This window comes from Curtobacterium sp. MWU13-2055, assembly GCF_023242305.1.
Taxonomy (GTDB): Bacteria; Actinomycetota; Actinomycetes; order Actinomycetales; family Microbacteriaceae; genus Curtobacterium.
Genome location: NZ_JALLIO010000002.1, coordinates 223030 through 280062, shown reverse-complemented (window position 1 = coordinate 280062; position 57033 = coordinate 223030). Strand labels below are relative to the sequence as shown.

General features: G+C 70.1%; 52 protein-coding genes (2 of these 52 cut by a window edge). 25 read left to right on the top strand and 27 right to left on the bottom strand.

Annotated elements, in window-relative coordinates:
- On the top strand, positions 1–105 hold the 3' portion of the coding sequence (locus tag M4960_RS06020) for a phosphotransferase (RefSeq protein WP_248703737.1). Its footprint begins 852 nt before the window's first position; only the last 105 of its 957 coding nucleotides appear in the window; its start codon lies beyond the left edge, outside the window; its stop codon occupies positions 103–105.
- Here M4960_RS06020 and M4960_RS06015 read toward each other — a convergent pair.
- A complete protein-coding gene (locus M4960_RS06015) occupies positions 102–332 on the bottom strand; it encodes a hypothetical protein (RefSeq protein WP_248703736.1) in 231 nt (76 codons plus the stop codon). The two genes, M4960_RS06020 and M4960_RS06015, sit on opposite strands and share 4 nt — an antisense overlap.
- Before the next feature lie 42 nt (positions 333–374).
- On the opposite strand from M4960_RS06015, the gene M4960_RS06010 reads away from it, so the two are divergent.
- Positions 375–821, top strand: a complete 447-nt coding sequence (locus M4960_RS06010; protein ID WP_248703735.1) for an NUDIX hydrolase — start codon at positions 375–377, stop codon at positions 819–821.
- A 154-nt stretch (positions 822–975) separates the two neighbouring features.
- The gene (locus M4960_RS06005; protein WP_248703734.1) at positions 976–3024 is read left to right on the top strand and encodes a transglycosylase domain-containing protein; all 2049 of its coding nucleotides are present in this window, start codon (positions 976–978) and stop codon (positions 3022–3024) included.
- Positions 3025–3122: 98 nt separating this feature from the next.
- On the opposite strand, the gene M4960_RS06000 is transcribed toward M4960_RS06005, so the two are convergent.
- Genes M4960_RS06000 through M4960_RS05985 form a run of 4 tightly spaced genes read right to left on the bottom strand, consistent with a single transcriptional unit; the run spans position 3123 to position 7166 of the window.
- On the bottom strand, positions 3123–4133 hold the full coding sequence (locus tag M4960_RS06000; RefSeq protein ID WP_248703733.1) for an ABC transporter substrate-binding protein: 1011 nt from the start codon (positions 4131–4133) through the stop codon (positions 3123–3125).
- Between the two features lie 11 nt (positions 4134–4144).
- Positions 4145–5017: an ABC transporter ATP-binding protein gene (locus M4960_RS05995; RefSeq protein WP_248703732.1), complete on the bottom strand. Its 873-nt coding sequence runs from the start codon at positions 5015–5017 to the stop codon at positions 4145–4147.
- A complete protein-coding gene (locus M4960_RS05990) occupies positions 5014–6090 on the bottom strand; it encodes an iron chelate uptake ABC transporter family permease subunit (protein ID WP_248703731.1) in 1077 nt (358 codons plus the stop codon). Before M4960_RS05990 ends, M4960_RS05995 begins: the two co-directional genes overlap by 4 nt.
- The gene (locus tag M4960_RS05985; RefSeq protein WP_248703730.1) at positions 6087–7166 is read right to left on the bottom strand and encodes an iron ABC transporter permease; all 1080 of its coding nucleotides are present in this window, start codon (positions 7164–7166) and stop codon (positions 6087–6089) included. The genes M4960_RS05990 and M4960_RS05985 overlap by 4 nt, the downstream gene beginning before the upstream one ends.
- A 28-nt stretch (positions 7167–7194) precedes the next feature.
- Here M4960_RS05985 and M4960_RS05980 point away from each other — a divergent pair, with 28 nt between their 5' ends.
- Positions 7195–8034, top strand: a complete 840-nt coding sequence (locus tag M4960_RS05980; RefSeq protein ID WP_248703729.1) for a siderophore-interacting protein — start codon at positions 7195–7197, stop codon at positions 8032–8034.
- Between the two features lie 177 nt (positions 8035–8211).
- Here the strand turns inward: M4960_RS05980 and M4960_RS05975 are convergent, their stop codons facing one another.
- The 3 genes from M4960_RS05975 to M4960_RS05965 all read right to left on the bottom strand — a co-directional run bounded on the left by M4960_RS05975 (position 8212) and on the right by M4960_RS05965 (position 11539).
- Positions 8212–9126 carry a carbohydrate ABC transporter permease gene (locus M4960_RS05975; protein WP_123938319.1) on the bottom strand — a complete coding sequence of 305 codons (915 nt, stop codon included), beginning with the start codon at positions 9124–9126 and terminating at the stop codon, positions 8212–8214.
- Position 9127: 1 nt separating this feature from the next.
- A complete protein-coding gene (locus tag M4960_RS05970) occupies positions 9128–10099 on the bottom strand; it encodes a carbohydrate ABC transporter permease (protein ID WP_111086244.1) in 972 nt (323 codons plus the stop codon).
- 84 nt (positions 10100–10183) lie between these two features.
- Positions 10184–11539 carry an extracellular solute-binding protein gene (locus tag M4960_RS05965; protein WP_111086245.1) on the bottom strand — a complete coding sequence of 452 codons (1356 nt, stop codon included), beginning with the start codon at positions 11537–11539 and terminating at the stop codon, positions 10184–10186.
- Positions 11540–11847: 308 nt separating this feature from the next.
- Between M4960_RS05965 and M4960_RS05960 the strand changes: the two genes are divergently transcribed.
- Positions 11848–13353, top strand: coding sequence for an alpha-N-arabinofuranosidase (locus M4960_RS05960; RefSeq protein ID WP_248703728.1), 1506 nt, complete (start codon positions 11848–11850; stop codon positions 13351–13353).
- A 361-nt stretch (positions 13354–13714) separates the two neighbouring features.
- Here the strand turns inward: M4960_RS05960 and M4960_RS05955 are convergent, their stop codons facing one another.
- Positions 13715–14749 carry a LacI family DNA-binding transcriptional regulator gene (locus M4960_RS05955; RefSeq protein WP_248703727.1) on the bottom strand — a complete coding sequence of 345 codons (1035 nt, stop codon included), beginning with the start codon at positions 14747–14749 and terminating at the stop codon, positions 13715–13717.
- Between the two features lie 191 nt (positions 14750–14940).
- Here M4960_RS05955 and M4960_RS05950 point away from each other — a divergent pair, with 191 nt between their 5' ends.
- From M4960_RS05950 to M4960_RS05935, 4 genes are all read left to right on the top strand, one after another.
- The gene (locus M4960_RS05950) at positions 14941–15888 is read left to right on the top strand and encodes a carbohydrate ABC transporter permease (protein WP_111086247.1); all 948 of its coding nucleotides are present in this window, start codon (positions 14941–14943) and stop codon (positions 15886–15888) included.
- Positions 15885–16874 (top strand): carbohydrate ABC transporter permease, encoded by a 990-nt coding sequence (locus M4960_RS05945; RefSeq protein WP_207906668.1) that lies wholly within the window; start codon positions 15885–15887, stop codon positions 16872–16874. The genes M4960_RS05950 and M4960_RS05945 overlap by 4 nt, the downstream gene beginning before the upstream one ends.
- Positions 16875–16974: 100 nt before the next feature.
- Positions 16975–18309, top strand: a complete 1335-nt coding sequence (locus M4960_RS05940; protein WP_173169216.1) for a sugar ABC transporter substrate-binding protein — start codon at positions 16975–16977, stop codon at positions 18307–18309.
- A 70-nt stretch (positions 18310–18379) separates the two neighbouring features.
- Positions 18380–20209, top strand: coding sequence for a beta-galactosidase family protein (locus M4960_RS05935; RefSeq protein ID WP_248703726.1), 1830 nt, complete (start codon positions 18380–18382; stop codon positions 20207–20209).
- 88 nt (positions 20210–20297) lie between these two features.
- Here M4960_RS05935 and M4960_RS05930 read toward each other — a convergent pair whose 3' ends face one another.
- Both M4960_RS05930 and M4960_RS05925 read right to left on the bottom strand, forming a co-directional pair.
- Positions 20298–20762, bottom strand: coding sequence for a hypothetical protein (locus tag M4960_RS05930; RefSeq protein ID WP_123938473.1), 465 nt, complete (start codon positions 20760–20762; stop codon positions 20298–20300).
- On the bottom strand, positions 20759–21058 hold the full coding sequence (locus tag M4960_RS05925; RefSeq protein ID WP_123938474.1) for a biopolymer transporter Tol: 300 nt from the start codon (positions 21056–21058) through the stop codon (positions 20759–20761). The genes M4960_RS05930 and M4960_RS05925 overlap by 4 nt, the downstream gene beginning before the upstream one ends.
- A 44-nt stretch (positions 21059–21102) precedes the next feature.
- Between M4960_RS05925 and M4960_RS05920 the strand changes: the two genes are divergently transcribed.
- Positions 21103–22176, top strand: coding sequence for a spore photoproduct lyase family protein (locus tag M4960_RS05920; RefSeq protein WP_248703725.1), 1074 nt, complete (start codon positions 21103–21105; stop codon positions 22174–22176).
- Here M4960_RS05920 and M4960_RS05915 read toward each other — a convergent pair.
- On the bottom strand, positions 22164–22820 hold the full coding sequence (locus tag M4960_RS05915) for a TetR/AcrR family transcriptional regulator (protein WP_248703724.1): 657 nt from the start codon (positions 22818–22820) through the stop codon (positions 22164–22166). The genes M4960_RS05920 and M4960_RS05915 overlap by 13 nt on opposite strands.
- A gap of 92 nt (positions 22821–22912) precedes the next feature.
- Between M4960_RS05915 and M4960_RS05910 the strand changes: the two genes are divergently transcribed.
- A complete protein-coding gene (locus tag M4960_RS05910) occupies positions 22913–23260 on the top strand; it encodes a DoxX family protein (RefSeq protein WP_123938477.1) in 348 nt (115 codons plus the stop codon).
- Between the two features lie 22 nt (positions 23261–23282).
- Here the strand turns inward: M4960_RS05910 and M4960_RS05905 are convergent, their stop codons facing one another.
- Both M4960_RS05905 and M4960_RS05900 read right to left on the bottom strand, forming a co-directional pair.
- Positions 23283–24383: an SDR family oxidoreductase gene (locus M4960_RS05905; protein WP_248703723.1), complete on the bottom strand. Its 1101-nt coding sequence runs from the start codon at positions 24381–24383 to the stop codon at positions 23283–23285.
- 37 nt (positions 24384–24420) lie between these two features.
- A complete protein-coding gene (locus M4960_RS05900; protein ID WP_194672108.1) occupies positions 24421–24819 on the bottom strand; it encodes a DUF3253 domain-containing protein in 399 nt (132 codons plus the stop codon).
- Positions 24820–24900: 81 nt separating this feature from the next.
- Here M4960_RS05900 and M4960_RS05895 point away from each other — a divergent pair, with 81 nt between their 5' ends.
- Positions 24901–26241 carry an alpha-amylase family glycosyl hydrolase gene (locus M4960_RS05895; RefSeq protein ID WP_248703722.1) on the top strand — a complete coding sequence of 447 codons (1341 nt, stop codon included), beginning with the start codon at positions 24901–24903 and terminating at the stop codon, positions 26239–26241.
- 77 nt (positions 26242–26318) lie between these two features.
- Here the strand turns inward: M4960_RS05895 and mmsB are convergent, their stop codons facing one another.
- The 3 genes from mmsB to chvE form a co-directional block, all read right to left on the bottom strand.
- Positions 26319–27500 carry a multiple monosaccharide ABC transporter permease gene (gene mmsB / locus M4960_RS05890; RefSeq protein ID WP_111086259.1) on the bottom strand — a complete coding sequence of 394 codons (1182 nt, stop codon included), beginning with the start codon at positions 27498–27500 and terminating at the stop codon, positions 26319–26321.
- A complete protein-coding gene (gene mmsA / locus M4960_RS05885; RefSeq protein ID WP_248703721.1) occupies positions 27487–29037 on the bottom strand; it encodes a multiple monosaccharide ABC transporter ATP-binding protein in 1551 nt (516 codons plus the stop codon). Before mmsA ends, mmsB begins: the two co-directional genes overlap by 14 nt.
- Positions 29038–29139: 102 nt before the next feature.
- A complete protein-coding gene (gene chvE, locus M4960_RS05880; RefSeq protein WP_248703720.1) occupies positions 29140–30270 on the bottom strand; it encodes a multiple monosaccharide ABC transporter substrate-binding protein in 1131 nt (376 codons plus the stop codon).
- 181 nt (positions 30271–30451) lie between these two features.
- Between chvE and M4960_RS05875 the strand changes: the two genes are divergently transcribed.
- Complete coding sequence (locus M4960_RS05875) at positions 30452–31501, top strand: substrate-binding domain-containing protein (RefSeq protein ID WP_248703719.1); 1050 nt, start codon at positions 30452–30454, stop codon at positions 31499–31501.
- 160 nt (positions 31502–31661) lie between these two features.
- On the opposite strand, the gene M4960_RS05870 is transcribed toward M4960_RS05875, so the two are convergent.
- The 4 genes from M4960_RS05870 to M4960_RS05855 all read right to left on the bottom strand — a co-directional run bounded on the left by M4960_RS05870 (position 31662) and on the right by M4960_RS05855 (position 36976).
- Positions 31662–32615, bottom strand: coding sequence for a carbohydrate ABC transporter permease (locus M4960_RS05870; protein ID WP_123314062.1), 954 nt, complete (start codon positions 32613–32615; stop codon positions 31662–31664).
- A gap of 3 nt (positions 32616–32618) precedes the next feature.
- The gene (locus M4960_RS05865) at positions 32619–33596 is read right to left on the bottom strand and encodes a carbohydrate ABC transporter permease (protein ID WP_248703718.1); all 978 of its coding nucleotides are present in this window, start codon (positions 33594–33596) and stop codon (positions 32619–32621) included.
- A 70-nt stretch (positions 33597–33666) separates the two neighbouring features.
- Positions 33667–34974, bottom strand: a complete 1308-nt coding sequence (locus tag M4960_RS05860; protein WP_248703717.1) for a sugar ABC transporter substrate-binding protein — start codon at positions 34972–34974, stop codon at positions 33667–33669.
- A gap of 4 nt (positions 34975–34978) precedes the next feature.
- Positions 34979–36976, bottom strand: coding sequence for a glycoside hydrolase family 127 protein (locus tag M4960_RS05855; protein ID WP_248703716.1), 1998 nt, complete (start codon positions 36974–36976; stop codon positions 34979–34981).
- Positions 36977–37148: 172 nt separating this feature from the next.
- Between M4960_RS05855 and M4960_RS05850 the strand changes: the two genes are divergently transcribed.
- The 11 genes from M4960_RS05850 to M4960_RS05800 all read left to right on the top strand — a co-directional run bounded on the left by M4960_RS05850 (position 37149) and on the right by M4960_RS05800 (position 51456).
- On the top strand, positions 37149–38162 hold the full coding sequence (locus tag M4960_RS05850) for a LacI family DNA-binding transcriptional regulator (RefSeq protein ID WP_194672112.1): 1014 nt from the start codon (positions 37149–37151) through the stop codon (positions 38160–38162).
- Positions 38163–38778: 616 nt separating this feature from the next.
- Positions 38779–40470, top strand: a complete 1692-nt coding sequence (locus tag M4960_RS05845; protein WP_173169226.1) for a xylulokinase — start codon at positions 38779–38781, stop codon at positions 40468–40470.
- Positions 40467–41210, top strand: coding sequence for an L-ribulose-5-phosphate 4-epimerase (locus tag M4960_RS05840; protein ID WP_248703715.1), 744 nt, complete (start codon positions 40467–40469; stop codon positions 41208–41210). Before M4960_RS05845 ends, M4960_RS05840 begins: the two co-directional genes overlap by 4 nt.
- A complete protein-coding gene (gene araA / locus M4960_RS05835; protein WP_194672114.1) occupies positions 41207–42736 on the top strand; it encodes an L-arabinose isomerase in 1530 nt (509 codons plus the stop codon). Before M4960_RS05840 ends, araA begins: the two co-directional genes overlap by 4 nt.
- A 26-nt stretch (positions 42737–42762) precedes the next feature.
- Complete coding sequence (locus M4960_RS05830; RefSeq protein ID WP_308221994.1) at positions 42763–44028, top strand: D-arabinono-1,4-lactone oxidase; 1266 nt, start codon at positions 42763–42765, stop codon at positions 44026–44028.
- Positions 44029–44116: 88 nt separating this feature from the next.
- Positions 44117–44581, top strand: coding sequence for a DUF2510 domain-containing protein (locus tag M4960_RS05825; RefSeq protein WP_123938488.1), 465 nt, complete (start codon positions 44117–44119; stop codon positions 44579–44581).
- A 505-nt stretch (positions 44582–45086) separates the two neighbouring features.
- Positions 45087–45962 (top strand): cation-transporting ATPase, encoded by an 876-nt coding sequence (locus tag M4960_RS05820; protein WP_248703713.1) that lies wholly within the window; start codon positions 45087–45089, stop codon positions 45960–45962.
- A 217-nt stretch (positions 45963–46179) separates the two neighbouring features.
- Positions 46180–47844: an ABC transporter substrate-binding protein gene (locus M4960_RS05815; RefSeq protein ID WP_248703712.1), complete on the top strand. Its 1665-nt coding sequence runs from the start codon at positions 46180–46182 to the stop codon at positions 47842–47844.
- On the top strand, positions 47841–49529 hold the full coding sequence (locus tag M4960_RS05810) for an ABC transporter ATP-binding protein (RefSeq protein WP_248703711.1): 1689 nt from the start codon (positions 47841–47843) through the stop codon (positions 49527–49529). Before M4960_RS05815 ends, M4960_RS05810 begins: the two co-directional genes overlap by 4 nt.
- Entirely contained in the window at positions 49526–50461 is a 936-nt protein-coding gene (locus tag M4960_RS05805) for an ABC transporter permease (protein ID WP_123291939.1), read from the top strand. Before M4960_RS05810 ends, M4960_RS05805 begins: the two co-directional genes overlap by 4 nt.
- Entirely contained in the window at positions 50458–51456 is a 999-nt protein-coding gene (locus tag M4960_RS05800; RefSeq protein ID WP_132099965.1) for an ABC transporter permease, read from the top strand. The genes M4960_RS05805 and M4960_RS05800 overlap by 4 nt, the downstream gene beginning before the upstream one ends.
- 1 nt (position 51457) lies before the next feature.
- On the opposite strand, the gene M4960_RS05795 is transcribed toward M4960_RS05800, so the two are convergent.
- The 6 genes from M4960_RS05795 to M4960_RS05770 form a co-directional block, all read right to left on the bottom strand.
- Positions 51458–52435, bottom strand: a complete 978-nt coding sequence (locus tag M4960_RS05795; protein WP_248703710.1) for a squalene cyclase — start codon at positions 52433–52435, stop codon at positions 51458–51460.
- Positions 52436–52445: 10 nt separating this feature from the next.
- Complete coding sequence (locus M4960_RS05790) at positions 52446–52811, bottom strand: DUF2087 domain-containing protein (protein WP_131845821.1); 366 nt, start codon at positions 52809–52811, stop codon at positions 52446–52448.
- 107 nt (positions 52812–52918) lie between these two features.
- Positions 52919–53245 (bottom strand): MazG nucleotide pyrophosphohydrolase domain-containing protein, encoded by a 327-nt coding sequence (locus M4960_RS05785; protein ID WP_131845820.1) that lies wholly within the window; start codon positions 53243–53245, stop codon positions 52919–52921.
- Positions 53245–54564: a GNAT family N-acetyltransferase gene (locus M4960_RS05780; protein ID WP_248703709.1), complete on the bottom strand. Its 1320-nt coding sequence runs from the start codon at positions 54562–54564 to the stop codon at positions 53245–53247. The genes M4960_RS05785 and M4960_RS05780 overlap by 1 nt, the downstream gene beginning before the upstream one ends.
- Before the next feature lie 29 nt (positions 54565–54593).
- Positions 54594–56069: a cryptochrome/photolyase family protein gene (locus M4960_RS05775; protein WP_248703708.1), complete on the bottom strand. Its 1476-nt coding sequence runs from the start codon at positions 56067–56069 to the stop codon at positions 54594–54596.
- Positions 56070–56107: 38 nt separating this feature from the next.
- Positions 56108–56470 carry a hypothetical protein gene (locus M4960_RS05770; RefSeq protein ID WP_123291944.1) on the bottom strand — a complete coding sequence of 121 codons (363 nt, stop codon included), beginning with the start codon at positions 56468–56470 and terminating at the stop codon, positions 56108–56110.
- Between the two features lie 135 nt (positions 56471–56605).
- On the opposite strand from M4960_RS05770, the gene M4960_RS05765 reads away from it, so the two are divergent.
- Positions 56606–57033, top strand: the 5' portion of a protein-coding gene (locus M4960_RS05765) for an acyltransferase family protein (protein WP_123291945.1). The gene runs 1705 nt beyond the window's last position; 428 of the gene's 2133 nt are visible here — the first part of the coding sequence; the start codon lies at positions 56606–56608; its stop codon lies off the right edge, out of view.

Here is a 57033-nt window from a genome sequence, read left to right as displayed (position 1 = left end):
CTCGCGTGGTGGGACGTCCTGGTGCTCTGGAACACGATGCTGTTCATCCCGCCGGGGGACGACCCCACCGGGTGGGGTGCTGCTGCCGAGGCGCTCGCCGGTTAGCGGCCGAAGCGCTTCGCCGACCGGGCGACGGCCACGAGCGCGGCGACCCCGAGTGCGATCCCGGCGATACCGACGACCATGCCGCCCCTGTACATGAAACCCGCGGCGAAGTTCACGCCGGTGCCGTCCGGGGTGAGGGTCGTCCAGACCGAACCACCGGCTGTGAGCAGGAAGCCCAGACCGAGGAAGACGACCGCGAGGGTGACGATCGAGCGGATGGCGTGCATGGTCCGAACCTACCGAACCCGAACCGGTGGCAGAGTGGCGTGATGGGGAGCATCCGGAACATCGCGGTCGGGCTGCCGGTCAAGGACGGCCACGTGCTGCTGTCCGAGTCGTTCGACGGCGTGCGGGACCTCCGCTTCCACCGTGCCGTCGGCGGCGGCATCGAGTTCGGCGAGACCGCGGTCCAGGCGCTCCGCCGGGAGTTCCGCGAGGAGCTCGACGTCGCCCTCGACGACGTCCGGCTGCTCGGTGTCCTCGAGAACCTGTTCGAGTACGAGGGGCAGCCCGGACACGAGTACGTCCACGTGTTCGCCGTCCGGTCGGCAGAGCTGGACGCGGTGCCGCTCGACGCTGAACTCGTGGTGCTGGACGAGGGCAGCCCGGTGCGCTGGGCGCCCGTCGACACGGACGTCCCGGTGTTCCCGGACGGCGTGCTCGAACTGCTCGCAGGCACCGTCCCGGCGACGCAAGGTGACCACTCGACCCGCTGACGTCACGATCCCGTCACGACGGGCACTTTCCCAGCGGACACGGCGGTGTTCCGCGGCGAAGTCCCGGCGACCGCCCGAGAACGGCTGGGACGCTCCCGAACTACCGCGCCAGATCGGTGCGGTGATGCACCACGGGGGATCCAGAGCGATGACGATGAGACGTGCAGGTGGAGCCGCGCTCGGCTTCGTGGGCGGCAGTGTGCTCGCCGGGTTGATGATCGGGGTCGGCGTGACGCCGATGATCGCGGTCGCCGGGGTGAGCACGACGTCGGCGATCGGGGTGTTCGAATCGCTGCCGGAGCACATCGAGATCGGGGATCTGCCGCAGCGCAACCAGGTCTGGGCCTACCGCGGTGGCGAACCGGTGCACCTGGCGAACGTGTGGGCGCAGGACCGGCAGGAGCTGTCGTTCGACCAGATCAGCGACCAGCTGAAGCACGCCGCGGTCGACGGTGAGGACAAGCGGTTCTACGAGACCGGTGGTGTGGACGCGACGTCGATGGTCCGCTCCCTGGTGAGCGTCGCCGCGTCGCAGGGCGAGGGCGGTTCGGGTGGCTCGACGCTCACGATGCAGCTCGTCCGCAACATCAAGATCCAGCGGGCGAGCGAGCTGCCGACGCTCGAGGAGCAGAAGGCCGGGTACAAGGAGGCGACGAAGCGGTCGCCGCAGCGGAAGCTCGCCGAGATGAAGCTCGCGATCGGCCTGGCGAAGAAGTACACCAAGGAGCAGATCCTGACGGCGTACGTGAACATCGCGTACTTCGGCGACCAGACCTACGGCGTGCAGTCGGCCGCGCAGCACTACTACGGCAAGTCCGCCACCGACCTGACCCCGGCCGAGGCGGCATCGCTCATCGCGATCGTGCAGTGGCCGGAGCGCCGCGACCTGTCCACGCCGGACCACTACCGCGACAACGCCGCCCGTCGGAACGTCATCCTCCGTTCGATGCACGAGCAGGGGCATCTGACGACCGACGAGTACCGCACGGCACGGCTGTCGCGGCTGGCCGATTACGTACGCATCACCGCGCCGCAGCAGGGGTGCGAGGCCGTCGAGACCGGGGCGGAGTTCTTCTGCGACTACGCCAAGCGCGTCGCCGCACGTCTGCCGCAGCTCGGCGCGACGAAGCAGCAGCGCGCCGATGCCTGGCGCACGGGTGGGTACCGCATCCAGACGACGCTCGACCTCGACCTGAACGCGAAGCAGAAGGAACTGCTCGACCGGTACGACCCGAAGACCGAGACGCGTCTCGCGTTGGGCGCGACGCTGAACACCGTCGAGGCGGGCACCGGCCGGGTGCTCACGATGGCGCAGAACACCGACTACGACCGGTCGGAGCAGGCGCCACCGACCGCGACGTCCCTGAACTACGCCGTCGACCAGGCCGACGGCGACGCGACGGGCTTCCAGACCGGCTCGACCTACAAGATGTTCACCCTGCTGGCGTGGCTCGAAGCCGGCCGCAGCCCGGACACGGTCGTGAACGGCACCCCGCACCCGCAGAGCACGTGGACGGCGTGCGGCGAGCAGACGACGGCCTTCTGGCAGCCGAAGAACGACTCGCCCGGCCAGAAGGGGCCGTACTCGGTCCGCTCGGCCACGGCCCAGTCCGTGAACGCCGCCTACCAGTCGATGGCGGCGCAGCTCGACCTGTGCGACATCCGGGACGTCGCGAAGCGCCTCGGTGTGCACCTGGCCGCCGGCGGCGAGCTGCCGTGGAACCCCGCGTCGCTGCTCGGTACCGAGAGCATCGCGCCGCTGACGATGGCGGCGGCGTACGCGGGCGTCGCGAACGGTGGTCGGTACTGCGCGCCGGTCGTCATCGACCAGGTGACCGCACCGGACGGCACGGAGCTCGGCGGGCAGCCGCGCACCTGCTCGCAGGTCGTCTCGCCGCAGACTGCGGCGACGGCGTTCGAGGTCATGCAGGGCGCGTTCCGAGGCGGCACGGCGAGCGGCGGCCAGACCCCGGACGGCGCGACGCTCTTCGGCAAGACCGGGACGGCCGACGCAGCCGACCAGGTCTGGCTGATCGGCGGGACGTCACGCGCGGTCACCGCCTACTGGCAGGGCAACACCGACGGCGGGAAGCACAACCTGCGGTACTACTCGAACGGACAGGGCGGCACCTACGCGGGATCCCGCGCTGCGGTCTGGCGCGATGCGCAGACCGCGGTCAACGCCGCCGTGCCGGTGGGCTGACGACACCAGCGGGTCACGTGCCCGAGACGCGACAGCAAATGGACGGGAGGCCCGTTGCCAGCTGGCAACGGGCCTCCCGTCTGCTCGTCGGTTGCGTCCTAGGACAGCTTCTTGCTGTCCGCGAGCCAGCCCGCGAGCTCCTTCATGTACTGGGCCTGCGAGGCGTAGTCGAGCGCCGGGAAGGTGAAGCTGTGCACCTGGCCGGCTTCGAGCGCCGCGTTGTCGGCGAAGGTCGGCTGCTTCTCGAGGTCCGCGACCTGGTAGCCCTGCTGCGACAGCAGCAGCACGTCGGCCTTGATCTGGCCCGCGTTCTCCCACGAGTAGATGCCCCAGTAGAAGCCCTTCGGCTTCGGGTTCACGAAGTCGACGCCGAACGACGAGTACATCTGCAGCAGCGGCTCGTCGGTCGGGCGGGTGACGTAGGCGCCGTCGCCGTCGGCGTACATGGAGACGACCGACAGGTCCTGCTCCTTCGCGACCTTCTCGAGCTCGTCGCCGGCGGTGTCGAAGCGCTTCTCGGCGGCCTCGATCGTCGACTCCTTCGCGCCGAGCGACTCGCTCAGGTCGGCGATCTTCTCGATGACGTCCTCGCCCTTGCCGCCCCACTTGACCTGGACGACGGGCGCGATGGCCTCGATCTGCTTCTCCTGCTCGTTGTCCTTGAAGCCGTACCCGGGCTGCGTGTCGTCGAGCGTGCCCTTCTCGTCCTTCGGGTAGACCGAGGTCACGACGAGGTCGGGCTTCAGCGCAGCGAGCTTCTCGAGGTCGATGTCGCCGTACGCGGTACCGAGCTGCGTGATGCCGTCGGTGTCCAGGTCGTCGAACCGGGCGTCCTTCGCCATGGTCAGCTGGCCGAAGGTGCCGACCGGCTTCAGGCCGTACTCGATGAACGAGATCGCGATGTCGTTCAGCACGACGACGCGCTTCGGCGTGTGGTCGACCTTGACGGTCGTGCCGGTGGCGTCCTCGTAGGACCATGCCTTCGACGCCGCGGTGTCACCGTCGGAGTCGTTCGAGTCGGCGCTCGAGCAGCCGGCGAGGAGGAGGGCCGAGACGGCCACGGAGGTCAGGAGGGTGGCTCGGAGGGAGCCGCGTCGGGAGAGCTTCACGTTAGGAGAGGCTAACCTAAGTCAGCCGCGGTCGCCAGCACGGCGTCGTGTTCGCGGAGCAGCGACGGGTCGTGCTCGTCCGCCTCGGGCACGATCATCGGAGCGCCCGTCACGGGATCCGGGAACACCCGGGCGTGCAGCCCGAACGCCCGTTCGAGCAGCGCCGGGGTCAGGACGTCGTGCGGTGCGCCGTCGGCGGCCACGCCGCCCTCGTGCAGGACGACGAGCCGGTCGGAGAACCGGGCCGCGAGTGACAGGTCGTGCAGCACCATGACGATGGTGGAACCCTGTTCGCGGTTGAGTCGGCGGACCAGCCGCAGGACCTCGAGCTGGTGCGCGAGGTCGAGGTAGGTCGTCGGTTCGTCGAGCAGCAACGTGTCGGCCTGCTGCGCGACCACCAGGGCGATCCACGCGCGTTGGCGCTGCCCACCGGACAGGCTCGCGACGTCGCGGTGCGCGACCTCGGTCAGGCCGGTCGCCGCGATGGCCTGCTCGGCGACGTCGGCGTCGTCCGCGGTCCACGGCTTCGCCCAGGACTGGTGCGGATTACGGCCGCGCATCACGAGGTCGAGCACGCTGGTGCCGGCGGGCGCGACGGGGGACTGCGGCAGGATCGCGAGCTTCCGCGCGACCTGGCGGTTCGGCTCCTTGCGGATCGGGGCGCCGTCGAGCAGGACCTCGCCGGACTGCGGCTTCAGCACGCGGCCGAACGCCTTGAGCAGCGTGGACTTGCCGCAGCCGTTCGCACCGAGGAACGTCGTGACGGTGCCGCGCTCGATCCGCAGGTCCAGGTCGGTCAGCACCGGGTGCCGGTCGTAGCCGACGGACAGGCCGCGGGCCTCGAGGACCGCGGTGGACGGCGGGGTGGACGGGGGTGTCGTCATCGGGACATCTCCTTGCGGTGACGGATGAGGAGCCAGATCAGGTAGGGGGCGCCGATCACGGTCGTGATGATGCCGACGGGCACCTGCCACGGGAACGCCGATCGGGACAGCAGGTCCGCGGCCAGGACCAGCGCGGCGCCGAGCAGACCGGCGAGCAGCAGCGGGGGCCGGTTGGTTCCCGCCAGCCGGAGTCCGACCTGCGGGACCACGAACGCGACGAAGCCCACCGGGCCGGCGGCGGCGACGGCAGCGGCGGTGAGCACCACCGCCAACGCGATCACGAGCAGGCGGTGCCGCTGCACGGCCAGACCGACGCCGGTTGCGACCTCGTCACCGAGCTGCCCGATGCCGAGTGCCGCACTCGTCGCGAGTGCGATCGGCACCGCGACCGCGGCGACGATCAACAGCGGCCAGACGCTCGACCACGAGGTGCTCGACAGGCTGCCGACGAGCCACTGCGACGCGGCGGTGGCGACGGTGATCTTCGCGCGGACGAGCAGGTAACTCGTCACGGCGTCGAGGGTCGCGCTCACACCGATGCCGACCAGGATGAGCCGGTAGCTCTGCACCCCACCGCGCCAACCGAGCCCGTACACGACGGCGGCGGCGACGAGCGCACCGATCGTCGCGGCCACCGGGATCCCGCCGCTGAGCACGATCGAGGACACCGAGTACGTGCCCCCGCCGAGCACGATGGCCGCCACGGCGCCGACGCTCGCGCCCGACGTCACGCCGATGATGTCCGGGGTGCCCAGGGGGTTCCGCGTGAAGGTCTGGGTCAGCGCACCGGCGATGCCGAGGGTCAGTCCGACGAGCGCGCCGGTGAGGACACGGGGCAGCCGGAGTGTGGTGATGATGAAGCCGTCCGGGCCGGTCTCGAGCCCGACCAGGGAGCGGAGCACGATGCCCGGGGCGATCCAGGTCGAACCGACCGCGACACCGAGGACGACGAGCACCAGGACCAGACCGAGCGAGGCCACCGTGTACCAGAACACCCGCGGGCGCCAGGCGAGGCCGATCGGACCGATGCGGACCCCGGAACGGCCGGGCGCGCGGACCGCTGCGCCCGTCACAGGGACACCAGCGATCGGCGACGGGCGACGGCGACGAACACGGGGCCGCCGATGACGGCCAGGACGATGCCGACCTCGACCTCCGAGAACCCGCCGATGAGCCGCCCCACGACGTCGGCGAGCAGCACGAGCGCCGCTCCGACGAGCCCGGAGACCGGCAGGGTCCACCGGTGCCCGGTGCCGACGAGGGCTCGGGCGACGTGCGGCACGGTCAGGCCGACGAAGCCGATCGGCCCGGCGGCGGCGGTCGCACCGGCTGCGAGCAACGTGATGGCCCCGAGCCCGACGAGCCGCGCGACGAGCACGTTCTCGCCCAGGCCCTTGGCCAGGTCCGAGCCGAGCCCGAGCGCATCGAGTGCCCGGACGTTCAGGATCGCGAGCACCAGCCCGGCGACCAGGAACGGCCACACCGCGCCGAGGATGTCGAGCTGCCGTGCGGCGAGGGAACCGACGACCCACAGCCGGTACGCGTCGAGCGAGTCCTGGTCGGTCAGGACGACGAACGAGGTCAGCGCGCCCAACAGGGCCGAGACGGCGGCGCCCGCGAGGGCGAGGGGCACCGGGCTCGCCGTCCCGCTGCCCGCGATCGTCACCGAGAACACCACGACGCTCGCGACCAGTGCGCCGCCGAGGGCGAACCACACCGTCGCGCCGGTGCTCGTGACCCCGAACACGTAGACGCCGAGGACGACCGCGAGCCCGGCACCCGACGAGACCCCGAACAGTCCGGGGTCGGCGAGCGGGTTGCGCGTGTGTCCCTGCATCAGGAGCCCCGCGATCCCCAGGGCCGCACCGACCGCGGCACCGATGAGCGTGCGCGGGACCCGGGAGCCCCAGACGATCGCCTCGTCGGTGGTCGACCCGGTCCGGAAGAGGCCGTCGAGCACCCGGTCGACGCCGATCCGGTTGCTGCCGAGGAGCATGCTCGCGACCGCCACCAGGACCAGCACGACGACCAGTGCGGCGATCACCAGGACGCGGCGACGGACGGCGGTGCGGTGGACACCGAGGGCTGCTGACGCATCGGCGGTGCGGGCCTCCGAGACGGAAGCCAGGGCAGGGGAGGGGGCTGGCACGGAGAACATCTTAGGTTAGCCTTGCCTCATGGCGAAGACTCCGCGGCTCCTGCCCGAGAATCCCCGGCTCTTCCGTGCCCGGGTCCTGCGGACCGAGCGCACGACGCCGTCGATGCAGCGTGTCACCGTCACCGGCGACGACCTGCACGAGTTCCCGTTCCTCGGCTTCGACCACTGGTTCCGCCTGTTCACCGGGCGTCCGGACCAGGACGCGTTCCGGATGCCGGACCTCGACGGCAAGAAGTGGTGGCCGACGTTCCTGGGCATCCCCGAGGACGTCCGCCCGCACTGCGCGAACTACACCGTCGCCGCCTTCCGCCCGATGCCCGACGGCACCGCCGAGATGGACATCGACTTCGTCGTGCACACCGACGCCGACGGCGAGCCCGAGGGCCGTGCCGCGATCTGGGCCTGCGGCGCCCGCCCAGGCGACCAGCTGGCGATGCTCGACCAGGGCTGCATCTTCGACTGCCCGAACGACACCAGCGAGATCGTCATCGCGGCCGAGGAGACCGGCCTGCCCGGCGTGCTCGGCATCGCCGCATCGCTGCCCCGGAACGCCGTCGGACGCATCATCCAAGAGGTCCCCACCGCCGGCGACGTCCGCGAGATCGACGCACCGGCCGGGGTCGCGGTCACGTGGATCGTCCGCGACGAGGTCGACCACCACGCCGTCCCGGGCCGCGCCGCGCTCGCCGAACTGCAGCGGCACGTGCCCGTCGACGACCGCGGGTACGCCTTCGTGGTCGGCGAGTCGACCCTCGCCACCGAGGGCCGCCGGCACCTGCACCGTGCGGGTCTGCCGAAGGCGCGCATCACGTTCTCCGGCTTCTGGAAGCACGAGGCCAAGGAGTCCGTCTCCGCCTGAGCGGTGCCCGTTCCTTCCCATGACGCGTGCGATGCCTGGTGCTTCCGGGCGTACCGTCACGAAACTTCTCACCAGGTACGCCCGTTTCCGCCAGGTACGCCCGGAACGCGACCACCACGACGGACGGGAGGCCCGGTGCCAGCTGGCACCGGGCCTCCCGTCCGTCGTGGGGTGGCGTCAGCCCTTGAGGCCGGAACCCGTCACGCCCTCCACGATCTGCCGCTGGAAGATCAGGTAGAGGATGATCAGCGGCAACGCCGCCAGGATCGCTCCGGCCTGGATGTCCGCGTAGCGCTGACCGAAGCTGCCCTGGACCGTGGCGAGCCCGACCGGGATCGTCATGAGGTCCGGGTTCGACAGCACGAACAGCGGCAGCAGCAGGTTGTTCCAGACACCGACGAAGGTCAGGATCGTCACCGCGGCGATCACCGGACGCGACAGCGGCAGGATGACCGACCAGTAGATCTTCCAGATGTTGGCACCGTCGATGCGTGCCGCTTCCTCCAGCTCCTTCGGGATCCCGTCGAAGAACTGCTTGAAGATGAACACCGCGATCACGGCGGGCACCTGCGGGAAGATGACCGACCAGTAGGTGTTCAGCAGGCCGACGGCGTTGAGCTCCTGGAAGATCGGGATGATCAGGACCTGCGTCGGGATCATGATGCCGAGGATGATGAGCAGGAACGCGATGTTCCGACCGCGGAACACCAGGCGGGACAGCGCGAACGCCGCCATCGAGGCGAACATGACCGTCAGGACGGCCGTGATCACGCTCGTGATGGCGCTGGCGAGGTACCAGTTCCAGATGTCACCGGCCTGGAACAGTGCCGCGTAGGAGTGCAGCGTCGGGTTCCAGTTCGACAGGATCGAGTTCGCGCCGAGGGCGGCGACGCCGTTGTCGGACAGCGACGTCTTCAGGGCGAACAGGCTGGGGATGAGCCAGATGATCGCGAAGACGATCAGGATGATCCCGGCGACCAGGTTGAAGCCCTTGCCGGAGACGCCGATCTTGGCGGCGTTCGCGGGGGCGGCGGCCGAGACGCCGGTGCGGAGCTTGGCGCGGCCGGTGGTGATGCTCTCGGTGGCGGTCATGTCAGGCCCCGATCTCTCGCTTGGCGGCAGCGCGCTCGACGAGCTGCCGGATGACCGCGATCGCGACGATCACGATGAACAGGAGCACCGACGCTGCCGAGGCGGCACCGAGTCGGTTGTCGGTGAAGCCGACGCCCGTGATGAGCTGCAGCGAGACCTGGGTGGAGATGCCCGGTCCGCCGTTCGTCATCAGGTACACCTGGTCGAAGATCTTCAGGCTCGCGATGATCTGCAACAGGATGACCAGCGTCGTGGTGCGGCCGAGCAGCGGCAGCGTGATCGACTTGATCTGCTGCCAGTTCGACGCACCGTCGACGGCGGCCGCTTCGTACAGTTCGCGCGGGATCTCCTGCAGGCCGGCCAGGTAGAGCACGAAGTTGAAGCCGAGGGTCCACCAGACGGTGGCGATCGCGACACCGATCATCGCGGTGTTCGGGCTGGACAGCATGCCGGAGCCCGGGGTGAGGCCGATCGCCGACTGCATGCTCGCCCACAGGCCGGTCGCCGGCGTGAAGATGAACACCCAGATGAGCGAGATCGTCGCCGACGGCAGGATGAACGGCAGGAAGAACGCCAGTCGGAAGAACCACTGGCCGCGGTTCATCCGGTTCGTCAGCACGGCGAAGACGAACGCCAGGATGACGAGCGGCGGCGTCGTGTACAGCGTGAACTGCAGCGTGTGCCAGAGCGACGACCAGAAGTCGGAGCGTCCGAGCATCTCGGCGTAGTTCGCGAACCCGGCGAAGCTGCCGAGGCCCGTGCGGACGGTCGAGGTGTTGAAGAAGCTCGAGACGATCATCCAGACCGTCGGGCCGAGCAGGAAGGCCGCGTAGAACAGGCCGAACGGGGCGAGGAAGAGCCAGCCGCTGCGGCCCTGGCCACGGGTGAGGCTGGTGCCGTAGGTGCGGTTCCGGCGCGGACGCGACGCGGTGGCCGCGTCCGTGGGCCGGTCGAGGACAGGTGCTGTGGTCACGTCATCGTGCCTTTCGCGCGGTGTTCACGGCGATCGCGTGGGTCGTGTGCCCGGAGCGTACGAGCCGGGCGGTCGTGTGCCCGGTCACAGCGGGCTCGGGGTGTTCAGGTAGGTCGCGAGCTGCGACTTGATGGCACTGAGCGCCTGTGCGGGCGACGAGCTGCCCTGCTGCACGAGTGCCAGCTGGGCGCCGACGGTGCCCTCGAAGGTCGAGCCGGAGCCGCCGTACCAGGCGGGGTCGTCGAACACGGCGGTCTCGGCTGCGGCCGCGTAGTTCGACTGGGGCTTGAGCTCCTTGTAGGCGCTGCTGTCGAAGGTCGGGATGTAGGCGGGGACGTGCCCACCCTCGGCCCAGGTCAGGCTCTGCTCGAGCATCTGCTTGATGAAGAGCATGTGCTGCTTGCGCTGCTCCGGCGTGCGGTCCTTCTTCGGCAGCACGAAGGTGTGCGAGTCCGCCTGCGTCGCGGGCTTGTCGTAGAGCTGCGGGATCGGGGCCATGCCGAACTTCAGTCCCTTGATGGACTGCGCCGTGCTGATCTCCCACTCGCCCTGCATGAAGAAGCCGGCCTTGCCGTCGAACATCAGGGACTGTGCCGTGGCGTAGTCGAGCGCCTTGTTCATCCAACCCTGCTTGACCCACTTCTGGGTGCGGCTGGTGACCTCGTTGTAGGCGTCCTCGTTGACGGTGAGCTTCGCGCCGCCGTCGCTGATGAACGGGGTCGCGTCGTTGATCTGGTTGTACATCGTCCAGAAGAAGCGCCACGGGGTGGCGGTCTCCGGCACGACGTTGGCGACGTTGAGCGCGGTGCCGCCGGTGACCTTCGCGACCGCGGCGAGGGCACTCTCGAACGTGTCCATGCCGGACAGGTCCTTGAGGTTGCCGTCGCTGTCGAGCAGGCCCGCCTTCTTGCACACATCAACGTTGTAGAAGAGCACGAAGGGGTGGGTGTCGAGCGGGATGGCGATGTTGTTGCCGTCGGTCTTCTGCGCCGTCCAGGCCTTCTGGTTGAAGTCGGCGGCGCTGAGGCCGACGCTCGCCAGGTCCTCGGACGTGATCGGGTCGAGCAGGTCGCCGTCCCACAGTGGCTTCGCGCGGGTCAGGTGGGCGACCGCGACGTCCGGCGGCTTGTTCCCGACGGTGGCCAGTGTCAGCTTCGAGTAGTACGGGTTGCCCCACGCGAACGTGGTGGCCTGCAGTGAGCTCGATCCGCCGTGCTGCTTCGCGTAGCCGTCCTCCATCGCCTGCATGCGGAGGCCGTCACCGCCGCCGAAGAGGTTCCAGAAGACGAGCGTCTCGGGGTTGAGTGCACTGCCGGCCAGGCCGGCTGCGATCGGGCTCGAGCACGCGGCGAGCGGCAGGACCGTCGCGGCGGCCGCTCCTGCGGCGAGGAAGCCGCGGCGCGAGAGGCGCGACGCGGGTGTTGCTGGGCGGTTCGGCATGGCATCACTCCATCGGGATGGGCCGGGCTCGGGAGCAGGGTCGGTGCTCCCGCCGGAGCATCGCTGCTCCGTTCGCGGAACACTGCTGCTCCGTGCACGAGAGCCGTGGGTCGGTGCTCCGTGAGCGCTCACATTAGCGCTCGCGAAGATCATCCGCCACCCCTTTCGCGTCGCCGTGGAACCCGGTAGCGTTTCAGTCAGGTGAGCGCTCACTTTCGTGACGGTCCGCTTCGCTACCCCTGGCACCGGACCGAGCACGCGCACCGCACGACCCGCAGTACCCGCTCTCGCACGATCGAAGGAGATCCATGCCCCGCACACACCTCGTCCTCGACGCCGCGTTCACCGTGGGGCCGGTGCGACGTCGCCTGTTCGGCGGGTTCGTCGAGCACCTCGGCCGCCACGTCTACGACGGCATCCACGAGCCCGCGCACGAGACCGCCGACGAGCACGGCTTCCGGAAGGACGTCGTCGAGCTCGTCAAGGAACTCGGCGTCTCCGCCATCCGCTACCCCGGCGGCAACTTCGTCTCCGGCTACAAGTGGGAGGACGGCGTCGGCCCCGTCGAGCAGCGCCCGAAGCGCCTCGACCTGGCCTGGCACTCGACCGAGACCAACGAGGTCGGCCTGCACGAGTTCCAGCACTGGCTCGACCAGGTCGGTTCGGAGCTCATGCTCGCCGTGAACCTCGGCACACGCGGCACCGCCGAGGCGATCGAGCTGCTCGAGTACGCGAACATCGACGCCGGCACCGCACTGTCCGAGTACCGCAAGTCCAACGGCCGCCAGGAGCCCTTCGCCATCAAGATGTGGTGCCTCGGCAACGAGATGGACGGCCCGTGGCAGCTCGGCCACAAGAACGCCGACGACTACGGCAAGCTCGCCGCCATGACCGCGAAGGCCATGCGCCAGATCCAGCCCGACCTGGAGCTGGTCGCCTGCGGTTCGTCCGGAGCGTCGATGCCGACGTTCGGCGAGTGGGAGCGCACCGTCCTCGAGCACACCTACGACGACGTGGACTACATCTCCGCGCACGCCTACTACGAAGAGGGAGACGACCTGCCGTCGTTCCTCGCCGCCGGCGTCAACATGGACCACTTCATCAAGACGGTGACCACCGCCGCCGACCACGTGCAGGCGCAGAAGAAGTCCGACAAGCGCATCGACATCTCGTTCGACGAGTGGAACGTCTGGTCGATCACGAAGTGGAACGAGCAGCAGAAGACCTTCGGGCCGCAGGACTGGCCGGTCGCCCCGCGCCTGCTCGAGGACGTCTACACCGTCGCCGACGCCGTCGTCGTGGGTGGACTGCTCATCTCGCTGCTCCGCCACGCGGACCGCGTCGCCTCGGCCTCGCTCGCGCAGCTCGTCAACGTCATCGGCCCGATCATGACCGAGCCCGGCGGCCCGGCCTGGCGCCAGACGACGTTCTTCCCGTTCTCGCTGACGTCGCGCCTGGCGAACGGTACGTCGCTGCAGGTCAAGGCCTCGGGTGACACCGTCGACGGCGGCAAGTACGGCGAGGTGCCGGTCGTGGACTCGGCCGCCACCGTGACCGAGGACGGCAAGGCGGCGGTCTTCCTGATCAACCGCCACCCGTCCGAGTCGACCACCGTCACGATCGACCTCGCGGGCCTGGCGGCCTCGGGCGACGTCCGTGCCGAGGGCGTCTGGGACGACGACATCCACGCCGTGAACGACCTTTCGTCCACCGAGCGCGTCGGGCTCCGCACGAACGAGACGGTCAGCCGCGACGGCGACACCATCACGATCGAGCTGCCGCCCGTGTCCTGGACCGCCGTGTCGATCGGCTGAGACGCCTCGGCGTGCGCTGCGGCGGGCGTCGAGTGAGCACAGAGGACGTCGGGCGCTCGCGCCCGACGTCCTCTGCTCGTTCGTGCGGGGCGCGGGGCGCCGGCCGCGAGTTCACGGGCTGGGCGACAGTTCACGGGGTGCGGCGCGCGTGAGGTGTCGCTGGGCACGAAACGTGCGCGGCTGGCGGACGGGAGGCCTGTGGCGGGCTGGCACCGGGCCTCCCGTCCGGCGCGTGCGCGAGATCACGGGCTGGGCGACAGTTCACGGGGTGCGGCGCGCGTGAGGTGTCGCTGGGCACGAAACGTGCGCAGCGCGCAGCGCAGCGCAGCGCGCAGCGCAGCGCAGCGCGGCGCGCAGCGCGTCAGCGCGCGGCGGGCGGCGGCGCGGTGCTCGCCCGCTCCACCAGGCGCACGGGCACCAGGTCGGGGGCGGAGGACACGGACTCGCCGTCGATCTGGGCGAGCAGGTTGGCGACGGCTCGGCGCCCGACCTCGTCGAAGGACTGGTGCACGGTGGTGAGCGGCGGCCAGAAGGAGTCGGACTCGGGGGAGTCGTCGAACCCCACCACACTGAGCGACGACGGCACGGGCCGCCCGAACTCGTGCGCGGCGCGGAGCACCCCGAGCGCGGTCTGGTCGTTGGCGGCGAACACGGCGGTGATGTCCGGGCGTGCGGCGATCTCGAGCCCCGCCGAGTAGCCGTGCTCGGTCGTCCAGTCGCCGTGGAAGACCGGCGGGACGACCCGTCCGGCGCGCTCGAGGGTGTCCTGCCATGCGGCCAACCGGCGTGCGGCGGAGTACGACGAGGTCGGTCCGGCGACGTGCCAGACGGTCTCGTGGCCGAGGTCGAGCAGGTGCTGGGTGGCCTGGCGCGCGCCGTCGGTCTGGTCGGTGTCGATCGCCGGGTGGTCGGTGCTGCCGGTGGAGTCGATGATGACCATGGGCACGCCGTCGGGCAGCACGACCTCGGCCGTGTCGATGATGTGCGACTCGATGATGATCACGACGCCGTCGACGGCCTGTTCGTGCAGGCGGGAGAACGCGGAGCGCACGCCTTCTTCGGTGCGCGAGGCCATCGGCAGCAACGTGATCGTGAAGTCCGCTGCCCCGGCGGCGTCGGCGATCGCCTCGAGCGTGCGCATGTTGCCGAAGGACGCGAGCGTGAACATGATCACGCCGATGGTGCGGAAGCGCCCCGACCGCAGGGCCCGTGCGGCACGGTTGGGCCGGTAGCCCAGGGTGTCCATGGCGCGCTGCACGCGGTCGCGGGTGTCCGGGCTGACGTTGTCGAACCCGCGGGCGACGCGCGAGACGGTCTGCATCGAGACCCCGGCGGCGTCGGCGACGGCGGCCATCGAGGGGGAGCGGCGGGTGCCGGCGGGGGACTCGGTCGTCATCGGCTCGAGCTCCTTCCGTTGCGGGATCACGCAGTCTGCGTTCCCGGACGCTAGCGCATGTTGACGTTGCCATGCTATCGTCCTGACGTTCGATGTTGACGTCAACATCTGCGACCGCCAGAGCGCCCGTCACCGGGCCCGGGTCGCGGCCGAGACACCGGACACCCGAACGCAGCAGACGAAGGAGTCACATGAGCACGCTCGCAGCGCGGCCCGGCGAGGCAGCCGCAGCGCAGCCGGCAGCCCCCCGCCCGGCAGGTCGCCGGACCAAGGCGCGGGGGCGCTACACCGGCTGGCTGTTCGTCGGGCCCTTCGTGGTCGTCCTGATCGCCATGCTCATCGTCCCGATCGGCTACGCCCTCTGGCTCAGCCTGTTCCGCGACCAGCTCATCGGCGGCAACCAGTTCGTCTGGTTCGCCAACTACGTCCAGCTCTTCCAGGACGCCAAGTTCTGGTCCGGCTTCGGTCGGGTCGCGATCTTCCTGGTCGTCCAGGTGCCGATCATGCTCGGGCTCGCCCTCGTCGCCGCCCTCGCACTCGACAGCGCACGGCTCTGGGGCACGTCGTTCTTCCGCATCGCGGTGTTCCTGCCCTACGCCGTCCCCGGTGTCGTCGCGGCCTTGATCTGGGGCTTCATCTACGGCAACCAGTTCGGCCTGACGGGCGCCGCGAACGACGCGCTCGGCATCGACCTCCTGCAGCCGTTCAGCCCGAGCTGGGTGCTGACCTCCATCGGCAACGTGGTCACGTGGGAGTTCCTCGGCTACAACATGCTGATCTTCTACGCCGCACTCCGCACGGTCCCCGGTGAGCTGTACGAGGCCGCCGAGCTCGACGGCGCCGGCCCCCTGCGCACGGTCTTCTCGATCAAGCTCCCGGCCCTGCGCGGCCCGATGGTCATCGCCACGATCTTCTCGATCATCGGCAGCTTCCAGCTCTTCAACGAGCCGAACCTGCTGAAGACCCTGGCCCCGAACGTCATCGGCAGCGCCTTCACCCCGAACATGTACGCCTACTCGCTGTCCTTCAGCGGCCAGCAGTTCAACTACTCCGCCACCGTCGCGATCGTGATGGGCGTGATCACCGCGGTGATCGCCTACGTCGTCCAGGTCCGCGGAACCCGCCAGGAGAACCGATGAGCACCATCCAGCACCCCGCGACCGGCGCCGCCGGACCGGCCACGGTCACGGAGGCGACCACGACGCAGCGCGACCCGCGCACCCGCTCGACCCGGGCCTCCCGGAAGGCCGAGCGGAAGGCCGAGCAGCACGTCGACGGACGCAAGCCGAAGCGTTCCGGCCTGCTGACCGCGGTCATGGTCGTCTTCGTCGTCTACTCGTTCGCGCCGCTGTTCTACCTGCTCGTGAACAGCACGAAGACGCAGGCGTCGCTGCTCTCCACGTTCGGGCTCTGGTTCGGCGGGGACTTCAACCTCTGGCAGAACATCGTCGACACCGTCACGTACAACGACGGCATCTTCCTGCAGTGGTTCGGTAACACGTTGCTCTACGTGGTCGTCGGTGCCGGTGGCGCCACCCTGCTCGCGACCGTCGCCGGCTACGGCATGGCGAAGTTCCAGTTCCCCGGACGCCGCGCAGTGTTCGCCATCGTGCTCGGTGCCATCGCGGTCCCCGGCACGGCCCTGGCGGTCCCGACCTTCCTGCTCTTCTCGCAGGTCGGCCTGACCAACACCCCGTGGTCGATCATCCTGCCGTCGCTCATCAGCCCGTTCGGCATGTACCTGATCTGGACCTACGCGGTCGACGCGATCCCCGCCGAACTCCTTGAGGCCGCCCGCATGGACGGCGCCGGCGAGTTCCGGATCTTCTTCACCATCGCGCTCCGCCTGCTCGCTCCCGGTGTCGTCACCGTCCTGCTCTTCGCGGTCGTCGCCACCTGGAACAACTACTTCCTGCCGCTCATCATGCTGAGCGACCCGAAGTGGTACCCCCTGACGGTCGGACTGAACCAGTGGAACGCCCAGGCCACCGGGTCCGGCGCGCAGCCGATCTACAACCTCGTCGTCACGGGATCGCTCCTCACGATCATCCCGATCGTGGTCGCGTTCCTCTTCCTCCAGCGCTTCTGGCAGTCCGGCCTCGCAGCCGGGTCCGTCAAGGCCTGATCCGTCGGACGGGAGGCCCGTGGCGACCCCGCCCCGCGCCCTCCGGTCCGGAACACAGCAGCCCTACCCCCCTCTCCACGAAGAAGTGAAAGGCACCCCCATGAACAAGCGTCTCCGGCGCGGGCTCAGCGCCCTCGCCATCGGCGTCACCGCCACGATCGCCCTCGCCGCCTGCGCGACCGGCGGCTCGTCGTCCGGTGGCTCGTCCGACGACATCACCAAGGCACTGAAGGACGGTGGCACCCTGACCTACTGGTCGTGGACCCCCTCCGCCAAGGCCCAGGTCGCCGCGTTCGAGAAGCAGTACCCCAAGGTGAAGGTCAAGCTCGTCAACGCCGGCACCGGCGCCGACCAGTACACCAAGCTCCAGAACACCGTGAAGGCCGGCTCGGGCGCCCCCGACGTCGCCCAGGTCGAGTACTTCGCGCTGCCGCAGTTCGCCCTGTCCGACTCGCTCCTCGACCTGTCCGGCTACGGCTTCGACTCGCTCGAGGACAAGTTCGCGAAGAGCACCTGGAGCTCGGTGTCGATCGACGACAAGGTCTACGGCCTGCCGCAGGACTCCGGCCCCATGGCGCTGTTCTACAACAAGACGGTCTTCGACAAGCACGACATCGCCGTGCCGAAGACCTGGGACGAGTACGTCGCCGCCGCGAAGAAGCTGCACGAGGCCGACCCGAACGCCTACATCGCGGCCGACTCCGGCGACGCCGGCTTCACCACGAGCATGATCGCCCAGGCCGGCGGTACCCCGTTCACCACCGACGGTGACAAGGTGACCATCAACCTGCAGGACGAGGGCTCGAAGAAGTGGACGAGCACCTGGAACGAGCTCGTCGAGCAGGGCCTGCTGTCGAAGACCGTCGGCTGGACCGACGACTGGTACAAGCAGCTCGGCAACGGTGAGATCGCCACGATGATCACCGGCGCCTGGATGCCCGGCAACCTGGAGTCCGGCGTCGCCCAGGCCTCGGGTGACTGGCGCGTCGCCCCGATGCCGACCTACGACGGCGGCACCGCCCAGACCGCGAACAACGGCGGCAGCGCCGAGGTCGTCATGAAGCAGTCGAAGAACCCGGCCCTCGCCGCGGGCTTCCTGAAGTGGCTGAACTCGTCGAAGGAGTCGACCGGCGTCTTCATGAAGTCCGGCGGGTTCCCCTCGACGACCGCTGACCTCGACTCGTCGGCCTTCCTCGACGAGAAGCCGTCCTACTTCGGTGGGCAGCAGATCAACAAGGTGCTCGTCGACGCGTCGAAGTCCTCGGACAACGACTTCACCTACCTGCCGTACCAGGTGTACGCGAACAGCGTCTACGCCGACACCGTCGGTCAGGCGTACGAGAACGGCACCTCGCTCGACGCCGGCCTCGAGGCCTGGCAGAAGGCCCTCGCCAAGTACGGCAAGGACCAGGGCTTCACGGTCTCGACCAAGTAGCACCGGTACCAACTCCCCGGGGTCGTGCGGACATCGTCCGCACGACCCCGCTGTCTGAAAGAGTCATCTCATGCGATTCGCCATCGGCGACACCGACTTCCTGCTCGACGGCGAGCCGCACCGCGTGCTGTCCGGTGCGATCCACTACTTCCGCGTGCACCCCGACCTGTGGGCCGACCGGATCCGCAAGGCGAAGCTGATGGGCCTCAACACCATCGAGACCTACGTCGCCTGGAACGCGCACGCGCCGTCGCCCGACGTCTTCGACCTATCGGGCGGGCTCGACCTCGGCCGGTTCCTCGACCTGGTCGCCGCCGAGGGGATGCACGCCATCGTCCGCCCCGGCCCCTACATCTGCGCGGAGTGGACCAACGGCGGTCTGCCGTACTGGTTGTTCGCGGACGGCTCCGTGGGCGTCCGGCGCAACGAGCCCGGGTTCCTCGCGGCGGTCCAGACGTACCTGCAGCACCTGGCCCCCGTGCTGGTCCCGCGGCAGATCGACCAGGGCGGGCCCATCGTCCTGGTGCAGGTCGAGAACGAGTACGGCGCCTACGGCTCCGACCCCGAGTACCTGCGTGCACTCGAGCAGATGCACCGCGACATCGGGCTGACCGTCCCGTTCACGAGCGTCGACCAGCCGATGGGCACGATGCTCGAGGACGGTTCGCTGCCGTCGCTGCACAAGACCGGCTCGTTCGGCTCGCGGTCCGCCGCGCGCCTCGAGCGCCTGCGGCAGGCCCAGCCCACCGGCCCCCTGATGTGCTCGGAGTTCTGGGACGGCTGGTTCGACAGCTGGGGCGAGCACCACCACACCACCTCGGCCGCGGACAGCGCTGCGGACCTCGACGTCCTGCTCGCCGCCGGTGGCTCGGTCAACATCTACATGTTCCACGGTGGCACGAACTTCGGCTTCACCAACGGCGCGAACGACAAGGGCGTCTACCGTCCGATAGCGACGTCCTACGACTACGACGCCCCGCTCGACGAAGCCGGCCGACCGACGCCGAAGTTCCACGCCTTCCGCGCGGTCATCGAGCGCTACGCGCCCGTCCCGCCGCTGCCGGCGTCGATGGAGCCGGGTGGGTCGGGTCGACTCGCGTCCGATGCGGCGGACGGAGTCGGCCTGGAGGCCCGGATCACCCCCGCCACGGACCTCGCCGTCCGCCTCGACCGCGTCGCGTCGCTCCGCTCCCTGCTGCCCACGCTCACGACGTGGTCCGCGCACGACGAGCCGCCGACGTTCGACGCCCTCGGTGCGGCCAGCGGCTTCGTCCTGTACCGCGCCGAGGTCGACCTGCCGACCGGCGGAGTGCTGACCATCGGGGAAGAGGTCCGCGACCGCGCGATCGTGTCCGTCGACGGCGTCGTCGTCGGCGTCCTGGAGCGCGAGCACCACGACCGCGCCGTCGTCCTGCCGCCGGTGACCGGCACGCTCGAACTGCTCGTCGAGGACCAGGGCCGGGTCGACTACGGCATCCGCATCGGCGAACCGAAGGGCCTGATCGGCGGAGTCGCCGTCGACGGTGTCCCGCTGTCGCGCTGGACCGCGGCACCGTTGGCGCTCGACCCGATCGCACCGTCCGCCCTCGAGGCGCTGTCGGCCGTGGAGCCGACGGACGGCGAGGTGCTCGCCGGGCCGACGTTCGCCGCGGGGTCGTTCGACCTCGACGCGGTGGACGACCGCTACCTGGCGCTCGACGGCTTCCGCAAGGGTGTCGCCTGGGTGAACGGGTTCTGCCTCGGTCGCTACTGGTCGCGCGGCCCGCAGCAGACCCTGGCGATCCCGGGCCCGGTCCTGCGCTCAGGCCGGAACGAGCTCGTCGTGTTCGAGTTGCACGCGTCGGCATCCCGCACGGCCCACTTGCTCCTCGAGCCGTCCTTGGGCCACACCGAGGGCTGACGCGGCTCGCCGCGTACCTGGTCGAATCGGGCGTACCTGGTCGGAACTTCCGACCAGGTACGCCCGATTCCGCTTTCCACCGCGGGCGTCATGGGACGTTTCGGACTTCGTGAGTCGCTGCCCACGCCCGCACCTCGAGGAGCGCCTCGTGTCGCCAGCGCCAGAGCGGGGCGAACTTCGTGCCGTCGTCCGCCCAAGCCCGGGTCAGCAGCCAGATCTGCCGTCGGTGGCCGACCCCGCGATCATCGCGCCACTCGACGTACGCGTCGTCGAGCACCGCGGTGATGCCCGCACGCGGTGCGGTCCACGACGACAGGAAGCCGGAGTACCGGAGGGTTTCGTCGGACAGGTGCACGGCGACGCGACGGAGCCTGGCCGTGGCCCAGGTCCCACCGGCGATGAAGGCGACACCGAGGACGAAGACGAACACCCGCGCCGATGCTCCGGGAACGAAGGCCACGCTCGCGAGTGCGACTCCTGTCCCGATCATCACCGGGCCGAACACGATGAGGTTCAGGATGCGATCCAGGCGCGGCGGACGAATCGTCGTCACGGCAGGGCGTCCAGATCGGCGAGTGCCCGCTCGGCGTCGGCGATCCGATCGGCCTCGGGGCGCGTCCACCACTCCGGGCCGCGTTCGCCCAGACCGTGCTTCGCGAGCCCGTTCCGGTGCCGAGCCGCGGCCAGCGCAGCGTCGTCGCCGGCGCGCTTCGCGGTCTTCACCGCGTTGCGCCCGCGCCCCAGGTGGGAGCGGAGCGCGGCCGCGAGTTCCTCGGGCAGGGCCGGGTCGGTGCGGCGCCAGCGTCGGCCGTTCACCACGAAGTAATGGTCGTCGGCTTCGGCGGTCATGCCCCGAGTCTGCACCGTCAGTGGTCCCCGGTAGACAGGAGTCGATGAGCAACGACCGCGCCCGCCCGATGCTCGACGTCCGTCGGATCTACGCCGAGCCCGCTGCCCTCGAACTGCAGCGCGGGCAAGAGGTGATCGGGCGCTGGCCGGACGCCGAGATCGTGCCGGTGGAGTCCCACTGGAACATCCCCGAGGTGCACGGCGACGAGCGCAACGTGCAGCGGTGGGTCCGGATCAAGACCGAGGCGTTGGTGCTCGGCGTGAAGAAGTCGTTGATCACGCGACCGAACGGCCGCTCCGCCGACTTCATCGCGCCCTCGACGGCGAACGGCTGTGCGATGGCGTGTGCGTACTGCTACGTCCCGCGGCGCAAGGGCTACAGCAACCCCGTCACGGTGTTCGCCAACATCGACCAGATCACGAAGCACGTCGCTCGCAACATCGCGAAGCAGGGGCCGAAGACCGAGCCGAACCAGTGCGATCCCGGGTCGTGGGTGTACGACATCGGCGAGAACAGCGACTGCTCGGTCGACGCGATGATCAGCGACAACGTCCGTGACCTGTGCGACCTGTTCCGGATGACCCCGACCGCGAAGGCGTCCTTCGCGACGAAGTACGTCAACCGCGAGTTGCTCGACTGGGACCCGATGGGCCGCACGCGCATCCGGTTCTCGCTCATGCCGCACGACACCGCGAAGGTCACCGACATCCGGACGAGTCCCGTCGCCGAGCGGATCGCTGCGGTGAACGAGTTCGTCGACGCCGGCTACGAGGTCCACCTGAACTTCTCGCCCGTCATCGTCACCCCGACGTGGGAGTCCGACTGGACCGAGCTGCTGCGGCAGGTCGACGACGTACTGTCACCGGCCGCCAAGGCGCAGATCGCGGCCGAGGTGATCTTCCTCACGCACAGCCAACCCCTGCACGAGGTCAACCTCGGCTGGCACCCGAAGGCCGAGGACCTGCTCTGGCGCCCCGACCTGCAGGAGCAGAACGTGTCGCAGAACGGCGCGGTGAACGTCCGCTACCGGTCCGGGATGAAGGGGCAGCTCGTCGAGCGCTTCCGCGAGCTCGTCGCCGAGCACCTGCCGTCCTGTCGGATCCGCTACGCCTTCTGACGGCCGGCGGGCTGGTGGCGCTCCGCCAGGGCCCGACGGACCTGATCGCCGCGCAGGGGGCGTCCGGCCAGCACGCCGCGCGGGACGTCCACCGCCCGGAACCCGTCGAGCACCAGGTCCACCCAGCGTCGGTACGCCTCGGGCGCGACCCGGCCGAAGGTGCGGATCGTCTCCGCGATCGACAGCTGCAGGAGTGCGACGTCGGCCAGCGTGGCGTCGGCGCGGAGGACCGCGGCCGCCTGCCCGGCTGTGAAGAGGGCGTCGATCCCGTCCTGCACGGCGATGCGGAGCCGGAGGAGTTCCGGAGCGTCGCGGTAGTCGGTGGTCATGAGTTCGCTGAACCCGGTGCGGCGCGCCTCGATCGCCGCCGTCTCGCGAACGAAGGTCGCGAAGCCCTCCCACGGGTCCGAGGCGGACAACTCGCGGCAGTGCTCGACGAGGTCGAGCACCTCGTGCATCGGCTCGACCAGGACGGCTTCCCACAGCGCCGCTCGGGTCGGGAAGTGCCGGTACAGGGTCGCGTTGCCGAGTCCCGCTGCGACCGCGATCGGTTCCAGTGCAGCCTGGAGGCCGTGGTCGGTGAACGCGGACCGGGCCGCGTCGACGAGCGCCTGACGGTTCCGGGCGACGTCTCGGCGGGTCATGCACCGAGCCTAGATCGCGTGGCCGGGAATACGGGGAGCAGTCCCCGGTTTGAAACGGGGACAACCATCCGTTTCATCACCTGGAGTTCCCCGTGCACATCGCTGCCGTCGTCCTGTCCCTCGTCCTCGCCGTGGCCCTGCTCGGCTCGGGCGTGATGAAACTCGTCCGCAACCCGAAGATCGTCGCCTCGATGCAGGCCGTCCACGTCACTCCCGCGCAGATGACGGTCCTCGGGGTGCTCGAGGTCGCCGCTGCCGCCGGGCTCGTCATCGGCATCTGGTGGGTGCCGCTCGCCATCGCCGCGGCCATCGGCGCGGTGGTCTACTTCGTCGGCGCCGTGGTGGCGCACCTCCGAGCGCACGACAAGGACCTGCAGGGCGCCGTCGTCCTGCTGGTGCTGTCGGTCGCGACGCTCGTGGTGCTCCTGCTCGCGCTGTAGCCCGCTGTTCCGGGCCGACGACTCAGGGGATGAGTCGGTCGGCCCGGTAGCGCGCGAAGAGGTCGGCGAACGCGCGTTCGGTCCGGCGGAAGGCCGTGAACCCGGCCTCGCGGCTCTTCCCCATGTCGGTGACGACCTCCATCGCGCGACCGAGGTCGGCGTCGGTGTGCCACCACGAGGCGAGCCGTGTGATGTCCGCCTCTGCCAGACCGTGTCGCTCGGCGATGCCGGCCCACTCCGACTCGTACGGCGCCATCTGCTGCTCGAGCGGTCGCGGCTCGTCCTGGTACCCGACCACCCGCGCCGGGTCGACGCCGAGGTGCGCAGCGAGCCGCGGCCACATCCAGCGCCACCGGAAGACGTCGCCGTTCACGATGTTGAAGGCCTCGTCGGCGCCCTCGGGTGCGGTCGCCGCCCACACCATCTGCTCGGCGAGGATCCCCGCCTCGGTCATGTCGGTCAGGCCGTTCCACTGCGCCTCGCTGCCCGGGAACACGAAGTCCAGGTCGAGCTCCTTCGCGAGCGTCGCCTGCACCGCGATCGTCAGGCCCATGTTCATGGCGTTGCCGACGGCGTGCCCGATCACGGTGTGCGAGCGGTGCACCGACCACGTGAAGCCCTGGCGCTCGGCGGCGGCGAACAGCTCGTCCTCCTGCGCGTAGTAGAAGTTCGGGGTGTCCAGGCGGGGTTCTTCCTCGTGGAAGGGCGTGTCCGGCATCTCGCCCGCGGCGTAGGCCTCGAACGGGCCGAGGTAGTGCTTCAGCCCGGTCACCAGTGCGACGTGCGCCAGCGGGGCGTGCGCGAGTGCGGCGAGCAGGTCGCGGACCATGCCGCCGTTCACGCGGATGTTCTCCGCCTCCGTCTCCTGGCGCTGCCACGCGGTGAAGAACACGTGCGCGGGACGCTCGTCGGCCAGCGCGGCGCCGAGGCTGTCGGGATCGCGGAGATCCGCGGCGACGGTCCGGACGTCCTGCTGGGGGAGCGGGCGGCGCGACAGCGCGGTCACGTCCCAGCCGAGGTCGAGCAGGTGGCCCACCAGGGCGGAGCCGGTGATGCCGCTCGCGCCCACGACGAGGGCTCGGGGCTGGGCGGAGGTCGGTTCGGTCGATCCGGTTGCAGTCATCCCCGACCCCAACCGACGGTGCACGACAGGTGTTCCCTCACCGCGGGCGGCGGATGCGGATCGGGCCCTTCGCGGTCGACGGGTCCACGACGGAGCCGCCCTGGGTGATCTCGACCTCGCCGCGCGCCATCATGCGCTGGGCTGCTCGGCGGGCGGGTTCCATGAGCGGGCGCCAGTCGTCCGGTTCGAGCGACCGCGCGACTTCGGACGGGCAGATGCTCGAGGTGCGTGCCCGTGCGGCGAGCAGCTCGTCGATGCGCTGTTCGAGTGCCAGGTCCGTCCGGTCCACTCCGTGGCGGCGGCAGGCACGGGAACACCACTTGGCCTCGGGCGCCGCCGTCGACGGCATCCGACGGCCGCACGACGCACAGGTCCGATCGGCCTGTGCCGACTCCGCCGCCGCAGCGTCCGCTTCCGTCCTGATCGCACGTCCCATGCCCACATCCTCGTCCTGCCGTCCCTGTCCGTTCCCAGCACGGGAGCGCCCAGCACAGGCGCGGCTGGCAGCATCGGAGCGGTGAGCACCGACACCGCACCCTCCCGTCCGCCCGAGCCCGCCTGGGTGCCGCACGTCATGTGGTGGCACGTGTACCCGCTCGGGTTCGTCGGGGCGGACGTCCGCCCGGGAGTGCCGGTCGAGGAGCGCGCCGTCGAGCACCGTCTCGGCCGCATCGAACCCTGGCTCGACCACGTGGTGGACCTCGGCTTGAACGGCCTGGTGCTCGGGCCGGTGTTCGCGAGCTCCACCCATGGCTACGACACGGTGGACCACTTCCGGATCGACCCCCGGCTCGGCGACGACGCCGACTTCGACCGCCTGGTGTCCGCGGCGCACGAGCGGGGGATCCGGGTCCTGCTCGACGGTGTCTTCAACCACGTCGGTCGTGAACACCCGGCGTTCCGGGCGCTCGGAGAAGAGGGACCGGACGCGGCGGCCGCTGACCTGTTCGCGATCGACTGGTCGGGGTGGACGCCGGGGCAGCCGGTTCCCGTCGGGTTGTTCGAGGGACACGACATCCTCGTGGCGCTGGACCACGACAGCCGAGCGACCGAGGACCTCGTCGTCCAGGTGATGACGCACTGGCTGGAGCGCGGGATCGACGGCTGGCGCCTCGATGCGGCGTACGCGGTGCCACCGGCGTTCTGGGCGAGGGTGCTGCCGCGGGTGCGCGAGCAGTTCCCGGACGCGTGGTTCAGCGGTGAGGTGATCCACGGCGACGCGGCGGCGATCGCGCGGGAGTCGACCATGGACTCGTTGACGCAGTACGAACTGTGGCAGGGCATCTGGCACGGCATCGCGGACGGCAACGGCCACGAACTGGCGCACGCGATCGAGCGGCACGACGCCCTGCTCGAGACGTTCGCCCCGACGACCTTCATCGGCAACCACGACGTCACCCGCATCGCGAGCGCCGTGGGGGAGCAGTTCGCCGGGCATGCGGCCGCGGTGTTGTTCACCGTCGCCGGCACCCCGATCGTCTACGCGGGCGACGAGTACGGCTGGACCGGGGTGAAGGAGGAACGCGAGGGTGGCGACGACGCGGTCCGACCGGAGTTCCCGGACACACCACCCGCAGCGGGGGCCCTGACGCACGCGTACGAGGCCCTGATCGCCCTGCGCCGCCGCAACCCGTGGTTGCACCGGGCGCACACCGACGTGGTGCACCTGACGAACACGGCGGTCGTCCTGCGGACCGCGACGTCGGACGCGGCCGTGGTGACCGCCCTGAACCTGTCGGCCGATCCCGTCGAGGTGCCCGCGGCGGATGCGACGCAGGTGGAGGCGGGCGGCGCGGATCTCGGGGACGGAACCCTGCGCCTCCCGGCCCAGGGTTGGGCCGTCGCGTCGCGATCGTGAGCAGAAGAGGTCGGGTCCCCACAGAGGACCCGACCTTTTCTGTTCACCAAGCGACCGCGAACGCGACCGCGGACGCCCTACTTGCGCGCGGCAGCCGCCCGACGCTTGTTGAACACGTCGAACGCGACGGCGGCGAGCAGGACCAAGCCCTTGATGAGCGACTGGTACTCGGTGCCGACGCCGAGGATCGACATGCCGTTGTTGAGCAGCCCGATGATGAGACCACCGACGATGGCGCCGGGCACCGTGCCGATGCCGCCGGTGACCGCTGCGCCACCGATGAACACCGCGGCGATGGCGTCGAGTTCGAAGCCGTTGCCCGCACCGGGTGCCGCCAGGTTGAGCTGACCGGTGAAGACCACGCCGGCCAGGGCCGAGATGACTCCCATGTTGACGAACAGCATGAACGTGACGCGCTTCGTCTTCACGCCGGACAGCTGCGCGGCCAGGGCGTTGCCGCCGATGGCGTAGACGTGGCGGCCGAACACCGCGCTCCGCATGATGACCGAGTAGATCACCACGAGTGCGCCGAGGATGACGAGCACGATCGGGGTGCCGTTGTAGCTCGCGAGCAGCAGGGCCACGTAGACGACCAGCACGACGCCGAAGACGAGCTTCACGATGAACCAGGCGAACGGTTCGCTCTCGAGCTGGTACTTGCGGCGGGTGGCCCGGCCGCGGAACGCCGTGACGGCCATGACGGCCGCGGCGGCGAAACCGAGGATCATCGTGAGCGGCTCGTACCCGGTGGTGCCGAACGACGGCAGGAAGCCGGAGCCGAGGGCACGGAACCCGTCCGGGAACGGCGAGATCTGCTGGTTGTGCAGCACGATCTGCGCCGCACCGCGGAAGGCGAGCATGCCGGCCAGGGTGACGATGAACGCCGGGATCCCGAAGTAGGCGATCCAGAACCCCTGCCAGGCGCCGACGAGCGCACCGACGACCAGGCACAGCACGACGGCGATCGGCCACGGGATGTGCCACTGCGTGATCATCACGCCGGCCATGGCGCCGGTGAAGGCGACGACCGACCCGACGGACAGGTCGATGTGCCCGGCGATGATGACCATCACCATGCCGATGGCGAGGATGAGGATGTAGCTGTTCTGGACGATCAGGTTCGAGACGTTGATCGGGGCCAGGGTGATGCCGTTGGTCGTCACCTGGAAGAAGACGACGATGACGATCAGCGCGATGAACAGGCCGATCTGTCGGAGCTGCCCGGTGAGGTAGCCGGCGGCGGACTTAAGCGCGTTCATTGACAGGGGTCTCCCGTTCCTGGGTCATGTACTGCATGAGGACCTCTGGGGTGGCCTCGGAGCGGGGCACATCGGCGGTGATGGTGCCCTCGGAGAGCGTGTAGATGCGGTCGCAGATGCCGAGGAGCTCCGGGAGCTCCGAGGAGATCACGATGACCCCCTTGCCCTGGTCCGCGAGGCTGTTGATGATCGTGTAGATCTCGTACTTCGCACCGACGTCGATGCCGCGGGTCGGCTCGTCGAGGATGAGCACGTCCGGGTCGGTGTACATCCACTTCGACAGGACGACCTTCTGCTGGTTGCCGCCGGAGAGCTTGCCCGTGATGACGTCGACGTTCGGCGCCTTGATGTTGAGGTTCTTCAGGAACTGCCCGGCGACCGTGGTCTCCTCGGACGCGTTCACGAAGCCCCAGCTGGCGAGCTTGCCGAGCGCCGACCCGGAGATGTTCCGTTTGATGTCGTCGATCAGGTTCAGGCCGTAGCGCTTGCGGTCCTCGGTGACGTACGCGATGCCGTGGTCGATCGCCTGCGACACCGTGTGGGTCTTGATCGGTTCGCCGCGCTTGTAGACGGTGCCGCTGATGCCGGATCCGTACGACCGGCCGAACACGCTCATCGCGAGTTCGGTCCGCCCGGCGCCCATGAGTCCGGCGATGCCGACGATCTCGCCGGCGCGCACGTTCAGGTCGACCTGGTGGATGATCTCGCGCGATCCGTCGAGCGGGTGGTGGACCGTCCAGTCCTCGATCCGCAGGAGCTCCTCGCCGATGTTCGGCTCGTGCTCGGGGTACCGGTTCGACAGGTCGCGGCCGACCATCCCGCGGATGATGCGGTCCTCGGAGACGTCGTCGGCGTGCATGTCGAGCGTCTCGATGGTCTTGCCGTCGCGGATGATCGTGACCTTGTCGGCGATCGCCTTGATCTCGTTGAGCTTGTGGCTGATGATGATCGCCGTCATGCCCTCGGCCTGCAGCGAGCGGATGAGCTCGAGCAGGTGCGCGGAGTCGTCGTCGTTCAGGGCAGCGGTGGGCTCGTCGAGGATGAGGAGCTTGACCTTCTTCGACAGTGCCTTCGCGATCTCGACGAGCTGCTGCTTGCCGACACCGATGTCCACGATCTTCGTGACCGGGTTGTCCTTGAGGCCGACGCGCTGCAGGAGCTCGGCGGCTGCCAGGTTCGTCTTGTTCCAGTCGATGAAGCCGCCCTTGGACCGCTCGTTGCCGAGGAAGATGTTCTCGGCGATCGACAGGAACGGGCTCAGCGCGAGTTCCTGGTGGATGATGACGACGCCAGCGGCTTCGGAGCCGTTGATGTCGTGGAACGCGACGGGCGACCCGTCGAGCAGGATCTCACCCTCGAAGGAGCCGTGCGGGTAGACGCCCGACAACACCTTCATGAGGGTCGACTTGCCGGCGCCGTTCTCGCCGCAGATGGCGTGGACCTGTCCACGCTCGACCTCGATCGAGACGCCCTGCAGGGCCTTCACGCCGGGGAACGTCTTGGTGATGTCACGCATCTCGAGGATCGTGTCCGTCACGTCGACCGCCTTCCGTGGTGCGCGCCGTGGCGCGCGGATGGGGCGGACGGGAGGCACGGGGCGGGGTCGACCCGTGCCTCCTGTCCGACAGGTGGGTTGCGACTACTTCAGGTCGGCTTCGGTGTAGTAACCCGAGTCGACGAGGACTTCCTTGTAGTTGTCCTTGGTGACGACCGTCGGCTGGAACAGGAAGGTCGGGACGACCTTGACCTTGTTGTCGTAGCTCTTCGTGTCGTTGACCTCGGGCTTGTCACCGGTGAGCAGGTCCTCGGCCATGGTGACCGACTGCTTGGCGAGCTTGCGGGTGTCCTTGTAGATGGTCGAGTACTGCTGACCGGCGATGATCGACTTGACCGAGGCCGCCTCGGCGTCCTGGCCCGTCACGATCGGCAGCGGACGGTCGCTGGTGCCGTAGCCGGCACCCTGCAGTGCCGAGATGATGCCGATCGAGATGCCGTCGTACGGCGAGAGCACGCCGTCGAGCGTGGTGCCGCCCGAGTACGACTTCGCGACCAGGTTCTGCATGCGGGCCTTGGCGGTCGCCGGGTCCCACTGCTGCGTGGCGGCCTGCGAGAGCTGGTCCTGACCCGACTGGATCTTCAGCGTGCCGTCCTCGAGGTACGGCTTGAGGGTCTTCATGGCGCCGTTGAAGAAGAAGCTGGCGTTGTTGTCGTCGAGCGAGCCGGCGAAGACCTCGATGTTGAACGGGCCCTTCTCGCCGGTCTTCTCGCCCTTGTCGTCGAGGACGCCGAGGCCGGTGAGCAGGCTCGTCGCCTGGTCGACGCCGACCTTCTCGTTGTCGAACGACACGTAGTAGTCGACGTTCTTGTTGCCCGTCAGCAGGCGGTCGTAGGAGATCACCTTGATGCCGGCCTTGGCGGCGGCGTCGAGCTGGTCGGAGAGGGCTCCGCCGTCGATCGACGCGATGATGAGGACCTTCGCGCCCTTCGTGATCATGTTGCTGACCTGCTGGGCCTGCTGCTGGACCTTGTTGTCGCCGTACTCGAGGTCGACCTTGTAACCGGCCTTCTCGAGGTCGCTCTTGACGGCGTCGCCGTCCTTGATCCAGCGTTCCGAGACCTTGGTCGGCATGGCGACGCCGACGAGGGCGCCCTTGTTGTCGCTGCTGCCGCCGCCGCCGTCGGTGGACGCGCGGCCACCGGCCGAGCAGCCGGCGAGTGCGATCGCGATGCCGAGGGCTGCAACGCCCGCGATGATCCTGCGCTTCGTCATCGAAGTACCTCTGTTCCTCTCGCGTCGTCCTCGACGCGCTCAGGTGCCGGGGCTGCTGTGCCCCGAGGGATGTGCTCGTGTGAGCGCTCACATACTGGGGCTTTCGTAACGGGGTGTCAACTCGGCGTGACCGTTTCGCGATCTTGCCGCGCGGGCCGGACTGCGCGGTACGGTTGGCCTCGTGACGACCACGACCGCCCCAGGGGGCACGGGCGGCAAACGCCGGAAGGCTCCGACGATCTTCGACGTCGCCGAGCGCGCGGGCGTCTCCCACCAGACCGTCTCGCGCGTCATCAACGGCGACCCGACGGTCCGCGACGCCTTCCGCACGCAGGTCACCGACGCCGTCCACGACCTCGGCTACCGACCCCGCGCCGCCGCCCGAGCACTCGCCGGGGGGCGGAGCCGCGCGCTCGGCATCATCACCGCCGGCGACGCGCTGTACGGCCCGTCGAGCACCGCGATCGGCTTCGAACGTGCGGCCCGGTCGGCCGGGTACCACGTGCTGCTCTCCACCCTGCCCGAGGACCCGACGCCGTCCGACCTGTCCGGTGCACTCACGACGCTGCTCGCGCAGGACGTCGCCGCGATCGTGCTCGTCGCCGCGGACAACCGGGTGCTCGACGCCCTCGGATCACTCACCGTGCCGGTCACCGTGCCGGTCGTCGTGTCGAACGCCGTGCAGCGCGACGCCGTGCGGACCCCGGCGGCGTCGACCGTCGCCGCGGTCGCGATCGACCAGGCAGCGGGGACGTCGCTCGTGATGGAACACCTGTTCGCGCGCGGGCACCGGCGGATCGTGCACATCGCCGGCCCGCCCGTCTCGCAGGAGTCCGAGGTGCGTCGCGCCACGTACGTCCGGATCATGCAGGACGCCGGCCTCGAGCCCGTCGTGCTCGACGGCGACTGGACCCCGGGGAGCGGGTTCGCGGCTGCACGGCACATCGACGTGACGGCCGTCGACGCGGTGTTCGCCGGCAACGACCAGATGGCGCTCGGGGTGCTCCACGCCTTCGCCGACGAGGGCCTGCGCGTGCCCGACGACATCGCGGTGGTCGGGTTCGACGACGTGCCCGAAGCCGCGCACTTCACGCCGCCGCTGACCACCGTGCGGCAGGACTTCCGGGCGATGGGGGAGCGGGTGCTCGACACCGTGCGGGCCCTGGTCGAGGGCGAGCCGCGCGACGAGACGCTGCTGGCGCCCGAGCTCGTGGTGCGCCGCAGCGCCTAGCTCGGCGGACCTCGCACGGTGCGAGGGGTGGTGTCGAACGGTGCGAGGTTCCGTGCTCAGTGCGAGCCACCGGGCCTGGCACGGAGTACGGAACCTCGCACCGGAGCGGACCCTCGCACGGTGCGGGGCAGGCGCGGCCCGACCCGGGCTGACCCGACCGTCAGCCCTTCAGGGCACCGGACGACAGGCCTGCGACGTAGAACCGCTGCAGTCCGACGTAGAGCGCGATGCACGGGATCATCGCCACGACCGACCCGGCGACGAGGTTGCCGTACGACACCTGCCCGTACGCTCCGGTCTGCAGGTTGAGCAGCGCTACCGGCAGCGTGTAGAGCGAGTCCTTCGTCAGGAACGTCAGCGCCCCGAGGAACTCGGTCCACGACGCCAGGAACGCGTACAGCGCAGCGGTCGCGGCACCGGGCAGCAGGAGCGGGCGCAGCACCGACACGACGACCCGGAAGCGTGAGGCCCCGTCGACGAACGCCGAGTCCTCGAGCTCGGTCGGGATCGACTCGAACGCGTTCCGCATCACGAACACCCCGAACGGCAGGTTCACCGTCGTGTAGAACAGCACGAGCCCGAGCAACGAGTTCGTGAGCTTCATGGCGTTCATCTCGAGGTACAGCGGGGTGAGGATCGCCTGGAACGGCACCATCATCGTCAGCAGCACCAGGCCGAACACGATGCCCGACCCCCGGAACCGGAAGCGGGCGAAGCCGTACCCGGCCATCGTGGCGATCACCGCGGTCAGCACCGCCGTGGCGATCGACACGATCAACGAGTTGAACACGCCGGTCAGCAGGTGCGACGACGAGCTGAAGACGGCCGCGAAGTTCTGCCAGCCGAGCTGGAAGAAGGTCGCGGGGTCGGCGGCCTGCGTGATGACGGCCTCGGACTGGAACGCCCGCAGGATCGACCACAGCAGCGGGACGCCGAAGACGAGCACTGACCCGACGCCGGCGATCACGTACAGGGTGCGCTTGACGGCGGTGTCGCGGGGGTGCCGGACGCTGCCCTGGTGGTGGCGCCGGCGGTGCCCGTCGCCGGTGGTGGTCAGCGTGCGGGTGGACAGGTCCGGTGCCGCGAGGCCGGCACGGGAGGTCGTGGTGCTCATGGCTCAGTCCTTCTCTCGCAGTGCCCAGAACTGGAACACCGTGACGGCGGCGATGACGACGACCAGGGCGATCGACTCGGCGGTCGCGGCGCCGAGCTGCAGGTTGACGAAGCCACGGTTGTAGATCGCGTTGACGATCGTCGTGGTCTCGGTCCCCGGCCCGCCCTGGGTCAGGATGTAGAACTGGTTGAACGCGAGCAGCGAGCCGATCACCGAGATGATGGCGCTGAGGGCGATGGTCGACCGGATCATCGGCAGGGTGATGAGCCGTTCGGTCTGCCACCAGGACGCACCCTCGAGTTGTGCCGACTCGTACACCTCGTCGGGGATGCCCTGCATGGCCGACATCAGGAGCACCATCGTCAGGCCGGACACCGCCCAGACCACGAGCACGCAGATGAGCAGCGTGGCGAGGGGGCCGTTGACGAGCCAAGCGGTGCTGCCGTCGGTGACGCCGAGCCAGCGGAGCACCATGTTGACGGCTCCGGAGTTCGGCTGCGCCTCGAGCACGAGCATGAACGACAGCGTGGTCAGGCCGACGACGTACGGCAGGAAGAACACCGTCCGCAGCAGGGTGCTGCCCCGTCGCCGTGCCCGGATGAGCACCGCCAGGAAGTAGCCGAGCACCAGGATCGGCACCGTCACGATCGCGGTGTACAGCAGCGTGTACCCGATGGCGTGCACGAACGTCGGGTCCTGGAACAGCGTCAGGTAGTTCTGCAGCCCGATGAACCGGTACGGACCGATCAGGGGCCAGTTCGTGAACGAGATGTAGAGCGCGAACACGAGCGGGGCGAGGACGAACACCGCGACGAAGACGATCGCCGGGGTGACGAGCACGGCGCCGGCGCGCGGCGGGTGTGTGAGCGACCCGCGGGACGGACCCGGGCGGCCCGGGCGGCCCGAGCGGCCCGGGCGACCGGCGCCGCGGCCGACGGTGGGGCGGCCGGCGCCGGTCCGTCGGTTGGAGATGGTGGTCATGTCTGCACCTCTCTGTGCAACGAGCGAGCGAACGAACGAACGAACGAACGAACAGGCGAGCGAGCGACGGTCAGGCCTGGACCTGGTCGAGGATGCGGGTGTAGTCCGCCTGCGCCGTCTTCATCGCGGCAGCGGTGCCCGAGCCGAACACGGCCTCGCGGAACATCGCGAAGTACGGTGACGACGGCTGGTTGTTGAGCAGGTTGTACGCCAGCGTCTGCGGCGCGTAGCCCTTGTCGATGGCGTCGAGCGGCCCGAACGCCAGTGGGAACCGCTTCCGGTACTCGGGCGTCGCGGCGTCGGAGCGGGTGGGGAAGTACCCGCCGTCGGGCAGGGCCTGCTGTTGCTGCAGGCCGTTCGCGTACTGCATGAACGCCCAGCCGCCGGACGGGTTCGCCGCCCCGTTCGGGATGCACATGTTGTCGCCGCCGTCGAAGAACGACCGCCGGCCGTCCCACGACGGGATGAGCACCGTCTGCATCTTCGCCCGCATCGCCTTGGTGGCCGCGGGCACGGTGGCGCCGTACGAGGTCGGGAAGATCCCCACCTTGCCGGCCCGGAAGTCCGCGCCCCAGGTGGTGCCGGCGTCCGAGTACGTCGCCTTCGACAGCGCGCCGTCCTTCCAGAGCTGCCGGTAGAACTCGAGCATCCGCTCCAGTGCTTCGTTGCCGGTGATGTTCGCCGTCTGCTTGCCGACCTCGCCGGACATCATGTCGACACCCGTTGCCCAGACGTGCGGCTGGGTGACGAAGCCGATGATGCCGGCGGCGTTGCCGGAGATCGACCACCCGTAGACGTCATCGTCGAGCTTCCGGATGGCCTTCGCCGCGTCGAGCAGCGTGGAGAGGTCCTTCGTCGACTCCTCGACGTCGAGCCCGGCCCGGTCGAACAGTTCGGTGTTGACGAACAGCTGCGAGTTGTCCGCCAGGTAGGGCAGCCCGTAGTACCGGTCGCGGTACTCGAGCAGTCGCAGGTGGCCCGGTGAGATCGCGTCGAAGTAGTCGAGGCCCTTCACCACGTCGGTCAGGTCGGCGAACGCCTCGCGGAAGATGAACAGCTGCGAGTTGATGTCGTCGATGTCCACGACGTCCGGCGGTTCACCACCGCGGATGGCCGTCGCGAGCTTCGTCACGTACTGACCGTCCGGCACCGGGGTCAGCTCGACCTGCAGCTTCGGGTTCGCCTTGTTGAACCCGGCCACGGCCGACGTCAGCCCTGCCTGGGTCGCGGACCGGCACCAGACGTGCACGGTGCCGGTCGCGTCCTTCCCGAAGCTCGCCACCTCCGCGTCGACCTTCGGCAGGGTGCCGGAGCACCCCGCCAGGGCGAGTGCTGCGCCGCCGGCGACACCGCCGACCAGGAACGCTCTGCGGTCCATCACGTCACCGCGCCAGCGGGAGCCACACGCGCATCGGCGCCGCGCCCCGGTTCGCCCAGGCGTAGTAGGGAACCGCGGTCGCGGTGACCGACGGGAGGCCCGTGGTGGCGCCCTGCGAGCCGGCCGCGTCGTCGATGCTGGTCGCGTCCACGGCGTGATCCGCTCCTCCAGACCGGCTCGCGTCCAGCCGCTGGTACGGCCACGATGCCTGCTCGTGTCCGGCCGGGGCGTGTCCGGGCACGCGCAGCGTGACGATGCCGTCGAGCAGGTCGTCGCGACGTTCCTCGGTGATCGGGGCGACCGCGTCGACCGTCAGGTCGTCGACTGTGAAGCCCTGCTGGTCCGCCTGCTCCACGGCGTACACGAGGGGGCCACGCTCGATGGCGACCTGACCGCGGGCGGCGTCGATGCGGGTGTCGGCCACGTACCGGTGCGGCGTCGTGTCGAAGACGAGCTCGACGGTGTCCCCGGCGCTCCAGTGCCGGTCGACGACGTGCAGCGTGCCCGGCTCCGGGTGCGCTGCGCCGTCTGGTCCCTGCACCGTCGTCGTGTCCGACCAGACCGGGATCCGCAGGCCGAGGGCGAGCGGGCCGTCCTCGGTGACCGTGACGACCACGCGGCCGTCGTGCGGGTAGCCGGTCTCGACCGACACCGGCCCGAGGTCCGCCGTTGCGTACTGGTGGATCTGCAGGCCGCCGTCGGTCGCGGTCGCCAGGTAGCCGTCCAGGCTCGCGAACGTGCGCATGATGTTGGGCGGGCAGCAGGCGCAGTCGAACCAGCCGCGGCGTCCGTGAGCGGGGGAGCGGTTCTCGTCCTGGTGCGCGTGATCCCGCTGCTGCAGGGGGTTCACGTAGAAGTACTCGGTGCCCGCCAGGCTCACGCCGGCCAGGAACGCGTTGTACAGCAGGCGCTCGATCGCGTCGGCGTAGACCGGCTTGCCCGTGGCGAGCAGCAGGCGCCACGCCCACTGCACACCGCCGATGGCCGCGCAGGTCTCGGCGTAGCCACGGTCGGTCGGCAGCTCGTAGGGGTCGCCGAACGCCTCCCAGTCCCAGCGCGCCCCGAGACCGCCGGTGATGAACGCCTTCGTCGCCATCATGTCCGAGAACTGCGTCTCGCTCGCGGCCAGCAGCTCGGTGTCGCCGGTCTCGATCGCGACGTCGACGGCGCCGGCTGCCAGGTACACGGCGCGGACGGCGTGGCCCTCGACCGTCGTTGCCTGTCGGCTCGGCACCCGGTCGGAGAAGTACGTCGGCTCACCGCCGGCGCGCTCGATGATGCCCGTGCCGCGGGCGTCGACGAACCAGTGCGCCAGGTCGAGGTACTCACGGTTGCCGGTCTCGCGGTACAGCTCGACGAGGCCCATCTCGACGACGGGGTGGCCGTCGACGTCGCGGGTCTTCGGCGTGCCGTCCGGGGCGGTGCCGTCACCGAACGTGCGGACCAGGTGGTCGGCGTTCTTGATCGCGACCTCGAGCAGGCCGGTGTCGCCCGTCGCGCGGTGCTGCGCCACGGCCGCCTGGTACAGGTGGCCGGCGCAGTACATCTCGTGGCTCCACTTGAGGTCCGTGTACCGCTCGCCCTTCCCACGGATCTGCTGCACGGAGTCGAGGTAGCCGTCGTCGGCCTGCGCCTGGGCGTACAGGGCGGTGACCTCGCGCTGCAGTTCGAGCAGGTCCTCGGACGGGGCGCGGCCGTACTCCCACGCCACCGCCTCGAGCCACTTCGTCACGTCCGAGTCCATGAAGATCGGGCCGGTGGCCTCGCCCTCCTCGAGCCCGGCGGCGATGCGCAGGTTCCGGAAGTTGCCGGCGGTCTCGAGCAGGGCGTACCCGCCGCGGACCGCGTCACGGCCGTTGCGCTCCTGCCGGAGTGCCCAGAAGCCGCCGGTGATCCGGGCGTCGCCCGTCGGCAGGGGCCGGAGCGTGAGGTGCGCGTCGGCGGTCGGGAGGACCGGGGTCGCGGTGTGCGCACGGCTGTCGGTCGCGAGCGTGGTGGTCATGTCGCCTCCTTGCGATGTGACTGGGACCGTCCCGGTGCCGCCGTTCGTGCAGCAATTCGGAAAACGGTTTCTGTGGTGGACGTTACGACACTGGTCTTCGCGGCGCAAGAGGAGTGCTGGGTTTTCTGCGTATGCTCATCGTCACGTCCCGCGATCCGGAAAGGAACTTGCCGTGACCCTCGAGCGCACCGGTGCCGACCGCAGCACGCAACCCGTCCGGATCACCGACGTCGCCGCCCTTGCCGGGGTGTCGATCGGCACGGCGTCGAAGGCGCTCAACGGCACCGGACAGCTCCGCGACTCCACCCGGGCACGGGTCAAGGATGCCGCCGAGAAGCTCGGGTTCGTCGGCGACGCCCGGGCCCGCGCGCTGTCCTCCGGTCGGACCTACACGGTCGGCATGATCACCACCGACTCCTTCGGTCGGTTCTCGATCCCGGTGCTCCTCGGTGCCGAGGACGCCCTGTCCGCCGGGCAGATGGCGGTCCTGCTCTGCGACACCCGCGACGATCACGTCCGCGAGGCCCACTACCTCCGCTCCCTCGCAGCCCGCGGCGTCGACGGCATCATCGTGACCGGACGGTCCGCCGACCCGCGACCGCCGATCGACGTGGCGATCCCGGTCGTGTACGCGTTCACCCCGTCGACCTCGGCCGACGACGTGTCGATCACCCTCGACGACTCCGCCGGGTCCGCGCTCGTCGCCTCGCACGTGCTGACGCTCGGGCGGCAGCGGGTCGCCGTGGTCACCGGACCCGCGCGGCACCGTTCCGCCGAACGTCGGGTGGCGGGAGCGGCCTCCGTGCTCGGGTCACGACTGGTCACGCCGCCGCTGTTCGGCGAGTGGTCGGAGCGGTGGGGGCGCCAGGCCGTCGACGTGCTCGCGCGGCAGTCGCCCGACGTCGACGCGATCGTGTGCGGCAGTGACCAGATCGCCCGCGGCGTGTGCGATCGGCTGCGGGAGCTCGGGCGATCGGTCCCCGAGGACGTCGCCGTCACCGGGTACGACGACTGGGACGTGATGGCGCTCGCCTCGAGGCCGCCGCTGACGACGGTGGACCTGCGGCTCGAGGAGCTCGGGCGCGTGGCCGGGCAGGCGTTGCTCGGTCTGATCGACGGCGGTGCGGCGGCCTCGGCGACGGTCACCCCGGCCCTCGTCATCCGCGAGAGCACCGCCGGCGCGTAGGGCGGTCGTGGTCCGGCGCGCCGGTGCCGGTGCCGGTTCCGGTTCCGGTGCCGGGTCCGGTTCCGGTTCGCGTTGCGGTCTGCACTGAGCGGTCACGACACCCCGTCCTCCATGCCCGAGTGGTCATGAACCGGCGCCCGGGGTGCCTCCAGCTGACAGTTCGTGACCGCGCCGCGGCGAGGCAACGGGGTGTCGTGACCGCACCGGGCGCGGCCGTTCGGGGTGACACGGTCCGGCGAGCCGGCATGCGCGGGTGCAGGGCAGTGGGTGGTCAGGACACGCGTGGGTACAGGGCAGCGGGTGGTCAGGACACGCGCGAGTGTGGGGCGGTGGGTGGTCGGGACGCGCGCGGGTGTGGGGCGCCGATGGGTCGCACGTCGTCGTCGCCCTCGTTCGTCGCGCGGTCACGACCTGTCGTGCGTAGGACGTCGACCGGTCAGGAACGGTCGGCTGTAGTTGCTCCGGACGACAGTTCGTGACCGGCCGGGAGAACTGAGCGGGGTGTCTCGACTGGTGGGGCAGCCGAGCGGGCGGCGCGCCCGGACGTTGCGAGAGTGAGCGCTCACGTGCCAGGATGTGAGCGCTCACGGAGGACGACGGAGTTCTGGAGGAACGCATGGGCGACGACCCCACCCAGCAGGTCGCGAACGGCCGCACGACACTCGGGATCGAGCTCGGCTCCACCCGCATCAAGGCATGCCTGGTGGACGAGGACCTCGTGCCCATCGCCGCCGGCTCCCACGAGTGGGAGAACGAGTTCGTCGACGGCCGCTGGACCTACTCGCTCGACGCCGTCGAGACCGGCCTCCGGGCCGCGTACGCCGCGCTCGTCGCCGACGTCGAAGCGCAGTTCGGCGTGCGTCCGACCACCTTCCGCGCGGTCGGCGTGAGCGCGATGATGCACGGCTACTTGGCGTTCGACGCCGCGGGCGACCTGCTCGTGCCGTTCCGGACCTGGCGGAACACCTCGACCGGGCCCGCAGCCGAACAGCTCAGCGAGGCACTGGCCTTCAACGTGCCACTCCGCTGGTCGATCGCACACCTGTACCAGGCGGTCCTCGACGAGGAGCCGCACGTGGCCGAGGTCGCGGGCATCACGACGCTCGCGGGCTACGTGCACCGACGACTCACCGGACGCAACGTGCTCGGCGTCGGGGATGCCTCTGGTGTGTTCCCGATCGAGGGCGGACCCGTCGACAGCGGCCCCGGAGACCCGGGCGCGAAGGACTTCGACCATGCGATGCTCGCCACCGCGCAGGACCTGATCGGTGTGCCGGACCTGCGGTCCCTGCTGCCCGAGGTCCTCGTCGCCGGTGCCGAAGCCGGTGAGCTGACCCCCGAAGGTGCCGCGTGGCTCGACCCCACCGGCACGCTCGAACCCGGCGCGCCGCTCTGCCCGCCCGAGGGCGACGCCGGCACCGGCATGGTCGCGACGAACGCCGTCGCACCCCGCACCGGCAACGTCAGCGTCGGCACGAGCATCTTCGCGATGGTGGTCCTCGAGCACCCGCTCAGCACCCCGCACGAGGAACTCGACGTCGTGACCACCCCGGCGGGCGACGCCGTGGCGATGGTGCACTGCAACAACGGCGCCAGCGAGATCGCGAGCTGGGCGAAGGTCTTCGGACGGTTCGCCGAAGCGGCCGGGCAGCCCCTCGACGTCGACACCGTCTACGCGACACTGCTCACCGAATCGATCGCGGACAGCACCGACCCCGACGCCGGCGGCCTGCTCTCGTTCAACTACCTGGCCGGCGAACCCGTCACCCACGTCGAGGACGGCCGGCCCCTGCTGCTCCGCACCCCCGACGCCCGCTTCACCCTGGGCAACCTGGTCCGCTCCGAGGTGCACGGCGCGTTCGCCACCCTGGCGATCGGCATGGACGTGCTGCACGGCGAGCGGGTGCAGGTCGACCGGATGACCGCGCACGGCGGGCTCTTCCGCACGCCCGGTGCCCCGCAGCGTCTGCTCGCCGCGGCACTGCGGGTGCCGATCGCCCTCGAGGAGACCGCGGGCGAGGGCGGGGCGTGGGGCATCGCCGTCCTCGCCGCCTACCTCGAGCACACCGACCAGCAGCTCGCCGACTTCCTGTCGGACACCGTGTTCGGCGGGGACGCCGTGCACGTGGCCGAGCCCGAGCCGGCCGACGTCGACGGCTTCCAGACCTACCTGGGCCGCTACCGGGCCGCACTGCCCGTGCAGGACGTGGCGGCGGCGGCGACCCGCCCCAGCGCGACCACGCGCCCGACCGAGCAGACCGACGGCGCCGACCCGCGCCTCCCGGCAGAGCAGGAAGCGACCCGATGACCGACGCGACCCAGCAGGACGCGACCCAGCACGCCGACGCGACCGACCCGACCACGCGCCAGGCAGTCGCGACCACCCGGGAACGCGTCGCCCGCCTGCACGGCGAACTCGTCCGCTACGGCCTGGTGATCTGGACCGGCGGCAACGTCTCCGAGCGCGTGCCCGGCACCGACCTGTTCGTGATCAAGCCGAGCGGCGTCTCGAGCGACGACCTGACCCCGGAGAACCAGGTCGTCTGCACCCTCGACGGCGAGCCGGCCGACGGTTGGGGCAACGCGCACGGCCCGTCCTCCGACACCGCCGCGCACGCCCACGTCTACCGGAACATGCCCGAGGTCGGCGGTGTCGTGCACACCCACTCGTCGTACGCGACGGCGTGGGCCGCACGAGCGGAACCCATCCCGTGCGTGATCACCGCGATGGCGGACGAGTTCGGCGGGCCGATCCCGGTCGGGCCGTTCGCGATCATCGGTGACGACTCCATCGGCCACGGCATCGTCGAGACGCTGACCGGCCACCGATCCCGCGCGGTCCTCATGCAGAACCACGGCGTCTTCACGATCGGCAAGGACGCGAAGGACGCCGTCAAGGCCGCCGTGATGTGCGAGGACGTCGCCCGCACCGTGCACATCGCGAAGCAGGGCGGGGACGTGGTCCCGATCGCGCAAGCAGACATCGATCGACTCTTCGATCGCTACCAGAACGTCTACGGACAGAACCCCGAAGGAGCCATGCAATGACGCAGGAGACCACCGTCGACCCCCAGGCCACGCTCGACGGCTACGAGGTCTGGTTCCTCACCGGCTCCCAGGGGCTGTACGGCGAGGAGACGCTGCGCCAGGTCGAGGAGCAGAGCAAGGCCGTGCACGCCGAGCTGGCCGGCGCCCTGCCGGTCAAGCTCGTCTGGAAGCCGGTCCTGAAGGACGCCGACGGCATCCGGCGCGCCCTGATCGAGGCCAGCGCCGACGACAAGGTCATCGGCGTCACCACCTGGATGCACACCTTCAGCCCCGCAAAGATGTGGATCGGCGGCCTGCAGGCGCTGACGAAGCCGCTGCTGCACCTGCACACGCAGGCGAACGTCACCCTGCCGTGGGCGGACATCGACTTCGACTTCATGAACCTCAACCAGGCCGCGCACGGCGACCGTGAGTTCGGCTACGCGCTCGCACGCCTCGGTGTCCGGCACGCCACCGCCGTCGGCCACGTCTCGGATCCCCGCGTCCAGCAGCGGGTGTCGAACTGGACCCGTGCCGCAGCCGGCGCCGCAGCCGTCCGTGAGCTGAAGCTCACCCGCTTCGGCGACAACATGCGCTACGTCGCCGTCACCGAGGGCGACAAGACCGAGGCCGAGATCGAGCTCGGCGTGCAGGTGAACACCTGGGCGGTGAACGAGCTGGCGGCAGCGGTGTCCGCTGCGTCGGACCACGAGATCGACGCGCTCGTGGCGACGTACGAGCGCGACTACGACGTGGACCCGTCACTCCGCAGCGCCGGCGGCGAACGACACGCGGCGCTCCGCGACGGCGCCGCCATCGAGATCGGCCTCCGCACCCTGCTCGCGCAGAACGGGTCCGCCGCCTTCACCACCAACTTCGAGGACCTCGGCACGCTCAAGCAGCTGCCCGGCCTCGCGGTCCAGCGCCTGATGGCCGACGGTTACGGCTTCGGCGCCGAGGGCGACTGGAAGACGGCCGTCCTGGTCCGTGCGATGAACGTCGCCGGCGCCGGACTGCCCGGTGGTGCGAGCCTGATGGAGGACTACACCTACGACCTCACCCCGGGTGCCGAGAAGATCCTCGGTGCCCACATGCTCGAGGTCTCGCCCACGCTCACCACCACGAAGCCGACGCTGGAGATCCACCCGCTCGGCATCGGCGGCAAGGACGACCCGGTCCGCCTGGTCTTCACCGCCGACTCCGGCGAGGCCGTGGTGGTCGCGCTCTCCGACACCCGCGACGGCTTCCGCCTGACCGCGAACGTCGTCGACGTCGTGCCGCCGACCGAAGCCCTGCCGAAGCTCCCCGTCGGCCGTGCCGTCTGGGAGCCGCGCCCGTCGTTCCCCGTCGCCGCCGAGGCCTGGCTCACCGCCGGCGCCGCCCACCACACCGTGATGACGACGGCCGTCGGTCTGCAGGTGGTCGAGGACCTGGCGACCATGGTCGGCACCGAGTTCCTGGTCATCGACGAGCACACCACCGCCCGCGGCTTCCGCGACGAGCTGCGTCTCCAGCAGACGTGGCACCGTCTCGACCGCGGCTTCTGAGGGACGCGGACCGTACGATGAGCGACGTGATCGCAGAGCAGCGCACGCGGACGAACTGGGCGGGCAACGTCACCTACCGGGCGTCCGGTCTGGCGCGTCCGACGTCGGTGGCCGCGTTGCAGGAACTGGTCGCGTCGACCCCGCGCCTGACGGCGCTCGGCTCACGGCACTCCTTCAACACGATCGCCGACACCGACGCCGTGCAGGTGTCGTTGCAGGACCTGCCGCCGGTGCTCGACATCGACACGTCGCGTCGTGTGGTCCGCGTGGCCGCCGGCATGACGCACAGTCAGGTCGCGGCCGGTCTGGAGGCCCGTGGCTGGGCACTCGGGAACCTCGCGTCCCTGCCGCACATCTCCACGGCCGGGGCCGTCGCCACGGGCACGCACGGCTCCGGCGTCCGCAACCCGTCGCTCGCGCAGGCGGTGGTCGGGCTCGACGTCGTCCGCGCTTCCGGCGCGATCGAGCACGTCGATGCGTCCTCGCCGGACGGGGCCCTCGACGCCCACCGGGTGGCTATCGGCGCGCTCGGGGTCGTCACCACGGTGGAGCTCGCGATCGAGCCGACGTTCGAGGTCGCCACGACGGTGCACCTCGACCTGCCGTGGGACGCGGTGTCCGAGCACTTCGACCAGGTCATGTCCGACGCCTACTCGGTGTCGATGTTCACCTCGTTCGACGACCGCGGTGCCCGGCAGGTCTGGGTGAAGCACCGCGTGGACGAGCCCTCGCCCACCGTCGACCTCGTCGCCCTCGGAGCGCGGCCCGCCACCGGCCCCGTGCACCCGGGGGAGAACGACCCCGCCGGCGTCACCGAGCAGGGCGGCGTCCCCGGGCCGTGGGCGGAGCGGCTGCCGCACTTCCGGTCCTCGTTCACGCCGTCGACCGGTGCCGAGATCCAGGCCGAGTACTTGATCCCGGCAGCGTCGGCAGTGTCCGCGCTCGAGGCCCTCCGCCCACTCGAGTCGGTGTTCGCGCCGATCCTCATCGCCGCCGAGATCCGTACGATCGCGCCCGACACCGCCTGGCTCGCGCCGTCGTCCGGTCGGCAGTCGGTCGGCATCCACTTCACCTTCCGCCGGGACGCCGCTGCCGTGGCGGCCGCGGTGACGCGGATCGAGGAAGCGCTCGCGCCCTTCGACCCGCGGCCGCATTGGGGCAAGGTGTCCGGCGTGAGCGTCGAGCGTCTGCACGAGGCGTACCCGCGGCTGTCGGACTTCGCCGCGGTCGCCCGCGACGTCGACCCCACGGGCCGGTTCCGCAACGCGTACCTGGCGCGCGTCCTGTCCTGACGGGGCGTGCCGCGTGGCACCACGACTGGGGCGTGCGCGTGACGACACCGGTTCCGTAGCCTCCTCGGAGGCAACGGAGGGGAGCACAGTGACGCTGCCGATCGCCGGGTGGTACCCGGACCCGCAAGACTCGAACCGCACACGGTGGTGGGACGGAGCACGTTGGGGAGCGCTCGCACCCCAACCTGCTGTAGCTGTCCCCGCGCCACAGTGGGAGCCGGCACCGCGTCCGCCCGCGCCGTCGGAGTACCGCGCGGCCGTCACCGAGCAACCGCTCCGAGGGCGGAAGGCCCGGATCGCCAAGGACCGGGCGACCCGTGCAGCGAATCCGTTCGGGTACGCCGGGCTGGTCCTCGCGCTGCTCGGGTTCATCGTCAACGTGTTCGCGATCCCCGGGATCCTGGGGATCGTCTTCGGCGCGATCGGTCTGGCACGCGCCGGGCAGCTCACCGGGCAACGGATCACCGGGTTCGGAGTATCACTCGCAGCGGTCATCCTCGGGTTGGCGGCGTCGGCTGCCTTCGTCGTGCGAGCGGCACAGCTGCTCGCGTGACGACAGGTGTCCCGCACCGTTGAGCGCGATGCGGGACACCCGGGTCCTCAGTCCCTGCGGGACAGGTCGATCAGGAGCCTGACCACGGTCACGAGCAAGCTCGCGATCCCCAGCCAGGGCACCCGACGCCTGGACCGATCATCGGTGTCGTTCGACATCGGTGACCTCCTGGTGTCGTCGCCGGCTGACACGAGGAGCTTCGACCAAGGGATGCGTCGCCGAGCGTGCTCGGCTACCATCGGTTCCGAGCGTTGGACTCGGGATGGTTGGTTCATCCCTTGGCTTTCCACTCGGAAGGCAAATCGAAGCCCGGAACTGTTGTCGCAGTCCCGGGCTTCGTGCTTTCGCCCGGATCGCGCTCCGGCGGTGGCGCGACCGGGTCAAGCCTACGACGAACTGTCCGGTGACATTCCGGTCGTTGCTCACAGCGGTTTCCCGCCGGATGTGCGGGCGACCCGCCGGTTCGTCGCTGGGAGCGCACATGTGCATCCACAAAGGTCGGGGGATGGCGAACTTCAACCGCATCCTCGGCATGGCCTCGAAGGTCATCGACAAGCAGCTCCAGAAGCGTGGGCAGGGGGACGGTGCGCCCGGCAACGGAGCGCAGCGCGCTGGCGGGACCGACTGGCGTGACGTCGTCCGCGGTGCAGCGGACCGGCTGACGGGCGACGACCGGAGCCAGCAGCAGCGGCCGCAGCAGCAGTACGGCCAGCCGCAGCAGCAGCAGTACGGCCAGCAGCAGTACGGCCAGGCGCCCCAGCAGCAGTACGGCCAGCAGCAGTACGGGCAGCCGCAGCAGCACGGCCCGGCCGACTCGGACAAGGTCGCACTCGCGAAGTACGACTACCTGCTCCGCACCTCGTCGCCGGACCAGCTCGAGCAGGTCCACCACGACGCCTTCGCCCGCCTCACCCCGGCGCAGCGGCAGCAGGTGCGCAACCGCCTGAACTCCGAGCTCCCGCCGCACGAGCACCTGCGCGACGACTCGGCGGGCGGCATGGCCCGCGCGATGACCCGCGGCGAGGTCCGCCGTCCGGGCCTGATCCGCCGCGTCCTCGGCGGCTCGAGCAACGGCAACGGCAACGGCCGCGGGCGTGGTGGCGCCTTCGCCGGCGGTGCCGCGGTCGGCGCCGGCGCGATGGCGCTCGGCGGCATCGGTGTCGCGGTCGCCGGGGGAGCGGTGCTGAGCGCCGCCGCCGGGCCCGTGCTGGCCGAGGCCGCGAACCTCGGCGTCGACTTCGACGGCATCGCCTCCGGCATCGGCGACCTCGGCGGTGGCTTCGAGGGGATCGCGGGCGAGGGTGAGCAGCTCCTCGGCGGCCTCGGTGAGCAGGCCTCGAACCTGGGCAACGACTTCCTCGGGGGCCTGTTCGACCGCTGACCCACGTCCCTCGGGTGGACTCGGTGCAGATCCATCGGGAATAGACGGACGTCGCGCGGCACTTGGATTGTTTCGTCGTGCGACGTCTGTCGCACGTGTGATTCGGACGGACGACCGCCGCGGTGTCAGGATGGACGCCGCCCGGCGACCCGGTCCGTGCAACCACAGCGGCTGCAGCACGGTCGCCACCACCCTTCCCACGAGGAGCACCACCGTCATGAGACGCCCGAACCGCCTGACGATCACCGCGGCCGTCGCCGCAGCAGCAGCCCTGGTCCTGACCGGCTGCTCGGGTGGGAGCTCGTCCGACGACGGTGACGGCACGGCCAAGGGCGGCACGCTCAACATCCTGACGACGGCCACCGCGGTGCACCTCGACCCGGCGACGAGCCAGAACCTGAACATCACCACCTTGGGTCTGGTGCTCCGCCGGCTGACGGCGTGGGACGTCGAGCCCGGCAAGGCCGCCAAGGTGGTGCCGGACCTGGCGACGAACATCGGCGACTCGAGCGACGGCGGCAAGACCTGGACGTACCACCTGAAGGACGGGCTGAAGTTCCAGGACGGCACGCCGATCACCACGAAGGACATCAAGTGGGGCATCGAGCGCTCGTTCGCGCCGACCCTGACCGGTGGCCTGAGCTACCACAAGTCGCTCCTGGTGGGTGGCGAGGACTACAAGGGCCCGTTCGACGGCAAGACCCTCGACAGCATCGAGACGCCTGACGACTCGACCATCGTCTTCAAGCTCAACGCCGCGTACGGCGACTGGCCGTGGCTCGTGTCGATGCCGGCGTTCGCTCCGGTTCCCGACGGCGACGGCACGGACACGGGTGCGTACGACAGCAAGCCGGTCGCGTCCGGGCCGTACCAGGTGCAGTCGAACACCCAGGGCTCGCAGATCACCCTCGTCCGGAACAAGGAGTGGAGCGCGAAGACCGACGACGTCCGCACCGCCGGCCCGTCGAAGGTCGTGTTCAAGGAGAGCCAGGATCCGTCGACCGTCACGCAGACGCTGATCGCCGACAACGGTGACGCGAAGGACTCCTTCGGTGCGAGCTACCTGGGCGCAGCCGAGCTGAACCAGGTGCGGAGCAACCCCGCCGCCCAGGACCGCCTCGCCACGTCGAAGGCCGGCCCGATCAACTACATGGCGATCAACACCCAGAAGGGATCGCTCAAGGACCTCAAGGTCCGTCAGGCCCTGCAGTACGCCGTCGACAAGAAGTCGTACCGGATCGCTGCGGGCGGCGCGCTCGCCGGTTCGTACGCCACGACCCTCATCACCCCGGGCATCGCGGGCCGCGAGGACTACGACCTGTACAAGCCCGGCGCGAACGGTGACGTCGCGAAGGCGAAGCAGCTCCTCAAGGACGCGGGCGTGTCCGACCTCAAGCTGACCCTGGCGACCCAGAACGACCCGACCTACCTCGCCCAGGCGCAGGCGCTGCAGTCCGGCCTCAAGCGCGCCGGCATCACCGTCACGCTGAAGCCGCTGGACGCGGACTCGTTCTACACGGCGACGACCGACGGCACCGACTTCGACCTGGCGCTGTTCAGCTGGCAGCCGGACTTCCCGAGCGCGAACGCCAACATCCAGCCGCTCTACGACTCGTCGCAGATCGGTGGCGGCGGCTACAACGTCTCGAAGTACAGCAACCCCGACGTGGACGCCCTGATCGAGAAGGCCAGCGCCACCGTCGACCAGCAGGACGCGCAGAAGCTGTGGGTCGAAGCGGACAAGAAGATCATGGCCGACGCGCCGATCGTCCCGCTGACCTACGCGAAGCAGTCGTTCCTGGCCGGTTCGAACGTGCAGAACTTCCAGATCGCGGACTTCCCGGCGTACCCGAACTACCTCAAGGTCTCGCTCGCGAAGTGAGTTCGCCGCTGCTCGAGGTCGAGGGGCTCCACGTCGCGTTCGGCGACGCGGAGCCCGTCGTCCGTGACGTCTCCTTCACCCTGACCCCCGGCCGTGTGCTCGCCCTCGTGGGGGAGTCCGGCTCCGGCAAGTCCGTCAGCGCCATGAGCGTGCTCGGCCTGCTGCCGCCCGAGGCGCGGGTCTCCGGCAGCGTCCGGTTCCGTGGCGAGGAGCTCGTCGGCGCTTCCGACGACACGCTCCGTGCCGTTCGCGGCGCCGGCATCGGCGTCGTGTTCCAGGAACCGATGAACTCGTTCACGCCGGTGCTGTCCATCGGCACGCAGGTCGCCGAGGCGATCCGGGCGCACCCGACGGACCTGGATCGTGCAGCGGTCTCCGCGCGCGTCGACGAGCTCCTGCGTGCCGCAGGCCTCACCGACCCCGAGCGCATCCGCAAGGCCTACCCGCACGAACTGTCCGGCGGGCAGTTGCAGCGCGCAATGATCGCGATGGCCCTGGCCGGGGACCCGGTCGCGCTGATCGCCGACGAGCCGACGACCGCCCTGGACGTCACGGTGCAGGCCGGGATCCTCGACCTGCTCCGCCGACTCGGTCGCGAGCGCTCCTTGGCCGTCCTGCTCATCACGCACGACATGGGTGTGGTGGCGGACGTCGCGGACGAGCTCCTGGTGATGCGCCGCGGCGACCCCGTCGAGCACGGGACGGTTGCGGAGGTCTTCGCGCACCCGTCCGCCGACTACACGCGCGAGCTCCTCGCGGCCGTCCCCAGCCTGGAGGCCCGTGGCGGCGCCGCCGACGCTGCTGCGGATGTCGAAGGGGACCCGTCCACTGCCCGGGCCGACGTGGCGGAGGCGAGTCGCGCCTCCCGTCCGCTGGTCGCGCAGCTGCGCGACGTCGCCGTGCGGTACTCGCGCCGCGGCGGACCGACCGTGTCGGGCATCGACCTGGACCTGCGCGCCGGCGAGACCGTCGGCCTGGTCGGGGAGTCCGGGTCCGGCAAGTCGACCATCGGTCGCGCCCTGGCGGGCCTGGTGCCCGTCGTCGAGGGCTCGGTCGAGGTCGACGGCAGCGACCTGCGGACCGCCAGGGGCCGACGGCTCCGCGAGCTCCGCAGCCGCGTCGGCATCGTCTTCCAGGACCCGGCGTCGTCGCTCAACCCGCGGCAGACCATCGGCTGGAGCATCGCCGAGCCGCTGCTCGTGCACGGGACCGCCTCGGCGGCCGACCGCGCAGAACGTGTCCGTGAACTGCTGACCGCCGTGCAGCTCGACCCGTCGTGGGCCGAGCGGTTCCCGCACCAGCTCTCCGGCGGGCAGCGCCAGCGCGTTGCCGTCGCGCGGGCGCTGGCGCTCCGTCCGGCGCTCGTCATCGCCGACGAGCCCACCTCGGCGCTCGACGTCACCGTGCAGGCAGCCGTGCTCGACCTGCTCGCACAGCTGCAGGACGAGTTCGGGTTCGGCATGCTCCTCATCAGCCACGACCTCGCCGTCGTCCGGCAGCTCGCTGACGAGGTCGTCGTCCTGCACGACGGTCGCGTGGTCGAGCGGGGGACCACGGACGCCGTGCTCGACGACCCGCAGCAGGACTACACGCGCATGCTGCTCGCAGCGGCGCCCGTCGCCGATCCCGTGCGACAGGCGGCCCGCCGCGAGGCCTGGCGCGCCTGGGAAGGAGTGTCCTCGTGACCGCCAACGTCGTCGAGCGCCCCGTGGCCTCGTCCGGACGCACCACCGGCTTCCGCGCCGTGGTGCGCCGCATCCGGCAGGACCGCTGGGCCGTGACCTCGGCCGTCGTCATCGTGGTGTTCCTCGTGGTCGCCGTCGCGGCGCCGCTCATCAGTGCCGTCACCGGGCAGGACCCGTACGGGTACGACATCGACGCGCTCAACTCGTTCGGTGCACCGAAGGGCTTCGGCGGGGGGATCAGCGCCGAGCACTGGTTCGGCGTCGAGCCGCTGACGGGTCGCGACCTGTTCGCGATCGTGACGTACGGTGCCCGGACGTCGCTCGGCATCGGGCTCGCCGCGACCTTCCTGTCGATCGTCATCGGGGTGCTCGTCGGCGTCACCACCGGCTTCTTCGGCGGCTGGTACGACCGCGTGCTCTCCCGCGTGGTCGACGTGATCTTCGGCTTCCCGTCGCTCGTCTTCATGATCGCCCTGACCGCGATCGTGCCGACGTCGTTCCCGAAGCCCGTCCTGGTCGTGCTCGTCATCGGGTTCTTCGGCTGGCCGTCCGTCGCCCGCGTGGTCCGCGGCCAGACACTGTCGCTCGTCAGTCGGAACTACGTCGTCGCCTCCACGGCGATGGGCGCTGGCCGGTGGCACGTCATCCGCACCCAGCTGCTGCCGAACCTGGCGGCGACGATCACCGTCTACGCGACGATCTCGATCCCGTCGATGATCGGCGCCGAAGCCGCGCTGTCGTTCCTGGCGGTCGGCGTGACCCCGCCGACGCCCTCGTGGGGCCGCAGCATCGGCGACGCCGTCGGTTGGGTGCAGACCGACCCGATGTACCTCGTGTTCCCCGGAGTGGCACTGTTCCTCATCACCCTCGCGTTCAACGTGCTCGGCGACGCGCTGCGTGACGCCCTCGACCCGAGAGGAGCACGCCGATGAGCACCTTCCGCTTCATCGCGATCCGCGTCCTCGGTGCAGCCGTCGTGCTGCTCGTCGTCGCCGCGATCACCTACGCCCTGTTCATGCTGCTGCCGACGAACCCCGCGCGGGCGATCTGCGACAAGCCCTGCACGCCGGACCGGCTGCGCGAGGTGCAGGCGTTCCTGGGCACCGACAAGCCGTGGCTGGCGCAGTTCGGCGCCTACCTGGCGGGGATCTTCACCGGCCGCACGTTCGGGAGCGGCACGTCCGTGATCACCTGCGCCGCACCGTGCTTCGGGTACTCGTTCCAGCTGCACGAGAGCGTCACCGACCTGATCCTGTCCCGCCTGCCCGTCACCGCGTCGATCGCCGTCGGCGCCGCCGTGCTGTGGCTCGTCGCCGGGGTGTTCGGCGGAGCGGTCTCGGCGCTCCGTCGCGGCACGTTCGTCGACCGGGCCGTGATGACCGTCGCGGTCGCCGGGGTCTCGTCGCCGGCGTACCTGATCGGGTTGCTCGGCATCCTGCTGTTCGGGTTCGTGCTCGGGATCCTGCCGACGAGCGGGTACGTCGCGTTCACCGACGACCCGGTCGGCTGGTTCACCCACCTGATCCTGCCGTGGTGCGTGCTCGCGTTCATCAGCGCCGCGATCTACGCGCGCCTGACCCGTGGCGAGATGCTCGAGTCGATGTCGCAGGACTTCGTGCGGACCGCTCGGGCCAAGGGCCTGCGCGAGCGCCAGGTCGTCGTGCGGCACGGACTGCGCACCGCGATCCTGCCGGTGGTGACGCTGTTCGGGCTCGACCTCGGGTCGCTGCTCGGCGGTGCGGTCATCACCGAGAAGGTGTTCTCGATGCAGGGCCTCGGCGCGCTGCTCATCGACGCCGTGCACACCCTCGACCTGCAGGTCGTCGTGGGCTTCACGTTGTTCTCGGCGCTGTTGATCGTCACGGCGAACGTGATCGTCGACGTGGTCTACGCGTTCGTCGACCCGCGGGTGCGGCGCCGGGCGTAGCTCAGGTGGCGTCCCACCAGCGCAGCACGCGGGTGCCGTGGAGCGTGAGCCACTTCGACGGCTCGCCCTCGGGGACGTCGACCTCGAACCACTGCCGACCCGGCGGCCGCGTTCCCTGGGTCCACGTCCCGTCGTCGTTCCTGGCGGCACGGACGACCTCGATCGCCTCGGCCGCCCGGGCGTCCGGCGCGGTACCGTCCTGCAGCGCAGCAACCCGCAGGTGGTCGGTGACCCGGAGCGCCGAGTAGATCCAGCGCAGCGGGTACGCGAACCGGGTCGCCCACGGCCCGACGAGCTCGCCGTCGTGCTTCCGGAACAGCAGCCGTCGTTCGAGCAGGTACTCGGTGCCGCGGAGTCGAGCCGCTCGGAGTTCCGCCGCGCGGGGGTGGGTGCCGCCGGTCAGCTGCTCGTGCTGCAGGAGCCCCTCGATCACGTTGAGGGTCGAGTGGAACGACGACACCGTCGACCCCTCGATCCACTCGCAGTTCCAGCCGCCGTCGTCGAGCTGGTGGTCGAGGAACCAGTCCGCCAGCTGCCCGACGTCGGCACCGAGCCAGGCGCCGTTCGCCAGGGTGAAGGCGTTGATGCAGCAGTCGACCTCGCCGCTCCAGTAGGGGAGGTCCTCGTACTCCCAGCGGCTGTTCGTCGCCAGCCGTGCGGCCGTGTCCCCGAGGACCGCGGAGTCGAGTCCCCAGTCGCGCAGGGCGTTCAGCGACCAGGTCGTCGCCGTGTAGGGCTGCCCGGGTTCGTCCGCCTCGGGACCGTCGAAGTCGAAGTCCGCCGGGAAGTACGCGCCGCCGGCCCACTGCCCGTCGGGGTCCTGGTGTGCGAGCATCGCCGCCCCGAGGCCCTCGGTCGCGACCCGTGCCCGGGTCTGCTGCCACACCGACGGCGGCGCACCGGTCAGGTCACGCTCGACCTGCCACCGGACCGCCGGGTCCGAGTCGAGCAGCCACTCGACCACCGCGTCGTCGCTCATGGCGCGGAGGCTACGCCGTGCGGAAGCCCGCCGCCACGTACCGGTAGGACGAGCCGTCGTCGGTCCGATCGACCACACCGAGGTCGACGGCGTCACGTCGGACGATCGCGACGTCCTCGCAGAACATCGCGATGGCGGCGTTCAGTACCGCCTCGGTGACCGGGCGTGACGATCCGAGTCGCTCGAACACCAACTCGACGATGCGCGTCGACAGCGGGAGCCGCTCGTCGTCCTTCACGGGCATCCGGTGGATCCGGTCGAACTCCAGGAGCGCGGCCGGCGCCTGCAGACGCTGCAGATCCTGCGCTGTACGGCCGAGCAGCGCCACATCGGGTCCGTCCGCATCCAGCCAGTCGAACGCGCTGACCGCGGACATGGTCCGCTCGTCGAGCTGAACGCGCTCGACGAGCGCTGGGCGCAGTGTCCGGCTCGCCACCGCCGACACCACCTGCCGTGCACGTGCCAGCGGCTCCGTGGCCCTGCTCAACCTTCCGCCGCCAGCCGATCGGGGTGCCACTTCGCCCACTTCTCACGAACAGCGGCATCGAGCGGGACGTCGAAGTGCCGCGCGATGAGCAGGACCTGCGCGAGGACGTCCGCGATCTCGTCCCGGAAACCCTGCTCGATCTCGTCGTCCGTGCGGCCCTTGCGCCGAGCCTGACCCGAGCGCGCGAGGAACGCCTGCGTGAGTTCACCCACCTCTTCGCCGAGCTTCAGGACGAACCACTCGTCGGTGCGGTCGATGCCGTGCCGCTCGGCGTAGAACGCGGAGACGGCCTCGACCTCGTCGCTCAGGTCCTGGACGTCCATCAGAAGTAGGTGATGCCGTGCGGGGTCCGCGGGGGCAGGAGCATCGCGCGCAGCAGCTCGATCGACGCGGTGTCCGCAGCGCGGACCAGGCCGGCGGCCGCCAGGGTGACGGGCGAGACCGACCCGATGAGCAGGGCACCGAGCTCTGCCACGTCGAGCTGGACGTCGGAACCGGCCACGTCGGCGTCGTCGGCGATGCGCGTGACGCTGCCACGGGCCTCCTGGACGTCCAGCCGGTACGTGCCGGTCGTGTGGCCGAGCGCATCGGTGACCGCGAGTGTCAGCGAGCCGTCGACGGCGAACGGCCGCGACTCGAGCACCGCGGCCACGTCGAGGACGCGCAGCCAGACGTGGTCCTCCTCGTGGTCGACGTCGTACGCACGGTTGTCGCCGAGGGCCGCGACGATCGGGTCGTCGAGCCGCGAGCGGTTGTACTTCACGACGTCGTTCAGGTCGATCGACAGCAGGAACTCCCACAGCGCCGTGTAGGCCTGGTCGTTCGCGTAGACCAGGTCGACGATCTCGAGTGCGGTGTCGGAACCCCGGTCCTCCTTGACGCGCCAGGTGACGTAGCCGTCGATCTCGTCGGTGCCGTCGGCACGGTGCACCGCCGCACGGACGTCCTTCGCCTTCTGGCCGTCGTTGCCGAGCAGTCCGAAGACCACCGGCCAGGTGCCCGCGTTGCGGACCATCGAGCCGGGCGTGCGGGTGTGGAAACGCTCGAAGACCGCCTTGCCGGGGCCGTCGGCGAGCCACTGCGGCGTGACGACGGACACCGAGCCCGACGTCGGGGCGAGGAGGGGGAGTGCGCGTTCGCGACGCACGCGCACCGCGCGCTCGCGGATCGCGCTGCCGAAGCCGAAGCGGCGGTAGATCGTGCCCTCGGACGCGGTCAGGGACGCCACGGCGTAGCCCTCGGCGACACCTCGCTCGAGCGCGTGCGTCATCATGCGGCGCAGGATGCCGCGGCGACGCTCGGTGGGCCGGACGGTGACCGCGGAGATGGCCTGCGTGTCGACGGACGACCCGTCGCCCCAGCTCAGCGCCTTGCGGAACCACGTGAAGGTGCCGGCGGGCCAGGTCTCGTCGACGGAACCGGGGAAGGGCTTCCGGACGTAGACGCCCAGGAAGGTCTCTTCGTCGGCGATGAAGTGGGACGCCATACGGGCTGCACCTTCGGCGTCCGGATCGGCTTCGTGGAACCCGAGGCCGACGGCCTGCATCCACGATCCGGTCTCGGCGTTCGGTGCCCCCTCGTCATCCGTCCCGGGCGCGAACTCGCGCAGCTCGTAGCGGTCGTCGAATGCCTCGTTGCTCACGCTCACGACCCTATCGGGACCGGGTGACGTCACGGCAAGGTACGACGGGCCTCCTGCGCGACGACGTCGTCGAGGTCCGCCAGCGACCGCATCTGCTGCAGCGGGCGGGCCATCCTGTGGTTGTCACGGAGCGCCGGCTCGGTGCGCGCGAGGAACGCCCAGTACCCGGCGGTGAACGGGCACGCGTCGTCGCCGACCCGCTTCGTCGGGTCGAAGCGGCAGCCCCCGCAGTGGTCCGACATCCGGTCGATGTAGCGACCGCCCGACGTGTACGGCTTCGTGGCGACCATCCCGCCGTCGGCGTGCTGGGACATGCCGATGATGTTCGCCGGCATCACCCAGTCGGTGCCGTCGACGAACACGTCGGTGAACCACTCGGTCAGGTGCACCGGGTCGTAGCCGCGCTGCAGTGCCCAGTTGCCGAGCACCATGAGGCGCTGGATGTGGTGCAGCCAGCCGTGGTCGTGCAGGCCCTCGATCGCGGTCCGCACGCAGACGGCGTCGATCTCCGACGCGTCGAGTTCCCGCCACCAGGCGGGGAGTCGTCCGTGCGCGCCGAGGGCGTTCTCCGATGCGCCGTAGTCGTCGCCGAACCACCAGTAGAGGTGCCAGACGTAGTCGCGCCAGCCAGCGACCTGGCGGACGAAGCCCTCGACGCTGGCGAGCGGTGCGGCCTCGCTGCGGTGCGCTTCGAGGGCGGCGTCGATCGCCTGACGTGGATCGAGCACCCCGAGGTTCATCGGCACGCTGAGGAGCGAGTGCGCCATCGTCCAGTCGTTCGTCAACGTGGCGTCCTCGAACGGCCCGAAGTCGCCGAGGCGCACCGCGACGAAGTCGTCGAGCGCACGCTGGGCCTCGTCCGCCGTCACCGCGAACCGACGGGGGTCGTCCCGGCCGACGAACCGGGCGGTGCCGTCCCGCTCCCATCGGTCCAGGTCGTGCCGCACCTGGTCGTCGATGTCGTCCTCGTCCGGCCACCAGGGCTCGGGCAGCCCGAGGGTCGTGGCGCCCTTCGGCGGCGGCTGGCGGTTCTGGTCGTCGAGGCTGAACTTCCCACCGATCGGCTTGCCGTCGCGCAGCAGCCAGCCCTCACGGCGCCGGACACGCTCGTAGTGGTCCTCCATGCGGAACCGACCCGTGCCCTGCGCCGCCCACTCCGCGAACTCGTCCTCGTCGGTCACGAACCCGCGGCTCGGAAGGATCTCGGTGCCTCGGCCCCAGTGCCGGATCTGCGCGCGGAGGGTACGGGACGGTGGATCGATCGCCTCGAGGTCGTCGCGGCCGGTCAACGCCTCGCGGAGGGTGTCGACCTGGACGTGCTCGGCACGGTCACCGAGTTCGTGGACGCGGTGGCGCAGGGCACTCAACCAGAGGTGGGCCTTCGCCCGGTGGACGGGGCGAGCGGTGAAGAAATCGCGTGCCTCGACGACGAGCGCGGGACCGCCGTCGTCGAACAGGGGGCCGTACTGGCCGGGGAGGACCAGGCGACGACGTTCGGTGGGCATGGGTGGACCGTACCCAGCGAGTGGGGTGGAGCTGTCAGTCAGGGGCGTTCGTCGACGAGGGCGATGAACCGGCTGCCGATGCCCTCGACCTCACGTCGGGTGAGCCCCGCAGTCGGTTCCGGCGCCTGGTACGGCTCGTGGTAGTCACACATCAGGTAGTCCCACTCGGGCCACCACTTCTTCGGCCGCGCTTCTTCGGCGAACGCGCAGACGACGCACTCGAGGCGGACCCAGACCTTCTTGGCACCCGTGCGGTTCGCTCGGGACTGCACGAGCCACGCGGGCGGATCCTGTTCGATCGCGTCGAGTTCGGCTTCGCTGAGACGCGAGGGGATTCCGTGGTGGGTCGCCATCTCGAGGGTGATGTCGAGTCGAACGGCGGCGTCGCGTCGGGAGAGCATCCGACAAGATTAGGTTCTGTCGGGGCTCAGTGCCGTCGGCGATGGGGACGAGCCCGGTCGCGCGACAGTTCCGCTCTGCGGCATCTGCCACAAGCGGAGCCCGATGTGCGGGTGTGAGCTCGTAGACTCCTCGTGATGGCTGGGATCACCGTGGCGTCGCGGACTCGGCGAGGGCGCCGTACAGGCCGTGGCATTGCGGCGGACAGCACGCGGTGGGACGTGCAGGGGCTCCGCGCGTTCGCGGTCCTCGCCGTGCTGCTGTACCACCTGTGGCCGACGAGGCTTCCCGGCGGTTTCATCGGTGTCGATGTCTTCTTCGTGATCTCGGGCTTCCTGATCACCGGGCACCTGCTCCGCGAGGTCTCCGCGACCGGCCGGATCGCTCTCGCCGGGTTCTGGGCTCGTCGTGCGAAACGACTGCTCCCCGGCGCCTTCCTCACGCTCGTCGCCACTGGGGTCGCGGTCCTCCTCTGGGTGCCGAGCGCGCTCTGGGGGCAGTACGGCCGGGAGCTCATCGCCTCGGCCGTCTACGTCCAGAACTGGCAGCTCGCGGCCGATTCGGT

What these genes read in the sequence shown, in the direction of transcription:
- M4960_RS06015 (WP_248703736.1), bottom strand. Translation starts at nt 332, where the DNA reads ATGCACGCCATCCGCTCGATCGTCACCCTCGCGGTCGTCTTCCTCGGT.
- M4960_RS06010 (WP_248703735.1), top strand. Translation starts at nt 375, where the DNA reads ATGGGGAGCATCCGGAACATCGCGGTCGGGCTGCCGGTCAAGGACGGC.
- M4960_RS06005 (WP_248703734.1), top strand. Translation starts at nt 976, where the DNA reads ATGAGACGTGCAGGTGGAGCCGCGCTCGGCTTCGTGGGCGGCAGTGTG.
- M4960_RS05995 (WP_248703732.1), bottom strand. Translation starts at nt 5,017, where the DNA reads ATGACGACACCCCCGTCCACCCCGCCGTCCACCGCGGTCCTCGAGGCC.
- M4960_RS05980 (WP_248703729.1), top strand. Translation starts at nt 7,195, where the DNA reads ATGGCGAAGACTCCGCGGCTCCTGCCCGAGAATCCCCGGCTCTTCCGT.
- M4960_RS05975 (WP_123938319.1), bottom strand. Translation starts at nt 9,126, where the DNA reads ATGACCGCCACCGAGAGCATCACCACCGGCCGCGCCAAGCTCCGCACC.
- M4960_RS05965 (WP_111086245.1), bottom strand. Translation starts at nt 11,539, where the DNA reads ATGCCGAACCGCCCAGCAACACCCGCGTCGCGCCTCTCGCGCCGCGGC.
- M4960_RS05960 (WP_248703728.1), top strand. Translation starts at nt 11,848, where the DNA reads ATGCCCCGCACACACCTCGTCCTCGACGCCGCGTTCACCGTGGGGCCG.
- M4960_RS05955 (WP_248703727.1), bottom strand. Translation starts at nt 14,749, where the DNA reads ATGACGACCGAGTCCCCCGCCGGCACCCGCCGCTCCCCCTCGATGGCC.
- M4960_RS05950 (WP_111086247.1), top strand. Translation starts at nt 14,941, where the DNA reads ATGAGCACGCTCGCAGCGCGGCCCGGCGAGGCAGCCGCAGCGCAGCCG.
- M4960_RS05945 (WP_207906668.1), top strand. Translation starts at nt 15,885, where the DNA reads ATGAGCACCATCCAGCACCCCGCGACCGGCGCCGCCGGACCGGCCACG.
- M4960_RS05940 (WP_173169216.1), top strand. Translation starts at nt 16,975, where the DNA reads ATGAACAAGCGTCTCCGGCGCGGGCTCAGCGCCCTCGCCATCGGCGTC.
- M4960_RS05935 (WP_248703726.1), top strand. Translation starts at nt 18,380, where the DNA reads ATGCGATTCGCCATCGGCGACACCGACTTCCTGCTCGACGGCGAGCCG.
- M4960_RS05925 (WP_123938474.1), bottom strand. Translation starts at nt 21,058, where the DNA reads ATGACCGCCGAAGCCGACGACCATTACTTCGTGGTGAACGGCCGACGC.
- M4960_RS05920 (WP_248703725.1), top strand. Translation starts at nt 21,103, where the DNA reads ATGAGCAACGACCGCGCCCGCCCGATGCTCGACGTCCGTCGGATCTAC.
- M4960_RS05915 (WP_248703724.1), bottom strand. Translation starts at nt 22,820, where the DNA reads ATGACCCGCCGAGACGTCGCCCGGAACCGTCAGGCGCTCGTCGACGCG.
- M4960_RS05905 (WP_248703723.1), bottom strand. Translation starts at nt 24,383, where the DNA reads ATGACTGCAACCGGATCGACCGAACCGACCTCCGCCCAGCCCCGAGCC.
- M4960_RS05900 (WP_194672108.1), bottom strand. Translation starts at nt 24,819, where the DNA reads ATGGGACGTGCGATCAGGACGGAAGCGGACGCTGCGGCGGCGGAGTCG.
- mmsB (WP_111086259.1), bottom strand. Translation starts at nt 27,500, where the DNA reads ATGAACGCGCTTAAGTCCGCCGCCGGCTACCTCACCGGGCAGCTCCGA.
- chvE (WP_248703720.1), bottom strand. Translation starts at nt 30,270, where the DNA reads ATGACGAAGCGCAGGATCATCGCGGGCGTTGCAGCCCTCGGCATCGCG.
- M4960_RS05870 (WP_123314062.1), bottom strand. Translation starts at nt 32,615, where the DNA reads ATGAGCACCACGACCTCCCGTGCCGGCCTCGCGGCACCGGACCTGTCC.
- M4960_RS05865 (WP_248703718.1), bottom strand. Translation starts at nt 33,596, where the DNA reads ATGACCACCATCTCCAACCGACGGACCGGCGCCGGCCGCCCCACCGTC.
- M4960_RS05860 (WP_248703717.1), bottom strand. Translation starts at nt 34,974, where the DNA reads ATGGACCGCAGAGCGTTCCTGGTCGGCGGTGTCGCCGGCGGCGCAGCA.
- M4960_RS05855 (WP_248703716.1), bottom strand. Translation starts at nt 36,976, where the DNA reads ATGACCACCACGCTCGCGACCGACAGCCGTGCGCACACCGCGACCCCG.
- M4960_RS05845 (WP_173169226.1), top strand. Translation starts at nt 38,779, where the DNA reads ATGGGCGACGACCCCACCCAGCAGGTCGCGAACGGCCGCACGACACTC.
- M4960_RS05840 (WP_248703715.1), top strand. Translation starts at nt 40,467, where the DNA reads ATGACCGACGCGACCCAGCAGGACGCGACCCAGCACGCCGACGCGACC.
- araA (WP_194672114.1), top strand. Translation starts at nt 41,207, where the DNA reads ATGACGCAGGAGACCACCGTCGACCCCCAGGCCACGCTCGACGGCTAC.
- M4960_RS05820 (WP_248703713.1), top strand. Translation starts at nt 45,087, where the DNA reads ATGGCGAACTTCAACCGCATCCTCGGCATGGCCTCGAAGGTCATCGAC.
- M4960_RS05815 (WP_248703712.1), top strand. Translation starts at nt 46,180, where the DNA reads ATGAGACGCCCGAACCGCCTGACGATCACCGCGGCCGTCGCCGCAGCA.
- M4960_RS05800 (WP_132099965.1), top strand. Translation starts at nt 50,458, where the DNA reads ATGAGCACCTTCCGCTTCATCGCGATCCGCGTCCTCGGTGCAGCCGTC.
- M4960_RS05795 (WP_248703710.1), bottom strand. Translation starts at nt 52,435, where the DNA reads ATGAGCGACGACGCGGTGGTCGAGTGGCTGCTCGACTCGGACCCGGCG.
- M4960_RS05790 (WP_131845821.1), bottom strand. Translation starts at nt 52,811, where the DNA reads ATGTCCGCGGTCAGCGCGTTCGACTGGCTGGATGCGGACGGACCCGAT.
- M4960_RS05785 (WP_131845820.1), bottom strand. Translation starts at nt 53,245, where the DNA reads ATGGACGTCCAGGACCTGAGCGACGAGGTCGAGGCCGTCTCCGCGTTC.
- M4960_RS05775 (WP_248703708.1), bottom strand. Translation starts at nt 56,069, where the DNA reads ATGCCCACCGAACGTCGTCGCCTGGTCCTCCCCGGCCAGTACGGCCCC.
- M4960_RS05770 (WP_123291944.1), bottom strand. Translation starts at nt 56,470, where the DNA reads ATGCTCTCCCGACGCGACGCCGCCGTTCGACTCGACATCACCCTCGAG.